Origin of the sequence: Burkholderia sp. AU45274, from assembly GCF_030482505.1 — a bacterium.
In the GTDB taxonomy this organism is placed as follows: Bacteria; Pseudomonadota; Gammaproteobacteria; order Burkholderiales; family Burkholderiaceae; genus Burkholderia.
On sequence record NZ_JAUJQE010000001.1, the window covers coordinates 680,995 to 737,472 of the forward strand.

The 56,478-nt window shown below is 66.2% G+C and carries 53 protein-coding genes and 1 pseudogene (1 of these 54 only partly in view); 41 read left to right on the plus strand and 13 right to left on the minus strand.

Annotated elements, in window-relative coordinates; genetic code table 11:
* Positions 1-442 precede the first annotated feature (442 nt).
* From QZM35_RS03130 to QZM35_RS03140, 3 genes are read left to right on the plus strand one after another with little or no spacing between them, the layout of a single operon-like run.
* Positions 443-766 carry a helix-turn-helix transcriptional regulator gene (locus tag QZM35_RS03130; RefSeq protein ID WP_089429146.1) on the plus strand — a complete coding sequence of 108 codons (324 nt, stop codon included), beginning with the start codon at positions 443-445 and terminating at the stop codon, positions 764-766.
* On the plus strand, positions 766-1,197 hold the full coding sequence (locus tag QZM35_RS03135; RefSeq protein WP_089427966.1) for an SRPBCC domain-containing protein: 432 nt from the start codon (positions 766-768) through the stop codon (positions 1,195-1,197). The genes QZM35_RS03130 and QZM35_RS03135 overlap by 1 nt, the downstream gene beginning before the upstream one ends.
* A complete protein-coding gene (locus QZM35_RS03140; protein WP_301775376.1) occupies positions 1,194-1,631 on the plus strand; it encodes a DUF1801 domain-containing protein in 438 nt (145 codons plus the stop codon). The genes QZM35_RS03135 and QZM35_RS03140 overlap by 4 nt, the downstream gene beginning before the upstream one ends.
* 122 nt (positions 1,632-1,753) lie before the next feature.
* Here the strand turns inward: QZM35_RS03140 and acnA are convergent, their stop codons facing one another.
* The 5 genes from acnA to QZM35_RS03165 all read right to left on the minus strand — a co-directional run bounded on the left by acnA (position 1,754) and on the right by QZM35_RS03165 (position 8,923).
* On the minus strand, positions 1,754-4,471 hold the full coding sequence (gene acnA / locus QZM35_RS03145; RefSeq protein WP_089432389.1) for an aconitate hydratase AcnA: 2,718 nt from the start codon (positions 4,469-4,471) through the stop codon (positions 1,754-1,756).
* A gap of 52 nt (positions 4,472-4,523) precedes the next feature.
* Entirely contained in the window at positions 4,524-5,975 is a 1,452-nt protein-coding gene (locus QZM35_RS03150) for a bifunctional 2-methylcitrate dehydratase/aconitate hydratase (RefSeq protein WP_301775377.1), read from the minus strand.
* Positions 5,976-5,997: 22 nt separating this feature from the next.
* Entirely contained in the window at positions 5,998-6,513 is a 516-nt protein-coding gene (locus QZM35_RS03155; RefSeq protein ID WP_089432390.1) for a hypothetical protein, read from the minus strand.
* A 232-nt stretch (positions 6,514-6,745) separates the two neighbouring features.
* A complete protein-coding gene (locus tag QZM35_RS03160; protein WP_301775810.1) occupies positions 6,746-7,753 on the minus strand; it encodes a CoA ester lyase in 1,008 nt (335 codons plus the stop codon).
* Between the two features lie 183 nt (positions 7,754-7,936).
* Positions 7,937-8,923 (minus strand): malate dehydrogenase, encoded by a 987-nt coding sequence (locus tag QZM35_RS03165; protein ID WP_069251130.1) that lies wholly within the window; start codon positions 8,921-8,923, stop codon positions 7,937-7,939.
* A 288-nt stretch (positions 8,924-9,211) separates the two neighbouring features.
* Here QZM35_RS03165 and QZM35_RS03170 point away from each other — a divergent pair, with 288 nt between their 5' ends.
* From QZM35_RS03170 to gltA, 7 genes are all read left to right on the plus strand, one after another.
* Entirely contained in the window at positions 9,212-10,036 is an 825-nt protein-coding gene (locus QZM35_RS03170) for a GntR family transcriptional regulator (RefSeq protein WP_124576438.1), read from the plus strand.
* 170 nt (positions 10,037-10,206) lie between these two features.
* On the plus strand, positions 10,207-10,623 hold the full coding sequence (sdhC, locus tag QZM35_RS03175; RefSeq protein ID WP_034185792.1) for a succinate dehydrogenase, cytochrome b556 subunit: 417 nt from the start codon (positions 10,207-10,209) through the stop codon (positions 10,621-10,623).
* 4 nt (positions 10,624-10,627) lie between these two features.
* A complete protein-coding gene (gene sdhD / locus QZM35_RS03180; RefSeq protein WP_011355745.1) occupies positions 10,628-10,996 on the plus strand; it encodes a succinate dehydrogenase, hydrophobic membrane anchor protein in 369 nt (122 codons plus the stop codon).
* Positions 10,997-10,999: 3 nt separating this feature from the next.
* On the plus strand, positions 11,000-12,775 hold the full coding sequence (sdhA, locus tag QZM35_RS03185; protein ID WP_089427959.1) for a succinate dehydrogenase flavoprotein subunit: 1,776 nt from the start codon (positions 11,000-11,002) through the stop codon (positions 12,773-12,775).
* A gap of 21 nt (positions 12,776-12,796) precedes the next feature.
* Positions 12,797-13,498 carry a succinate dehydrogenase iron-sulfur subunit gene (locus QZM35_RS03190; protein ID WP_011355743.1) on the plus strand — a complete coding sequence of 234 codons (702 nt, stop codon included), beginning with the start codon at positions 12,797-12,799 and terminating at the stop codon, positions 13,496-13,498.
* A gap of 7 nt (positions 13,499-13,505) precedes the next feature.
* Positions 13,506-13,775 (plus strand): succinate dehydrogenase assembly factor 2, encoded by a 270-nt coding sequence (locus tag QZM35_RS03195; protein WP_039358259.1) that lies wholly within the window; start codon positions 13,506-13,508, stop codon positions 13,773-13,775.
* A gap of 66 nt (positions 13,776-13,841) precedes the next feature.
* Positions 13,842-15,143 (plus strand): citrate synthase, encoded by a 1,302-nt coding sequence (gene gltA, locus QZM35_RS03200; RefSeq protein WP_011355741.1) that lies wholly within the window; start codon positions 13,842-13,844, stop codon positions 15,141-15,143.
* A gap of 90 nt (positions 15,144-15,233) precedes the next feature.
* Here the strand turns inward: gltA and QZM35_RS03205 are convergent, their stop codons facing one another.
* Positions 15,234-16,211 (minus strand): AraC family transcriptional regulator, encoded by a 978-nt coding sequence (locus QZM35_RS03205; RefSeq protein WP_301775378.1) that lies wholly within the window; start codon positions 16,209-16,211, stop codon positions 15,234-15,236.
* 73 nt (positions 16,212-16,284) lie between these two features.
* Here QZM35_RS03205 and QZM35_RS03210 point away from each other — a divergent pair.
* The 5 genes and pseudogenes from QZM35_RS03210 (at position 16,285) to QZM35_RS03230 (ending at position 21,166) form a co-directional block, all read left to right on the plus strand.
* Positions 16,285-16,661 (plus strand): annotated as a pseudogene (locus QZM35_RS03210) (VOC family protein).
* A gap of 110 nt (positions 16,662-16,771) precedes the next feature.
* Complete coding sequence (locus QZM35_RS03215) at positions 16,772-18,022, plus strand: DUF1479 domain-containing protein (RefSeq protein ID WP_301775379.1); 1,251 nt, start codon at positions 16,772-16,774, stop codon at positions 18,020-18,022.
* Between the two features lie 187 nt (positions 18,023-18,209).
* Complete coding sequence (locus QZM35_RS03220) at positions 18,210-18,968, plus strand: dimethylarginine dimethylaminohydrolase family protein (protein WP_089433276.1); 759 nt, start codon at positions 18,210-18,212, stop codon at positions 18,966-18,968.
* Positions 18,969-19,066: 98 nt separating this feature from the next.
* Positions 19,067-19,531, plus strand: coding sequence for an Lrp/AsnC family transcriptional regulator (locus tag QZM35_RS03225; RefSeq protein ID WP_089427955.1), 465 nt, complete (start codon positions 19,067-19,069; stop codon positions 19,529-19,531).
* 102 nt (positions 19,532-19,633) lie between these two features.
* On the plus strand, positions 19,634-21,166 hold the full coding sequence (locus QZM35_RS03230) for an amino acid permease (protein WP_089427954.1): 1,533 nt from the start codon (positions 19,634-19,636) through the stop codon (positions 21,164-21,166).
* Between the two features lie 100 nt (positions 21,167-21,266).
* Here QZM35_RS03230 and QZM35_RS03235 read toward each other — a convergent pair whose 3' ends face one another.
* Positions 21,267-22,181, minus strand: a complete 915-nt coding sequence (locus QZM35_RS03235) for a LysR family transcriptional regulator (protein ID WP_089432394.1) — start codon at positions 22,179-22,181, stop codon at positions 21,267-21,269.
* A gap of 215 nt (positions 22,182-22,396) precedes the next feature.
* On the opposite strand from QZM35_RS03235, the gene QZM35_RS03240 reads away from it, so the two are divergent.
* Together QZM35_RS03240 and QZM35_RS03245 are read left to right on the plus strand one after the other, a co-directional pair.
* A complete protein-coding gene (locus QZM35_RS03240; RefSeq protein WP_301775380.1) occupies positions 22,397-23,782 on the plus strand; it encodes an MFS transporter in 1,386 nt (461 codons plus the stop codon).
* Positions 23,783-23,797: 15 nt separating this feature from the next.
* Positions 23,798-24,196 (plus strand): DUF4440 domain-containing protein, encoded by a 399-nt coding sequence (locus tag QZM35_RS03245; protein ID WP_301775381.1) that lies wholly within the window; start codon positions 23,798-23,800, stop codon positions 24,194-24,196.
* Between the two features lie 58 nt (positions 24,197-24,254).
* On the opposite strand, the gene QZM35_RS03250 is transcribed toward QZM35_RS03245, so the two are convergent.
* Both QZM35_RS03250 and QZM35_RS03255 read right to left on the minus strand, forming a co-directional pair.
* Positions 24,255-24,980, minus strand: coding sequence for a glutathione S-transferase (locus QZM35_RS03250; protein ID WP_089433277.1), 726 nt, complete (start codon positions 24,978-24,980; stop codon positions 24,255-24,257).
* Positions 24,981-25,112: 132 nt separating this feature from the next.
* Complete coding sequence (locus QZM35_RS03255) at positions 25,113-25,436, minus strand: cupin domain-containing protein (protein WP_174971943.1); 324 nt, start codon at positions 25,434-25,436, stop codon at positions 25,113-25,115.
* Between the two features lie 389 nt (positions 25,437-25,825).
* Here QZM35_RS03255 and QZM35_RS03260 point away from each other — a divergent pair, with 389 nt between their 5' ends.
* The 8 genes from QZM35_RS03260 to asd all read left to right on the plus strand — a co-directional run bounded on the left by QZM35_RS03260 (position 25,826) and on the right by asd (position 32,580).
* Positions 25,826-26,647, plus strand: a complete 822-nt coding sequence (locus QZM35_RS03260; protein WP_089432398.1) for a hypothetical protein — start codon at positions 25,826-25,828, stop codon at positions 26,645-26,647.
* A gap of 30 nt (positions 26,648-26,677) precedes the next feature.
* Positions 26,678-27,451 (plus strand): Tat pathway signal protein, encoded by a 774-nt coding sequence (locus QZM35_RS03265; RefSeq protein ID WP_301775811.1) that lies wholly within the window; start codon positions 26,678-26,680, stop codon positions 27,449-27,451.
* A gap of 283 nt (positions 27,452-27,734) precedes the next feature.
* Positions 27,735-29,144, plus strand: a complete 1,410-nt coding sequence (leuC, locus tag QZM35_RS03270; RefSeq protein ID WP_089427948.1) for a 3-isopropylmalate dehydratase large subunit — start codon at positions 27,735-27,737, stop codon at positions 29,142-29,144.
* A gap of 3 nt (positions 29,145-29,147) precedes the next feature.
* Positions 29,148-29,294, plus strand: coding sequence for an entericidin A/B family lipoprotein (locus QZM35_RS03275; RefSeq protein WP_089432400.1), 147 nt, complete (start codon positions 29,148-29,150; stop codon positions 29,292-29,294).
* A 68-nt stretch (positions 29,295-29,362) separates the two neighbouring features.
* Complete coding sequence (gene leuD / locus QZM35_RS03280) at positions 29,363-30,013, plus strand: 3-isopropylmalate dehydratase small subunit (RefSeq protein WP_301775382.1); 651 nt, start codon at positions 29,363-29,365, stop codon at positions 30,011-30,013.
* 79 nt (positions 30,014-30,092) lie between these two features.
* Positions 30,093-31,160, plus strand: a complete 1,068-nt coding sequence (gene leuB / locus QZM35_RS03285) for a 3-isopropylmalate dehydrogenase (protein WP_089432401.1) — start codon at positions 30,093-30,095, stop codon at positions 31,158-31,160.
* Between the two features lie 98 nt (positions 31,161-31,258).
* Positions 31,259-31,378, plus strand: coding sequence for a hypothetical protein (locus tag QZM35_RS38140; RefSeq protein ID WP_047850271.1), 120 nt, complete (start codon positions 31,259-31,261; stop codon positions 31,376-31,378).
* Positions 31,379-31,458: 80 nt separating this feature from the next.
* Positions 31,459-32,580 (plus strand): aspartate-semialdehyde dehydrogenase, encoded by a 1,122-nt coding sequence (gene asd / locus QZM35_RS03290; RefSeq protein WP_069251145.1) that lies wholly within the window; start codon positions 31,459-31,461, stop codon positions 32,578-32,580.
* A 104-nt stretch (positions 32,581-32,684) separates the two neighbouring features.
* Here the strand turns inward: asd and flgE are convergent, their stop codons facing one another.
* Positions 32,685-33,929, minus strand: a complete 1,245-nt coding sequence (gene flgE / locus QZM35_RS03295; protein ID WP_174971937.1) for a flagellar hook protein FlgE — start codon at positions 33,927-33,929, stop codon at positions 32,685-32,687.
* Between the two features lie 38 nt (positions 33,930-33,967).
* On the opposite strand from flgE, the gene QZM35_RS03300 reads away from it, so the two are divergent.
* The 13 genes from QZM35_RS03300 (at position 33,968) to QZM35_RS03360 (ending at position 48,210) form a co-directional block, all read left to right on the plus strand.
* Positions 33,968-34,153, plus strand: a complete 186-nt coding sequence (locus QZM35_RS03300) for a hypothetical protein (RefSeq protein ID WP_301775383.1) — start codon at positions 33,968-33,970, stop codon at positions 34,151-34,153.
* A 625-nt stretch (positions 34,154-34,778) separates the two neighbouring features.
* The gene (locus tag QZM35_RS03305; protein ID WP_301775384.1) at positions 34,779-36,935 is read left to right on the plus strand and encodes a FimV/HubP family polar landmark protein; all 2,157 of its coding nucleotides are present in this window, start codon (positions 34,779-34,781) and stop codon (positions 36,933-36,935) included.
* Entirely contained in the window at positions 36,935-37,747 is an 813-nt protein-coding gene (gene truA, locus QZM35_RS03310) for a tRNA pseudouridine(38-40) synthase TruA (RefSeq protein WP_301775385.1), read from the plus strand. The genes QZM35_RS03305 and truA overlap by 1 nt, the downstream gene beginning before the upstream one ends.
* On the plus strand, positions 37,744-38,445 hold the full coding sequence (locus tag QZM35_RS03315) for a phosphoribosylanthranilate isomerase (protein WP_089427942.1): 702 nt from the start codon (positions 37,744-37,746) through the stop codon (positions 38,443-38,445). Before truA ends, QZM35_RS03315 begins: the two co-directional genes overlap by 4 nt.
* A 55-nt stretch (positions 38,446-38,500) precedes the next feature.
* Positions 38,501-39,694: a tryptophan synthase subunit beta gene (gene trpB / locus QZM35_RS03320; protein WP_301775386.1), complete on the plus strand. Its 1,194-nt coding sequence runs from the start codon at positions 38,501-38,503 to the stop codon at positions 39,692-39,694.
* 9 nt (positions 39,695-39,703) lie between these two features.
* Positions 39,704-40,555 carry a site-specific DNA-methyltransferase gene (locus tag QZM35_RS03325; RefSeq protein WP_089427940.1) on the plus strand — a complete coding sequence of 284 codons (852 nt, stop codon included), beginning with the start codon at positions 39,704-39,706 and terminating at the stop codon, positions 40,553-40,555.
* 95 nt (positions 40,556-40,650) lie between these two features.
* Positions 40,651-41,466, plus strand: coding sequence for a tryptophan synthase subunit alpha (gene trpA / locus QZM35_RS03330; RefSeq protein WP_089427939.1), 816 nt, complete (start codon positions 40,651-40,653; stop codon positions 41,464-41,466).
* Between the two features lie 64 nt (positions 41,467-41,530).
* Positions 41,531-42,403: an acetyl-CoA carboxylase, carboxyltransferase subunit beta gene (gene accD / locus QZM35_RS03335; protein WP_089427938.1), complete on the plus strand. Its 873-nt coding sequence runs from the start codon at positions 41,531-41,533 to the stop codon at positions 42,401-42,403.
* A gap of 100 nt (positions 42,404-42,503) precedes the next feature.
* Complete coding sequence (gene folC, locus QZM35_RS03340; protein WP_089432405.1) at positions 42,504-43,814, plus strand: bifunctional tetrahydrofolate synthase/dihydrofolate synthase; 1,311 nt, start codon at positions 42,504-42,506, stop codon at positions 43,812-43,814.
* Positions 43,815-43,843: 29 nt separating this feature from the next.
* Entirely contained in the window at positions 43,844-44,689 is an 846-nt protein-coding gene (locus tag QZM35_RS03345) for an SPOR domain-containing protein (RefSeq protein WP_089427936.1), read from the plus strand.
* Positions 44,690-44,695: 6 nt separating this feature from the next.
* Positions 44,696-45,190: a CvpA family protein gene (locus QZM35_RS03350; RefSeq protein ID WP_069251156.1), complete on the plus strand. Its 495-nt coding sequence runs from the start codon at positions 44,696-44,698 to the stop codon at positions 45,188-45,190.
* A 51-nt stretch (positions 45,191-45,241) separates the two neighbouring features.
* Entirely contained in the window at positions 45,242-46,774 is a 1,533-nt protein-coding gene (gene purF / locus QZM35_RS03355) for an amidophosphoribosyltransferase (protein ID WP_089427935.1), read from the plus strand.
* A 245-nt stretch (positions 46,775-47,019) separates the two neighbouring features.
* Positions 47,020-48,210: an O-succinylhomoserine sulfhydrylase gene (locus QZM35_RS03360; protein ID WP_122949237.1), complete on the plus strand. Its 1,191-nt coding sequence runs from the start codon at positions 47,020-47,022 to the stop codon at positions 48,208-48,210.
* Between the two features lie 109 nt (positions 48,211-48,319).
* Here QZM35_RS03360 and QZM35_RS03365 read toward each other — a convergent pair whose 3' ends face one another.
* The 3 genes from QZM35_RS03365 to QZM35_RS03375 are packed head-to-tail and all read right to left on the minus strand — an operon-like array spanning position 48,320 to position 51,424.
* Positions 48,320-49,291, minus strand: a complete 972-nt coding sequence (locus QZM35_RS03365) for an NAD-dependent epimerase/dehydratase family protein (RefSeq protein WP_089427933.1) — start codon at positions 49,289-49,291, stop codon at positions 48,320-48,322.
* Positions 49,278-50,324, minus strand: a complete 1,047-nt coding sequence (gene gmd, locus QZM35_RS03370; protein ID WP_301775387.1) for a GDP-mannose 4,6-dehydratase — start codon at positions 50,322-50,324, stop codon at positions 49,278-49,280. The genes QZM35_RS03365 and gmd overlap by 14 nt, the downstream gene beginning before the upstream one ends.
* Before the next feature lie 35 nt (positions 50,325-50,359).
* Complete coding sequence (locus QZM35_RS03375; protein WP_301775388.1) at positions 50,360-51,424, minus strand: acyltransferase; 1,065 nt, start codon at positions 51,422-51,424, stop codon at positions 50,360-50,362.
* A gap of 499 nt (positions 51,425-51,923) precedes the next feature.
* Between QZM35_RS03375 and QZM35_RS03380 the strand changes: the two genes are divergently transcribed.
* The 3 genes in view from QZM35_RS03380 to QZM35_RS03390 are tightly spaced (at most 26 nt apart) and all read left to right on the plus strand, a layout consistent with a single transcriptional unit that may run on beyond the window.
* Positions 51,924-54,116 carry a hypothetical protein gene (locus tag QZM35_RS03380; protein ID WP_174972103.1) on the plus strand — a complete coding sequence of 731 codons (2,193 nt, stop codon included), beginning with the start codon at positions 51,924-51,926 and terminating at the stop codon, positions 54,114-54,116.
* Positions 54,117-54,142: 26 nt separating this feature from the next.
* Entirely contained in the window at positions 54,143-55,609 is a 1,467-nt protein-coding gene (locus tag QZM35_RS03385) for a flippase (RefSeq protein ID WP_089427929.1), read from the plus strand.
* Positions 55,606-56,478, plus strand: the 5' portion of a protein-coding gene (locus QZM35_RS03390; protein ID WP_174971929.1) for a glycosyltransferase family 4 protein. It continues 1,593 nt past the right edge of the window; 873 of the gene's 2,466 nt are visible here — the first part of the coding sequence; it begins with the start codon at positions 55,606-55,608; its stop codon lies beyond the right edge, outside the window. Before QZM35_RS03385 ends, QZM35_RS03390 begins: the two co-directional genes overlap by 4 nt.

A 56,478-nucleotide genomic window follows, 5' to 3' on the forward strand; every position in this document is an offset into this window, starting at 1 on the left:
CGATACGGCCGCGCAGCAAGGCGCGACGCTCGCACGCACGAGTCGCTCGTCGCGACGCCGGAACGTGCGCGATCGCGGAGCGGATCGCCGCGTGAACGCATCGCGCGCGACCAGTCGGTGTCGCGTGCCGCGTCGCACTATGTGGTCAAACGCAGCGACACGGCAGGAACGGATTCGCGCGTGCACAAAAATGGGGTCGCTCGACCGCAAACGTTTCCCGAACTGTGGAACGGTGCTTCCGGCAGTCTTGCGGGTGTCTTTCGGATCGCATGCGGCAATTGCGGATTAGAGGAAAGGCTCGAATTCGGGGCGTGGACACCCCGGCGCGGCGGACAGCCGGCCCGCGCAAGATCGCGCGGGCGTCGTTCGCGAAATTCCGCCTTGACGTGCGTCGATCAGCGGATATGCTTCAATTCATAACCATCGGGTTATGGATTTGGACATGCAGAACGCACACGACATGCTTTTCAGGACACTTGCCGATCCCACGCGCCGCGCGCTCTTCGAGCGGCTGTGCGCGGACGGCGAGCTGACGGTTGCCGCGCTGACGGCCCATGCGGGCGTCTCGCAGCCGGCCGTCTCGAAGCATCTGGGCGTCCTGAAGCTGGCCGGGCTCGTGAGCGACCGCCACGAAGGCCGGCAGACGCACTACAGCGCGCAGCCTCAAGCGCTGGCCCCGTTGATCGACTGGACGAGCCAGATGGCCGGCTTCTGGCAGACCCGGTTCGATGCCCTCGAAGATCTTCTGAAAAGGATGGATCAGTAATGAACCAGGCCACCACCGAAACGCGCTCGGTCGTCGTCGACCGGGAACTGCCTCATCCGCCGGAGAAGATCTGGCGCGCCCTCACGCAACCGCACCTGATCGAGGCGTGGCTGATGAAGAGCGACTTCGAGCCCGTCGCGGGCCGTGCCTTCAGCTTCCGTGCGGACTGGGGCTCGGTCGACTGCACGGTCCTGACGATCGAGCCGCCGCATGCGTTGTCCTATACGTGGGCGGCATACGGCCTCGAAAGCGTCGTCACGTGGACGCTCACGCCGACGCCGCGCGGCACGCACCTGCGGATGGAGCAGGTCGGCTTCCGTCCCGACCAGGAGCAGGCGTACCGCGGCGCGCAGCACGGCTGGGTCCGCTTCTTCGACTCGCTCGAACAGGTGCTGGCACGCCCCGACGAAGGCACGGAGGCCCGCGCATGAGCCCAACCGACCTCACGCCGTCGGAGCGTATCGACGCGCTGATCGCCGGCATCGCCGACTGGCGCGGCAAGACCTTCGCCGACCTGCGCCAGACGATCCTCGACGCTCAAGCGGGCATCGTCGAGGAATGGAAATGGATGGGCAGCCCCGTATGGTCGTGCGACGGGATGATTGCGGTGGCGAACGCGCACAAGGGTAAGGTGAAGCTGACCTTCATGCACGGCGCGCAGTTGCCCGATCCCGACAAGCTGTTCAACGATGGCCTCGACGGCAATGCGCGGCGCGCGATCGATTTCTTCGAAGGCGACAAGCTCGACAAGCGGGCGCTGAAGAACCTGGTGCGAGCGGCGATCGACTACAACCGCACGCATCTGAAGAAGAACACCCGGCGAGTGGGCCCAGGCACGAAGGCGCGGGCCGCCAAGGCGGCATGACGCGCCGCACGACCGGTCACGCAGCGTAGCGCAGGCAAAAAAAAGCCCGACACGAGGTCGGGCATCCGAATCGGCCGCAACCGCCCGCGAGGCGGCTGCGGCACCTGCAAGGTGCAGGGCGCTTACGCTGCGAGCAGCGAGCGCAGCACGAACGGCAGGATCCCGCCGTGCTTGTAGTAGTCGACTTCGATCGGCGTATCGATACGCAGCAGCACCGGCACGCGCTGTGATTCGCCGTTCTTGCGGTGGATCACGAGCGTGACGTCCTGTTGCGGCTTGAAGTCGTCGCCGAGGCCTTCGATGTCGTACGTTTCTTCACCGGTGATGCCGAGCGACTGGACGCTGTCCGCGCCCTTGAACTGCAGCGGCAGCACGCCCATGCCGACCAGGTTCGAGCGGTGGATGCGCTCGAAGCTGCGTGCGATCACGGCCTTCACGCCGAGCAGTTGCGTGCCCTTCGCGGCCCAGTCGCGCGACGAGCCCGTGCCGTACTCTTCGCCGGCGAACACGACCGTCGGCGTATCGGCGGCAACGTACTGCATCGCTGCGTCATAGATCGACTGCTGTTCGCCGCTCGGCTGGTGGATCGTCAGGCCGCCTTCGACGCGCGTGCCGTCTGCCTTCGGCGGGATCATCAGGTTCTTGATCCGGACGTTCGCGAACGTGCCGCGCATCATCACGTCGTGGTTGCCGCGGCGCGAGCCGTAGCTGTTGAAGTCGGCCTTCTGCACGCCGTTCTCCTTCAGCCACTTGCCTGCCGGCGAGTCTTCCTTGATCGAGCCTGCCGGGCTGATGTGGTCGGTCGTGACCGAATCACCGAAGATGCCCAGTGCGCGCGCGCCCTTGACCGTCGGGATCGATGCAGCCGGTTCCATCGAGAAGTCGTTGCCGAAGAACGGCGGCTCGGCGATGTACGTCGACTTCGGCCAGTCGTAGACCTGGCCCGATTCGCCCTCGATCTTGCTCCAGAGGTCGCCCTTCTTGGTCAGCTTCGAGTAGTTGTCCTCGAACTTCTTCGGGTCGAGCGCGAACTTGAGCAGCGCGTGGATTTCTTCGCTCGTCGGCCAGATGTCGCCGAGGTAGATGTCGCGGCCGCCCTTGCCCTTGCCGACCGGTTCGGTCATCAGGTCGCGCGTGATGTTGCCGGCGATCGCGTAGGCGACGACCAGCGGCGGCGACGCGAGGAAGTTCGCGCGGATGTTCGGGTGGATCCGCGCTTCGAAGTTACGGTTGCCCGACAGCACGGCTGCCGCGACGATGTCGTTCTTCGTGATCGCTTCGTTCAGTTCCGGCGTCAGGTCGCCCGCGTTGCCGATACAGGTCGTGCAGCCGTAGGCCGCGACTTCGAAACCGAGCTTCGACAGGTAGGGCAGCAGGCCCGTCTTCGTCAGGTACTCGGTGACGATGCGCGATCCCGGCGCGAGCGAGGTCTTGATCTTCGGATCGACCGTGAGGCCGGCCTCGACCGCCTTCTTCGCGAGCAGGCCGGCGGCCAGCAGCACGCTCGGGTTCGACGTGTTCGTGCACGACGTGATCGCGGCGATCAGGATGTCGCCGTTCTTCACGTCGACGCCGTTGCTCGTCGTGTATTGCGCGCCGAGGTCTTCCGCCTTCTTCGCGAAGCCGTTTTCCGCGACCGGCTTCGAGAACAGGTCGGTGAACGTCGACTTGACGTGGCCGATCTCGATGCGGTCCTGCGGGCGCTTCGGGCCGGCCAGCGACGGCGCGACCGTCGTCAGATCGAGCGTCACGACCTTCGTGTAGTCGATGTCGCCGGCCTTCGGGATGCCGAACAGCTTCTGCGCCTTGAAGTAGTTTTCGAACGCGGCGATTTCGGCCTTCGTGCGGCCCGTGCCTTCGAAGTACTCGATCGTCTTCTCGTCGACCGGGAAGAAGCCCATCGTCGCGCCGTATTCGGGCGCCATGTTGCCGATCGTCGCGCGGTCCGGCAGCGACAGCGACTTCGTGCCTTCGCCGAAGAACTCGACGAACTTGCCGACGACCTTCTCCTTGCGCAGCATTTCGGTGATCGTCAGCACCAGGTCGGTGGCCGTCACGCCTTCGCGCAGCTTGCCCTTCAGCTCGACGCCGACGACGTCCGGCGTCAGGAAGTACACCGGCTGGCCGAGCATGCCGGCTTCAGCCTCGATGCCGCCCACGCCCCAGCCGACCACGCCGATGCCGTTGATCATCGTCGTGTGGCTGTCGGTGCCGACGAGGGTGTCCGGGTAGTACACGGTGTCGCCGCCATCCGCCTTCTTGTGGACGCCGCGCGCGAGGTATTCCAGGTTCACCTGGTGGACGATGCCGACGCCCGGCGGCACGACCTTGAACGTGTCGAATGCCTGCATGCCCCACTTCATGAACTGGTAGCGCTCGTTGTTGCGCTGGAATTCCAGTTTCATGTTCAGGTCGAGCGCGTCCTTCTGGCGGAAGTAGTCGATCTGCACCGAGTGATCGACGACGAGATCGACCGGGACCAGCGGCTCGATCTTCTTCGGGTTCTTGCCGGTACGCTCCGCGACGCCGCGCATGGCCGCGATGTCGGCGAGCAGCGGCACGCCCGTGAAGTCCTGCAGCACGACGCGCGACACCACGAACGGAATCTCGTCGACGCGCTTGTCGTTCGGCTTCCAGTTCGCGAGCTGCTGGATGTGCTCTTCGGTGATTTTCTTGCCGTCGTAGTTGCGCAGCACGGACTCGAGCACGATACGGATCGACACCGGCAGGCGTTCGATCTTCGTCTTCAGTTCCTTGCCGAGCTGCGGCAGCGAGTAGAACTTGCCTTTGCCGGAACCGCTGTCGAATTCCTTGAGGGTCTTGTGGAGATTGTGGGCCATGGTGATTTTCCTGGGTTTAAGGCTAGGAAACAAAGAGTCCTGTATCTGACGGCTATATCACATACAAGTCGACGTACTCATCGACCGGCATTGCTTCGAGCTTTGCCTGGTCCAGCGACACGTCGAGAATCGCTTGTTGCTGCTTGGCCGGGAAGCGGCGGGCAAGGTTGGTCCTGAACTTCTCGACCAGGAGCGGGACGCCTTCGGCCCGGCGCCGCCGGTGGCCGAGCGGGTATTCGACCGCCACCTCGGCAAGCTTCGACCCGTCCGTGAACTCGATCGTCAGTGCATTCGCGATCGAGCGCTTGTCCGGGTCGTGGTAATCCTGCGTGAACTGCGGATCCTCGACGCACACGGTCTTCGCGCGCAGCGCGTCGATGCGGGGATCGGCGGCGGCCGAATCTTCGTAGTCGGCCGCGGTCAGCCGGCCATACAGCAGCGGCACGGCGACCATGTACTGGATGCAGTGGTCGCGGTCGGCCGGATTGGCGAGCGGGCCCTGCTTGTCGATGATGCGGATCGCGGCCGCGTGCGTGCGGATCGTGATCCGGCTGATGTCGTCGGTCGCGCGGCCCGCGGCGGCGAGCTGCGCGTGCAGCTGCAGCGCGGCCTCGGCGGCCGTTTGCGCGTGGAATTCGGCGGGGAACGCGATCTTGAACAGCACGTTTTCCATCACGTACGTGCCGTACGGGCGCTGGAAGCGGAACGGCTTGCCGTCGAACAGCACGTCGTAGAAGCCCCAGGTCTTGGCGGTGAGCGCCGACGGGTAGCCCATTTCACCCGTTTTCGCGATCAGCGCGAGGCGCACCGCGCGGGAGGTTGCGTCGCCGGCCGCCCAGGACTTGCGCGAGCCGGTGTTCGGCGCGTGGCGGTAGGTGCGCAGCGCGTGGCCGTCGACGAACGCGTTGGACACCGCGTTGATCAGCTCGTCGCGCGTGAGCCCGAGCAGCCGGCCGACGACGGCCGTCGACGCGACCTTCACGAGCAGCACGTGGTCGAGCCCGACCGCATTGAACGAATTCTCGAGCGCGAGGCAGCCCTGGATCTCGTGGGCCTGGATCATCGCGACCAGCACGTCGCGCATCGTGAGCGGCTTGCGGCCGGCCGCGACGGCCGTGCGGGAAAGCCAGTCGGCCGTCGCCAGGATCCCGCCGAGGTTGTCGGACGGATGACCCCATTCGGCGGCGAGCCAGGTGTCGTTGAAGTCCAGCCAGCGGATCATCGCGCCGATGCCGAAGGCGGCCTGCACGGGATCGAGCTGGAAGGACGTGCCGGGCACCTTCGCGCCGTTCGGCACGATCGTGCCGGGCACGACGGGGCCGAGCAGCTTGGTGCAGGCAGGGTAGGAGAGCGCCTCGAGTCCGCATCCGAGCGTGTCGATCAGGCAATGACGCGCCGTCTCCAGCGCGAGCGCGCTGTCGATGCCGGCATTCAGCACGTAGTCGACGATATCGACGAGTACCGTATCCGGAGCAGGGCGGACGTTGGAGACCGGGGCGGACATCGAGGGGCCGATGGGAACGCGCTTAGTTCGTTGCCGGCTTCAGCTCGTTCGACTGCGTCGGTGCCGGCGTGCCTTGCGCCATTTCCGGCGTCACGCATTCGTCCGCGAGGCGTTCGCCGCCGTTCGCGTCGGAGAACAGCATCGCCTTGCTCGGGATCACGACCAGCTTGAAGCCCGCGGCCGGATCGTAGAACGTGTCGGCGCCCGTCGTCGTGGCCTGACGCGGCAGCTTGTAGTTCTTCTTCGCCCAGTGAACCGTGACGACCTGGTCGCGCTTCATGTCACCGGCGAGGTCGAACGACAGACCTTCCTTGCAGGACCACTTGACTGCGCCGTCCGGTACCGGATCGACCTTCGCCGCGGCACGTGCCTGCGCCTTCTTGCTGCGCGGGATGATGCGCTTGGCCGGCGCCGGGCGCTTGGCCGCTGCCTTCTTCGCGGTCGTCGTGGTCGTACCCTGGGCAAACGCGCTCGGAGCCGACACCAGCATCGTGGCGGACAAGGCGCCGATGGCGGTAGCGATCAGGAGTTTCTTCATGGAGTCAGAACCTTTCGATAATCAGTTGACAAGGGCCGGCAATCTGCGCTGCCGGCCGGTTTGAAACTGCACGCGCCCCGAAAGCGCGCAGCGGCCGCTATTTTCACCTATTTGGCCGCGTGTATATCAGGTTTTCGGGCTCCGTTACGTTTTTTGTCGTTTCGCAAACCTCTATCCGGTTCGCGCCTCGTCGAATGCATGAAACTCGTGTATCGGCGCGGGCAGAACGCGCTTACGGCGCGCCGCCCTCGGCGGCCGGGCCGAACAGCGGCGCGGCCTCGGCCGGCACGGGCTGGCCGGTGGCCCGTGCGCGGCGCAGCACCGACCAGTAATAGCGGTAACTCGCGCGATCGTGCAGCGTATCACCGTGGCGCGTCGGGCCCCAGTCGGCGGCCTGCGCGGCCAGCAGGATCTCGGCGGCCAGCGCGACCTCGTCGGTGCGCGGCGCGAATGCGTCGACGATCGGGCGGATCTGCGCGGGGTGGATGCTCCACATCCGCGTGAACGCGAATTCGTCGCGCGCGCGGCGTGCATCGGCGGCGACGACGCTCATGTCGCGCACCTCGGTCGTCACGTTGTGCGACGGCGTCTTGCCGTGCGCGTGGCAGGCCGCGGCGATTTCCAGCTTCGCGCGGCGCACGAGCGGGTGCTCGAACTGGCCGGGCGAGCGCATCGCGGAATCGGGAATCGCGCCGTGGTGCGCGGAGACGAAATCCATCAGCCCGAAGCTCAGCGTGCCGACCGTCGGCAGCGCGGCGAGGGCGGCCGCCTGCGCGAGCGCGCCGTGCGTCTCGACCAGCACGTCTACGGGAATCGGCTGCGCGATGCCGAGCTCGCGGCGCGTGCCTTCGATGAATGCGGTCATTTCGGCGGCATCGGCGGCGCTGGCGATCTTCGGGAGCGTGATGTAGGCGGGGACACGCGCCGCACGCAGCACGATGCGTACGTCGTCGCGCCAGTGCGGGTGGGAAAAGTCGTGGATGCGGACGCCGACGCGGCCGAAGCGGTTCTCGTCGCTGCCGAGGATGTCGGTGACGAGTGCCGCATGCGCGGCTTCCTGGCCGACGGCGGCGCCGTCTTCGCAGTCGAGCGTGATGTCGAACACGGGGCCCAGCTCGGCCTGCAGCGCGAGCGACTTGCGCATCAGCTTTTCGCTGCCCGCGTAATGATCGCAGCAGGGCAGGATCGCGGGCGGGGACGCCCCGTCGTACAGCACTTGTGCGGGAGTGAGCGCGGCCATCTCGTCTACGTCAGGGAAGCGGGTCAACGTGGAGAAAATCGGATTCGGGCGCGTTCTGGGCCGGTGCGCGGCAAGCGCGGGGCGGCAAAACGTGCGCGGATCGGATCGGTCGGCCGGGCCGGCGGCATGCCGGCCCGGGCCGAAACCGGGCTGCCCGAGGGCCGCCCGGCGAGTGCTTGATGCTTAGTTCTTCAGCAGGTGGGCGACGCCATCGCGCTCTTCGAGCAGCTCGGCCAGCGTGCCGTCCATCTTCTCGCGCGAGAACGCGTCGATTTCCAGGCCTTCGACGCGCTTGTACTCGCCGTTTTCGCAGGTGACCGGCACGCCGTAGATGATGTCTTCGGGGATGCCGTACGAGCCGTCCGACGGGATGCCCATCGTGACCCACTTGCCGTTCGTGCCGAGGACCCAGTCACGCACGTGGTCGATCGCCGCGTTCGCTGCCGACGCTGCCGACGACAGGCCGCGCGCTTCGATGATCGCCGCGCCGCGCTTGCCGACGGTCGGGATGAACGTGTCGCGGTTCCACACGTCGTCGTTGATCAGCTTCAGCAGCGATTCGCCTTCGGCGGTCGCGAAGCGGAAGTCGGGGTACATCGTCGGCGAGTGGTTGCCCCACACGGCGAGCTTCTCGATCGATGCGACCGGCTTGCCCGACTTCGCTGCGAGCTGCGACAGCGCGCGGTTGTGGTCGAGGCGCAGCATGGCCGTGAAGTTCTTCTTCGGCAGATCCGGTGCCGACTTCATCGCGATGTAGGCGTTCGTGTTCGCCGGGTTGCCGACGACCAGCACCTTCACGTCGCGGCTCGCGACTTCGTTCAGCGCGGCGCCCTGAACCGTGAAGATCTCCGCGTTGGCCGACAGCAGGTCCTTGCGCTCCATGCCCTTCGAGCGCGGACGTGCGCCGACCAGCAGTGCGACGTCGGCATCCTTGAATGCGACCTTCGGATCGTCGGTGATCACGACGCCCGACAGCAGCGGGAACGCGCAATCGTCGAGTTCCATCACGACGCCCTTGACGGCGCCTTGGGCTTGCGGGAGGTCGAGCAGTTGCAGGATGACCGGCTGGTCCTTGCCGAGCAGGTCGCCGTTCGCGATGCGGAACAGCAGGGAGTAAGCGATTTGACCTGCGGCGCCGGTGACGGCAACGCGCTTTGCGGGCTTAGCCATTGAAAATCTCCAGGACGGGTGAAGCGTTGGACACTCGCGAAAACGCCATTCTATGCGCGTTGTGCTGAGTGTTGCATTGAAGCAGGGCGGAGGACTCGCGATGGCAGACGCGGTGAACCTGGAGACGGCCGTGGCACGTAGCCGGGGACGCGCTTTTGCACCCGCGAACCCTTGCTCGACCCGGAGTGTAGGAGCCGTCCGGCTCAAAGTCAAACGGTATCATATGTCTTATATAAGACAGATGTTTTGCGGAAATTGAGTGGACTTAAAAGTGCGGTTTGTGATGAAATGCGCGCCATGACATCGAACCAGGCGAATACCGCGAATCAGACCGGCGCAGGCGGCCCAGGGCAGCCGGGCGCGAGCGATCCCGCACCTTCGCCCGCGGCGGCTCCGTCGCCGACGTTCAGCCCGTTATACCAGCAGATTAAGTCATTGATCACGCAAAGTCTCGAAACCGGCGAGTGGAAGCCGGGCGAGATCATCCCGAGCGAGGTGGAGCTCGCGGCCCGCTACAAGGTCAGCCAGGGCACCGTCCGCAAGGCGATCGACGAGCTGGCCGCCGAAAACCTCGTGGTCCGGCGGCAGGGCAAGGGCACTTTTGTTGCAACGCACAACGAAGATCGCGCGCAGTTCCGCTTCCTGCGGCTGCTGGCCGACGACGGTGCCGAGCATCCGCACGTGAGCCGCCTGCTCGAATGCCGGCGCCTGCGCGCGCCGGCCGAGATCGCGCGGCAACTCGACCTGAAGCCGGCCGATCCGGTCGTCCAGGTGCGCCGCCTGCTGGAGTTCGAGAACGAAGCGACGGTGCTCGACGAGATCTGGCTGCCGGGCGCGATGTTCCGCGGGCTCACGTTCGAGCGGCTGAGCGAGTACAAGGGGCCGCTCTACGCGATGTTCGAGACGGAGTTCGGCACGCGGATGATCCGCGCGACGGAAAAGATCCGCGCGGTCGCGGCGGAGCCGGCGGTGGCCGACCTGCTGCACGTGCCGGCGGGTTTCCCTTTGCTGTCGGTCGAGCGTGTGTCCTATACATACGGAGACCGGCCGGTGGAAGTGCGTCGCGGCTGGTATGTCACAACCGGGTACTACTATCAGAATGACTTGAGTTGACGGTGTATCGGCTCAAGCCGAGTGCGTTCGCGTTCCCCACGTTCGCGAAGCACGTTTCGGGCCGCCTTTGTTCTTGTTCGCGCAATTATCCAGAGCAGACTTTCGCTGCAGCGCGATATAAAAAGGCGCTAAAATCGCGGATTAGTGTGACAACATAGTAGGGGTCTAGCATGACTGATGCAGTAAGAAAGCCGAGGCCGGAATACCGGAACATCGGATTCGGCGATATCACGATGAAATATCGCATGCCGCTGGCAGCGATATTGTCGATTCTCCATCGAGTCAGCGGCGCGCTGCTGTTCTTGTTCCTGCCGTTCCTGCTGTTCCTCTTCGACCAGAGCCTCACGTCCGAGCTCAGCTTCGAAGTCTTCAAGGCTTTCCTCTCCAACATCATCGTCAAGCTGATCGTCCTCGCACTGTCGTGGGCCTTCTTCCACCATTTCTGCGCCGGCATTCGCCACCTGCTGATGGACGTCAACCACGACGCCGTCACGAAGGAAGGCGGCAAGCGGACGGCAGTCGTCGTCTTTGTCGTCTCGATCGCGCTGACGATCGCCATGGCACTCAAACTGTTCGGAGCATTCTAAGAAAATGGCAGCCAATAACCGAATCGGCTCGAAGCGCCTCGTCGTCGGCGCTCATTACGGCCTGCGCGACTGGCTTGCGCAGCGCATCACCGCCACGATCATGGCGGTCTACACGGTCATTCTGCTCGTCCTGTTCTTCGGCGCGCACGATTTCTCGTACGAAGGCTGGGCATCGATCTTCGCCGCGCAATGGATGAAGCTCGCGACCTTCGTGATGCTGCTTTCCCTCTTCTACCACGCATGGGTCGGCGTGCGCGACATCTGGATGGACTACGTGAAGCCCGTCGGTGTGCGCCTGCTGCTGCAATCGCTGACCATCGTCTGGCTGCTCGCATGTGCGGGCTACGCCGCGCAGATTCTCTGGAGAGTGTAAAGAATGGCTGCAATCAAAACTAATCTCCCGCGCCGCAAGTTTGACGTAGTGATCGTCGGCGCGGGCGGCTCCGGCTTGCGCGCGGCGCTGCAACTGTCGCGCGCGGGCCTGTCGGTCGGCGTGCTGTCGAAGGTGTTCCCGACCCGTTCGCACACGGTGGCCGCGCAGGGCGGTATCGGTGCGTCGCTCGGCAACATGAGCGAAGACAACTGGCACTTCCACTTCTACGACACGATCAAGGGCTCCGACTGGCTCGGCGACCAGGACGCGATCGAATTCATGTGCCGTGAAGCGCCGAACGTCGTGTACGAACTCGAGCACTTCGGCATGCCGTTCGACCGTAACGCGGACGGCACGATCTACCAGCGCCCGTTCGGCGGCCACACCGCGAACTACGGCGAGAAGCCGGTCCAGCGCGCCTGCGCGGCCGCCGACCGTACCGGTCACGCGCTGCTGCACACGCTGTACCAGCAGAACGTCGAAGCGAAGACGCAGTTCTTCGTCGAATGGATGGCGCTCGACCTGATCCGCGACGCGGAAGGCGACGTGCTCGGCGTGACGGCTCTCGAGATGGAGACGGGTGACGTCTACATCATGGAAGGCAAGACGACGCTGTTCGCGACGGGCGGCGCAGGCCGGATCTTCGCGGCATCGACCAACGCGTTCATCAACACCGGCGACGGCCTCGGCATGGCTGCGCGTTCGGGCATCGCGCTGCAGGACATGGAGTTCTGGCAGTTCCACCCGACCGGCGTGGCCGGCGCGGGCGTGCTGATCACCGAAGGCGTGCGCGGCGAAGGCGGTATCCTGCGCAACGCGAACGGCGAGCGTTTCATGGAGCGCTACGCGCCGACGCTGAAGGATCTGGCGCCGCGTGACTTCGTGTCGCGTTCGATGGACCAGGAAATCAAGGAAGGTCGCGGCGTGGGTCCGAACAAGGATCACGTGCTGCTCGACCTGTCGCACATCGGCGCCGAGACGATCATGAAGCGTCTGCCGTCGATCCGCGAAATCGCGCTGAAGTTCGCGAACGTCGACGCGATCAAGGAACCGATCCCGGTCGTCCCGACGATCCACTACCAGATGGGCGGCATCCCGACCAACATCCACGGTCAGGTCGTCGGCACGTCGCGCGGTCACAAGGATCCGGTCAACGGCTTCTACGCAGTGGGCGAATGCTCGTGCGTGTCCGTGCACGGCGCGAACCGCCTCGGCACGAACTCGCTGCTGGATCTCGTGGTGTTCGGCCGTGCGGCCGGCAACCACATCGTCGAGCACGTGAAGAACCAGAAGGAACACAAGCCGCTGCCGGCCGATGCGGGCGAATTCTCGCTGGCACGCCTGGCGAAGCTCGACAAGTCGACCTCGGGTGAATATACGCAGGACGTCGCGAACGACATCCGCTCGACGATGCAGAAGCACGCAGGCGTGTTCCGCACGTCGGAACTGCTGAAGGAAGGCGTCGAGCAGATGGCCGGCCTGGCGGCGCGCGTGGAAAACATCCACCTGAAGGACAAGTCGAAGGTGTTCAACACCGCGCGCGTCGAAGCGCTCGAGCTGGAGAACCTGATCGAAGTTGCTCGCGCAACGATGGTGTCGGCGGAAGCGCGCAAGGAAAGCCGTGGCGCACACGCCCACAGCGACTACGAACACCGCGACGACGAGAACTGGCTGCGCCACACGCTGTGGTACAGCGAAGGCGATCGCCTCGACTACAAGCCGGTTCAAATGAAGCCGCTGACGGTCGAATCCGTGCCGCCGAAGCCGCGCACGTTCTAAGCCGAGTCAAAGGAATCCGAAATGGCAAAACGCATTTTTGAAGTCTACCGCTACGATCCGGACAAGGACGCAGCGCCGCGCATGCAGACGTACGAGCTGGAGCTCGAGCACGAGCGCATGCTGCTCGACGCACTGGTCAAGCTGAAGGCCGTGGACGAGACGCTGTCGTTCCGCCGTTCGTGCCGTGAAGGCGTGTGCGGTTCGGACGCGATGAACATCAACGGCAAGAACGGTCTCGCGTGCCTGACGAACCTGAACGACCTGCCGCAGAAGATCGTGCTGCGTCCGCTGCCGGGCCTGCCCGTCGTGCGTGACCTGATCGTCGACATGACGCACTTCTTCAACCAGTACCACTCGATCAAGCCGTACCTGATCAACGACGCGCCGCCGCCGGAGAAGGAACGCCTCCAGTCGCCGGAAGAGCGCGACGAGCTCGACGGCGTGTACGAGTGCATTCTGTGCGCGAGCTGCTCGACGTCGTGCCCGAGCTTCTGGTGGAACCCGGACAAGTTCGTCGGCCCGGCCGGCCTGCTGCAGGCTTACCGCTTCATCGCGGACAGCCGCGACACGGCCACCGGCGAGCGTCTCGACAACCTGGAAGACCCGTACCGCCTGTTCCGTTGCCACACGATCATGAACTGCGTCGACGTTTGCCCGAAGGGCCTGAACCCGACGAAGGCGATCGGCAAGATCAAGGAACTGATGGTTCGCCGCGCTGTTTAAGGTTGAGATGAGCGATTCGCATCAATCCGACCCGCACCGTCGCGCACGCCTTCGCTGGCGTGCGCGGCGGGGTCTGCTGGAAAACGACATCATTTTCGAGCGTTTCTTCAGCAGATACGAGCATGACCTCACCGATGCAGACGTAGGCGCGTTGTCGCGCCTGCTCGATCTGAGCGACAACGACCTGATGGACTTGCTCCTCGCGCGCAAGGAACCAGAAGGCGACCTAGACAGCCCGGATATTCACCGGCTGTTGGAGATGCTGCGCAACGTGTAACGCCAAGGTGTAACGCGTTGTGCCCGTTATCGAATCCCGTTTCTTTATTTCGATTGAGGATGTGCCATGACTCCGTCTGATGTTAAAGCCACGCTATCGTTCAGCGACAACTCGCCGAGCGTCGAACTGCCGATCTACAAGGGCACGATGGGCCCGGACGTGATCGACATCCGCAAGCTGTACGGCCAGACCGGCAAGTTCACGTACGACCCGGGCTTCATGTCGACGGCAGCTTGTAATTCGGCGATCACGTACATCGACGGCGACAAGGGCGAGCTGCTGTACCGCGGCTACCCGATCGACAACCTCGCGCAAAATGCCGACTTCCTCGAAAGCTGCTACCTGCTGCTGAAGGGCGAACTGCCGAACGCAGCGCAGAAGAAGGAATTCGTCGACACCGTCACGAAGCACACGATGGTGCACGAGCAGATGCACTTCTTCTTCCGTGGCTTCCGTCGCGACGCGCACCCGATGGCGATCCTGGTCGCTGCGGTCGGCGCGCTGTCGGCGTTCTACCACGACTCGCTCGACATCAACGATCCGCGTCACCGTGAAGTGTCGGCGATCCGCATGATCGCGAAGCTGCCGACGCTCGTCGCGATGGCGTACAAGTACAGCATCGGCCAGCCGTTCGTGTATCCGAAGAACTCGCTGTCGTACAGCGCGAACTTCATGCACATGATGTTCTCGAACCCGTGCGAAGAGTACAAGGTCAACGACGTGCTCGTCCGCGCACTCGACCGCATCCTGATCCTGCACGCCGACCACGAGCAGAACGCATCGACGTCGACCGTCCGCCTGGCCGGCTCGTCGGGCGCGAACCCGTTCGCCTGTATCGCTGCCGGTATCGCCTGTCTGTGGGGCCCGGCGCACGGTGGTGCGAACGAAGCCGCGCTGAACATGCTCGAGCAGATCGGTTCGCCGGACAACATCCCCGAATTCATCAAGCAGGTGAAGGACAAGAATTCGGGCGTGAAGCTGATGGGCTTCGGTCACCGCGTGTACAAGAACTACGACCCGCGTGCGAAGCTGATGCGCGAAACGTGCTACGAAGTGCTGAACGAACTGGGCCTGCACGACGACCCGCTGTTCAAGCTCGCGATGCAGCTCGAGAAGATCGCGCTGGAAGACGAATACTTCGTGTCGCGCAAGCTGTACCCGAACGTCGACTTCTACTCGGGCATCGTCCAGCGCGCGCTGGGCATCCCGACGTCGATGTTCACGTGTATCTTCGCGATGGCACGTACGGTCGGCTGGATCGCACAGTGGAACGAAATGATCGGCGATCCGGAGCAGAAGATCGGCCGTCCGCGTCAGCTGTTCATCGGCGATACGCCGCGCGAAGCGAAGCCGCTCAACGCACGTTAAGTCGTGTGCGGCGCGAACGGCCGGCAGGCCGCTCGCGTCGGGCGATCGCAACGCCACGACACCCCGACGGGTCATTCCGTCGGGGTGTTTTCATTTGTGCGGCCGAGGTTCGCCCGGGCCCGCACGGCGCTCAAGCGACGGCGGCCGCGTGTCGAGTGCGGGTGCGTCGTGATCGGGCGCGTGGCCGTGCTGCACGAAGAACTGCCGGTATGCGCCGGGCGTCATCCCGCGTGCGGCGAGGAACTGGCGATTGAAGTTCGCGGCATTCGGAATGCCGCAGCGCGCAGCCACCGTCGCGATCGGCCAGTCGGTGCCGACGAGATGGCGGCAAGCGTGCGCGAGCCGCAGCCGCTGCACGTAGCGGCCGACGCTTTCGCCGAGATGCCGGACGAACAGGCGCTGCAAAGTGCGTTCGGACATGTGCGTGGTGGCGGCGAGCGCGTCGATGCGCAACGGTTCGTGAAAGTGCCGGTCGATCGCGTCGAGCACGCGGTCGAGGCGCTCGGCTTCGGGGGCGGCCGCGTCGGTTTGGCGTGTCGTGCCGTCGGTGCGCTCGTACGCGTGTGCGGTGGCGAGCGGTTCGCCGCCGGCTTCCGAGAGATCGGCGAGCGTGTCGAGCGCGGCCGCGAGCCGGGTGCGCGGCGACGGATCGAGCAACTGCGGCAGCCGTGCGCGCATCGCGCGGGCCGCGTCCGTGCCGAAGCGCAAGCCCGGTGCGGCACGCCGCAACAGCGAGCGCAGCGGTGCGTATTCGGGGCAACAGTCGGCCAGACGCCGCGCCCAGTCGCCGTCGAACCAGATGACGAGCGCGACTTCAGGCGCATCGCGATCGATGCGTGCATTCGACGACCACGTATGCGGCAGGTTGGGCGGCACGAGCACCAGATCGTCGTCCGCGTAGTGCGCGACGTGATCGCCGATGAAGCGCTGGCCGCGGCTGTTGAGCGTCAGCGTCAGTTCGTATTCGGGATGGCGATGCCATTCGAAAGGAATGCGGGCGAGCTGGCGGTGATACACGCGGATCGAACAGCCGGGGGCGAATGTCACGTGCTCGTACTGCGGTTTCATCGGCGGCCTCCGGGCGAGGGCGGGCATCGCGCCGTGGCATGATCGTGAGCATTCGTCACGACGGAGCGATGCGATGTTTTCACATGTTTGCGTGGGTGTGACCGACACCGCGCGCGCCTACGATTTCTACGCGCCGCTGTTCGCGGAACTCGGGCTGCGCCTGAAATTCCGCGAACCGGACGGCTGGTCGGGCTGGATGCCGGCCGACACCGACCGGCCGCTGTTCTTCTTCGGCCACCCGCTCGACGGCCGCGCGCCCGAGCCGGGCAATGGCCACACGATCGCATTCGTTGCGCCGACCCGCGCGCACGTCGATCGCTGCCACGCGCTCGCGCTGCGCCACGGCGGCACCTGCGAAGGCGGCCGGACTATCACCGCGACTACTACGGCGCCTATTTCCGCGATCCGGACGGCAACAAGCTGTGTGTGGTCTGCCATCGTCCGGCGTGATGCACGGTTGTCCGGATTGTATCGATAGTTGGCCGGATAGTGGTGATGACGGTCGCGCGCCGGTCGTACGCTGACAGCACATCACGACACCTGTCAGCGAGGAGACCACGATGCAACTGACGATTGACGACCTGCCTGCCGCGATTCGCGACGCGAAAAGGGCGCTGCGCGCCGACCTGCCTGGTTATGCGGCCACGTTCCGCGAACTGGAGGGCGACATCGCGCGGCAGGTCGATGTGATTCGCCGCGCGCATGCGCATGGTCGTGACGTGATTCCGGTGGTGCCGTTCGCGGACATCGCGAGCGGGGCCGTCGATCCGCACGCGGTTGCCGCGATCCGCACGCATGGCGCGGTCGTGATCCGTGGCGTATTCGATCCGCAGCAGGCGCGCGACTGGAACGACGAGATCGGCGCGTACCTGGACGCGAACTGCTTCACCGATCGGCTGCACGCGCGCGCCGAAGACCGCTATTTCGGCAATCTCGCGTCGGGTAAGCCGCAGATCTACGGCGTCTACTGGTCGAAGCCGCAGGTGGCTGCGCGCCAGTCGCCTGCGCTCACGCAGGCGCGCGTGTTCCTGAACCGTCTGTGGCGGCATGCAGACGGCGGGCGTACGCATTTCGATCCCGACCAGGTGCCGGCCTATGCGGACCGGATTCGCCGCCGCCCGCCCGGCTCGACGTCGCTCGGGCTGTCGCCGCACGTCGACGGCGGCTCCGTCGAACGCTGGCTCGGCGCGAATTTCCGCCAGGTCTACCGTCACGTGCTGGCCGGCCGCTGGCGCGATTACGACCCGTTCGATGCGGCGTTCCGTCCGGACGTCGAGGAGATTCCGTCGCCGGCCGTATGCTCGATGTTCCGCACGTTCCAGGGCTGGACCGCGCTGACGCCGCAGGGGCCCGGCGACGGTACGCTGCAGTTGATCCCGGTCGCGAACGCGATGGCCTACGTCGTGCTGCGCGCGTTGCAGGACGATGTCGCGGACGACGACCTGTGCGGCGCGCGCCCGGGCCGCGCGCTGTCGATCCGGCCCGAATGGCACGCGCTGCTGCTCGACGCACTGGTGCCGATCCCGCACATGGAGCCGGGCGACGCGGTGTTCTGGCACGGCGACGTCGTGCACGCGGTCGAGGATGCGCATCGCGGCAATGGCGACAGCAACGTGATGTACATCGCCGCCGCGCCCGGTTGCGCGAAGAACGACGCGTACCTGCAGCGCCAGCGGGCTGCGTTCCTGCGCGGCGAAAGCCCGCCCGATTTTCCGGCCGATCATTTCGAGGTCGAATTCGACGAGCGGGGCGGGGAGGGCGATCTCACGGCGCTCGGCCGTTCGCAGATGGGGTTCGGGCCGGGCGTGTAGCAGGCGCGCCGCATGCGAAGGCGGCCGCTTGCCGAATCCGCTGCGCGCCGCGCGCAATTCGACGCAATCGGCTGTCGGCGCAGCCGAAATCGACGCGAATTGCGCAATTTGGCTTCCGATAATGGTCCGGACACAACGCAGCCGCCCCGTGTGACGCACGGGTGCGGCGCTGACCATGGAGGAGTCGATGCAATTCACGCAAGCGATCGTTCGCCGCCCCGCGCCGTCCTGTGGCGCGGGCCTGACCACCGCCGAACTCGGCGCGCCCGATTACGACAAGACGCTCACCCAGTTCCACGCGTATTGCGACGCGCTGCGCACGCTCGGCGTCGCGCTGACCGAACTGCCGCCGCTGGAGGCATTCCCCGATTCGCACTTCGTCGAGGACACCGCGGTCGTGACACCCGAATTCGCGGTGATCACGCGCCCCGGTGCGCCGGCGCGGCGTGGCGAGACGGTGCACATCGAAGCGGCGCTGGCCGCGCATCGCGACCTGCTGCCGATGCAGGCGGGCCGGCTCGACGGCGGTGACGTGATGCAGGTCGGCAAGCGTTTCTACATCGGCCTGACGGGCCGTACCGACGCCGACGGCATCGCCGCATTCGACGCGCTCGTGTCGCGCTACGGCTATTCCGTCGTCGCGGTGCCGGTGGGCGCCGGCCTGCATCTCAAGTCGGTCGTCAACGCGCTCGGCGACGACACGCTGCTCGTCACCGAAGCGCTGGCCGCGCATCCGGCCTTCGCTGACTATCGCCGGATCACGATCTCGGCCGCCGACGAATACGCAGGCAACACGCTGCGCGTGAACGGCACGCTGATCACGCCGGCCGGCTACCCGCGCGTGCACGATGCGATCGCGTCGCTCGGGCTGCCGCTGCACGTGATCGATACGAGCGAGTTCCGCAAGATGGACGGCGGCCTGACCTGCCTGTCGCTGCGGTTCTAGCCGATTGGCGCGCGGCCGCTTCGGCCGGATAATGTGGCCCCCGCGCGGAACCGGAGACGTTCCGCGCACCAGCCACGACCCGACCGGAGCGAACGCGGATGACCGACAAGAAGATGCAGCTCGACAAGATCGATCTCCGGATCCTCGACATCCTGCGCACCGACGGGCGGATTTCCTACCGGAAGCTGTCCGAGCTCGTGAACCTCACGCCGCGGCCGTGCCAGGCGCGCGTGGAGCGGCTCGAGGCGCTTGGGGTGATCGAAGGGTACCGCGCGGTGATCAAGGCGCCGCGCGCGACCAAGCCGATCGTCGTGATCGCGCAGATCACGCTGGCCGACCACGGGCGTTCGCAGGCGCCGTTCGAGGATGAAATGCGGGCGAATCCGGCGGTGCTCGATTGCTGGCTCGTCAGCGGCACGTTCGATTTTCTCGTGCGGCTCGCGTGCGAGGATCTCGACGAGTACCGGCGGATCGCGAACCTGTGGCTGGAAAGCCCGCGGTTCCGGATCGAGAAGATCGTGACGACGGCCGAACTGCAGGCGATCAAGCGCAGCGTCGTGTGATGCGGCCGGCCGGGAAGGGCCGGCTCCGACGCGAATGACGCGGCCTGACGATTTGCATTCCGAATCAAATCGTCAGGCCTGAATCCAATCAGGGTGAACACTATGGATGCTTTGCAAGCTGCAGCGGAGACGCCCGCACCGTCCGGAACGACGCTGAAGCGCCGTCTGCAGGGCCGCCACATCGCGATGATCGCGATCGGCGGCTCGATCGGCACGGGGTTGTTCGTCGCGTCGGGGGCGTCGGTCGCCCAGGCGGGGCCGGGCGGGGCGATCGCCGCGTATATCGCGATCGGGCTGATGGTGTACTTCGTCGTCACGGGCCTCGGCGAGATGGCCGCGCTGATGCCGGTATCGGGCTCGTTCGCGATCTACGGCGAGAAGTACGTCGACGAAGGCTTCGGCGTCGCGCTCGGCTGGACCTACTGGTACAGCTGGGCCGTGACGATCGCGATCGAGCTGGTCGCCGCGCAGATCGTGATGCGCTACTGGTTTCCAACCGTACCCGGCATCTGGTGGGGCGCCGGATTCCTCGTGCTGATCTTCCTGCTGAATACGCTGTCGGTGCGCGGTTTCGGCGAATCGGAATACTGGTTCTCGCTGATCAAGGTGGTCACCGTGGTCGCGTTCATCGCGGCCGGGTTGCTGATCGCGGCCGGCCTGATCGGGAACGGGCATCCGGTCGGCTTGCGCAACTTCACGACGGGCGACGCGCCGTTCGTCGGCGGCGTGCACGCGATGATGAGCGTCGCGCTGATCGCGGGCTTCTCGTTTCTCGGCACCGAGCTGGTCGGGATCACGGCCGGCGAATCGGAAAACCCGCGCAAGACGATCCCGCGTGCGGTGAAGCAGATCTTCTGGCGGATCATGCTGTTCTACGTGTTCGCGATCTTCGTGATCGGGCTGCTGGTGCCGTATACGGACCCGAACCTGCTGAAGAGCGACGTGACCGACATCGGCGTGAGCCCGTTCACGCTGGTGTTCAGCCATGCGGGCTTCCGGCTCGCGGCCGGCGCGATGAATCTCGTGATCCTGACGGCCGTGCTGTCGGCCGGCAACTCCGGGACTTACGCGGCGACGCGGATGCTGTACAACCTCGCGGCGGAAGGGCGCGCGCCGGCGATGTTCGCGACGCTGTCGCCGGGCGGCGTGCCGCGCAACGCGCTGTACGCGACGATGGCTGTCGGCGGGCTGTGCTTCCTCACGTCGCTGACCAACAACCAGAGCATCTATCTGTGGCTGCTGAATACGGTCGGCATCACCGGCTTCATCGCGTGGCTCGGCATCGCGGTCTGCCATTACCGGTTCCGCAAGGGGTTCCTGAAGCAGGGCTACCGGCTCGATCAGCTGCCGTACCGCGCGAAATGGTTCCCGTTCGGGCCGCTGTTCGCGATCGCGATCTGCATCGTGATCTCGCTCGGGCAGGATTACCAGGCGTTCTTCGCGGCCCGCATCGACTGGATGGAAGTGCTGTCGATCTACGTGTGGATTCCGCTGTTCGTCGCGATCTGGTGGGCGTATCGCCGTGCGCGCAAGAGCCGGCTCGTGCGCTACGAGGAGATGGACATCGGGCCGTGGCTGACGCGTTCGGTCGAAGCCGTCGATGCAGCGGCCACGCAGCACGGGCAGTCGCACTGACTGCCTGGTCCTGAAAGCGCGGTAACGGGCGCCGGATGTGCTTTACGGCCGGCTCCGATACGGCGCCCTGCGCGCGGCGGGTGACGCGCGCAAGCCGCGCTCAGTGAACGTGCTGCAACTGCGCTTTCATGAAATCCACCCACGCGCGCACTTTCTGCGGCACGTGCCGCGTCGCGACGTACAGCGCGTAGACGTTCTGCTGCGGAAACCGGAACGCGGGCAGTGCATCGACCAGTGCGCCGCTTTCGAGATCGTCGCGCACGAGCCATTCCGGCAGCAGCGCGACGCCGCTGCCCTGGCGCGCCAGTTCGCTCAACACCGATGCGTTGTCGACGACGACGTGAGGCTTCGTCGCCGGTCGAAACGCATGTTCGTTGCCCGCGCGATCGGTGAGCGTCCATTCGGCGATTCGCTCGAGCCGGCTGTGGCCGAGCTGCGGCAGGCGGGCCAGATCGCCGGGTGACGCCGGCGGCGGGAGCCCGGCCTTCGCGGGCAGGTCGGGCGCCATCACGGCGAGCACGTCGCAGGTGGCGAGGCAGACACCGCGATAGGGCAGGTCGAGAAAGTGCTCGTGGCGCCCGAGCCGGATCGCGACGTCGAAGCGGTCGCGCACGAGATCGGCCTGCGATGTGTGCGTTTCGAGCCGCACCCGCAACGCGGGATGCCGTGCGGTGAACGCATGCAGCATCGGTGCGAGGACGCGCGCCGCATACTCGACCGTCGACGTCACGCGCAGGATGCCCTGCATGCCGCCATGCTCGCCGCGCACCTCGTCGATCGCGCCTTCGGCTTCTTCGAGCACGCGCAGGCAGCGCTGGTAGAAGCGCTCGCCGGCGTCGGTCAGCTCGACGCGCCGGGTCGTCCGCGTGAGCAGCGTGACGCCGAGCTCGGCTTCGAGCTGCTTCACGTTGAAGCTGACGGCTGCCCGCGCCTGGTTCAGTGCGGTGGCGGCGGCCGTGAACGAACCGGCCTCGACCACGGCACGGAAGACGGCAAAACGATCGAGGCTCACCATGGTCGGGGCGGGGGTCCTGTCTATGCATTGGATTGCTCGAAGGGTACCCGAATGTGCGGCACCCGTGCGGCGTGCGGCGCGTTGCAACGGACGCGCGACACTGTCGCGGCCCGAGCCGATTGTCAAAAAATTTCGACGGGACCCGTCGAATCCGGCCGCTTACCGATGCGCGTGCCGGCTTCTACACTGCGGCGCTTCATGATGTTTCCGCCGCCATGCCAGACCGCTCCAGAATTGCCATCGTCTACCTGCTCGGCTTCGCGATCGATCTCGCGAACATGTTCATGCTGAACGCCGCGTATCCGGCGCTGCAGCGCGAACTGCACGCATCGGTCGCGCAGCTTGCGTGGGTCGGCAACACGTACGTGCTCGGCCTGACCGTCGTGATTCCGTTCGGCACGTGGCTCGCGCGCCGCTGCGGCGAGCGGCGCGTGTTCGCCGCATCGTTGCTGCTGTTCGGGCTCGGCAGTGCGGGCGTCGGCGCGTCGCCTTCGATCGGGGCGCTGCTCGCATGGCGGCTGGTCCAGGGGCTCGGCGGCGGGCTGCTGATCCCGGTCGGGCAGACGATGGCCTATCGCGCGTATCCGCCGCAGGCGCGGGCGCGGCTCACGTCGATCGTGATGATGGTCGCGCTGCTGGTGCCCGCGTTGTCGCCTGCGATCGGCGGGGCCATCGTCGATCGCGGGTCGTGGCGCGCGATCTTCTTCGCGATGTTGCCGATCGCGGCCGCGACCTGCGCGCTCGCGTTCGCGTGGCTGCCGCGCGACGGTGCGCGTGACCGGCCGCCGCGGCTCGACTGGCCGGGGCTCGGGCTGAGTGCGGCGGCGCTCGTCGCGTTGCTGCTCGGGCTGACCGCCGCGGGCCAGCCCGGCGGCCCGGCATTCCCGCTGGCGATGCTGGTGCTGGCCATCGCGGCAGGCGCCGGCTATGCGGTGCATGCGCGTCGGGCCGTGGCACCGGTGGTCGACCTGCGCCTGCTTGCGCAGCCGCTGCTGAGGGCCGGCGTGGTGGTCTATCTGTGCGTGCCGGGCATCTTTACCGGGGTCAACCTCGTCGCGTCGCTCTATCTGCAGAATGCGCTCGGATTGAGCGCCGCGCATGCCGGCGCGCTGATGCTGCCGTGGGCGATCGCGGCGTTCTTCGCGATCGCGACCACGCGCCGCTGTTTTCCGCGCCACGGCGCGAAGCCGCTGTTCACGTGCGGCATCGCGATCGATTGCGTCGGCGTCGCGTTGCTCGCGACGCCGTGGGCCAGCGTCGAAGCCGTGCGCATCGCGGCGTTCGCGGCGATGGGGTTCGGGGCGAGCCTATGCACGAGCACGTCGCAGAGCGCGGCGTTCGTCGAGGTGCCGGCCGACCGGATGGGCGACGCGAGTGCGCTGTGGAACATCAACCGACAGTTGAGTTTTTGTGTCGGCGTGGCCGCGCTCGGCAGCGCGCTCAATGCGTTGCTGGCGCTCGATGCGGGCGGCCCGTCGCTTGCACCGTACCGCTGGTGCTTCGGGCTGGCGGTCGTGTTGACGTTGCTGCCGCTCGGCCTGATCGCGCGGCTTCCCGCGCACCATGCGCCGGTCGCGCAACCCGTTTCATCCCATTCCTGAGAACCTGAGAGCGTTATGAATCTGCCGAATCCGTATTTCAAGGAAGTCGTCGACACCATCGTCGACATCGAGTGCTGGTTGTCCGGCCGTGCCGGCCCCGAGCGGCTCGCGACGCCGATGGCGCGCTTCTCGCCGGGTTTTTCGATGATCACGATGTCGGGTACGGTGCTCGATTACGCGGGCGTCGATGCGCTGTTTTCACACGGGCACGGCGCGCGACCGGGGCTGATGATCGACATCGACGAGTTGCGCGGGCTCGCCGTATGGTCCGATGGCGCGACGATCGGTTATCGCGAGACGCAGACCGACGCGCAAGGCCGGCGCACGGTGCGGCGCTCGACGGCCGTGTTCCGGCGCGAGGCGGATGGGCTGATCGTGTGGCGTCATCTGCACGAGACGCCGGTCGCCGCGTGAGCAGGGGGTAGGGGGCATCCGCCAGTTTGCAAGAAGCGGTGCGGATGCCGTGCCGGCGTTACTTGTCCAGCTCCGGATAGTGCCGGAAGATGCCCATGTCGTTGAACGGGATGCGGCGTTCCGACTCGAGATAGAGCGCGACAGGCGGATGCAGTGCAACGCGGTCGTGCAGTGCGACCAGCGCTGCGATCTTCCGCTCCTCACGCTTCATCGCTTTCGGAAACGCGTAGCGCAGGCCCTCGATCAACTGGAACAACGACAGGTCCGCATAGCTGAGTGCGTTGCCGGCGAGGTAGCCGCTCTTGTGCGGATTCTGTTCGAGTACACGCTCGAAGTAGCCGAGGAATTTCGGCAGCCGGTTTTCGAGGAAATCGGCAGCACGCTCGGCGGCTTCCGCCTGCTGATCCTCGTAGTAGAGGCCGCTTGCGATCGGATGGTGCGTGTCGTGGATCTCGGTGACGAAATCGGCGACGGTCAACTGAAGCTGGTGCACCCACAGTCGGCCGGCTTCGTCGGCGGGCGCGAGCCCCAGCCGCGCGCCGAGAAACAGCAGGATGTTCGCGGTCTGCCCGATGACGACGTCGCCGGCCTTCAGGAACGGCGGCGCGAACGGCACGCATTCCGCCTTCGAGTTGTCCATCATCCGCATCATTGCCGGCACGCCCATGCCGCGCCCCGATTCACGCGCGACGTCGACATAATCGGCTTCGGCCGCTTCGAGCGCGAGCCGCACGTACTCGCCCCGGCCCTGGATCTCGGGCCAGTAATACAGTTCGTATCGCATGCTGTCTTCCCGTTCGTTGAACCGGCTGCCGCTGGCATCGTGACGACCGGGCGGCCACGCGTCGCGTGCCACCCGCTGCGAATAGACAGTCTAGGCGATCGCAGGAAAAGTGCCGCGTGCGTCGTGCGTGCGTTACGCGCCGCGCTCGCCGCCTTCGGGGCCGTAGAAGAACACCCACGTCGAGAAGTCGTCGGAGAAGCCGATGAAGCGGTGTTCGGCGTGTGCCGGGACGAATAGCACGTCACCGGCCGCGACTTCGCATTCGCGTCCGTCGACGACGAAGTGCGACGTGCCCGTGGCGATTGCGTAGGCCTCGTCGCGCGTATGCGGCTTCTGCTTGTCCTCGATGCGCGGCCGGTACAGCTCGACGTCGAGCGTGCCGTGGCGAAACAACGTCGTGAACAGCGTGCCTTCTTCGTCGAGGCGGGCGAGCGATTCGTTCAGGCCGAGCTTCATGGCGGGGGCTCCGGGTCTGGATCGTGGGATCGGGCCGTACGGGTCGTGCCATCGTAGCGCGAAATGCCGGGGCGTCATACGGCGCGCGGGACGCGCGATCGCCATCCGTGGAACGAGTCACGCGGGCGCTCGCCATACATGAAACACCGGTGTCCATCCGTGAAACGACGATGCGATTGCGCGGATTCCATCGCGAGCTTCACCGCAATTTAATAAACGACGACTACGATCCGGCCTCGTCAATCGACAGCGACGCAGTGATTCGATCCGCGCTGCGGCACTGCCGTCCGTCGCCCACCTGCGCGACTCGCCCGATTGCCCTTTCCCGTGACCGTGAACGCGACACCGAGGTAACCCGTCGACGCCATTCACATCATTTCGTATTTCTTATGAAACTGAATCCGCTGGCTGCTTCACGCAGAAAATTCCTGGCCGCCGCGCCGGCCGTCGCGGCGGCGCCGCTGCTGAGCGCGTGCGGTGGCGACGACGTCACGTCGGCACCCGTTACCGACGCGGCGCTGGCCGCGCAAATGTCCGCGAAGCTGAATGCGCAGCTCGGCGATGCCGCGACGGTCGGCGCGATCCAGCCGGCGCTGACCGACGTCGGCTTTACTTGGGACTTGCCGTCGATGCCGGCGGCCCAGGCCGGCGCGATCGTCGCATACAGCTTCGGCAATCGCCCGAACGCGGCAAGCGGCAATACGTCGAGCACGGGCGGCAACCAGTCCGCGCTGCCCGATCCGGGGCCCGTCAATGAAGCGCTCGCGGACGCCGTCTACCGCATTCGGCAACTGAAACCGGTCAAGGTCTACGCGCAGTGGGAGATTGCGCGCTTTCTCGTGTCGAAATACGGGATGGGCACCGACGTGCTGTCGTCGATCGAGCCCGTGATCGCGAGCGACGGCACGATCGTGTACCTCAGCACGGCCGGCGTGGCCGCCGAGGCCGTGTCGCGCGCGGGCGGCGCGGCCGCGATGGGCAGCGTCGCGGTGGTCGGTCATCGGGATCACGCGAAGCGCTGCATCCAGACCTCGCAACAGGCGGGCATGAAGGCGGCCGCGGTTGCCGAGGTGTCGTTGCCGACGCTTTACGACCCGCAGTCGGGCCAGCCGTGGACGCGTAACCGCAGCCTGTACCTCGTGCACGACATGTATGCGCAGATGCTCGGCCGCGCGATCGGCGCGACGATGCAGGCGTTCCCGAAGGGCTGACGCACTTTCTCTTTCCCGATTCCGATGACCATGCAGACCCGCCGCCATTTTCTCGCTTCCGTTTCCGCTTCCGCTTCCGCGCTGGCCGCGACCGGTGCCCCCAGTGCGCCGGCCTTCGCGAGCGACGCGCCTGTTTCAGACGCCGAACTGCAACGCCAGATGCTCGGCAAGCTGACGAATGAACTGAACGACCGCGCCGCCGCCACCGACGAGACCGGCTACCTGTTCGAACCGTTTTTCTCGTGGCTGCCGCCGACCGTCCAGACCACGGCCATCAACACGATTGCCGCCTTCAGCTTCGGCAGTCGCGCCGCGGCGGCGACCGGTGCCGCGCCGGTGCCGGGCCCGGTGAACGAGGCGATTGCCGACGCCGTGTTCCTGCTGCACCAGAAGGTTGCCGTGCGGATCTTCGCGCAGCAGGAAGTCGCGAGCGTGCTCGCGTCGAAATACGGGCTGACGGCCGGCGTGACGTCGATCGCGACCCCGGCCCTGGCCGCCGGCAGCCCGATACCGACGCCGGACGGCGTCGCTGCCGCGATCGTCAAGCAGGCCGGCTCGGCTGCGGCACTCGGCAACGTCGGTGTCGTCACCCATGCGGATCAGGCGTCGCTTGCCGTGCGCGTGTCGAATGCCGCGGGGATGCAGGCCGCGGTGCCGGCGGGCCTGGCGCTGCCGTCGCTTTACGACGCGTCCGCGCAGATGCCGGCATTGCGGCGCCGCGATCTCTACCTGCTGAGCAACGTCGGCGTGCAACTGGGCATGCTGCGGCTCGACCTGATCAACCGCGAATACCCGAACGGCTGACGCTGCCGGACGTTCGCGGAAACTCCCGTTCATCAAGCTCTTCCATTCCGGAATCGTCACGTCCTTTCGCGTGTCGCCGTGACATGCGCAGCGCGGTGGCGGCCGTGGCCGCCGCGCCGTGGTGTCCGCGTTGCCGGGTAATGCTTATCCGGGTATCGCGTGTACCACCCAACTCACTGTTTTTATTCACTTTTTCCGTTATCGTGGTACTCCATGGGCCGATTTTGCGTGGCATAATCGATCACATCCGCAAGGCTTGTAGTCACAACGACCCCGCATACCCATGGCACAGACTCTTTACGACAAACTGTGGAACACTCACGTGGTCCACACCGAGGAAGACGGCACGACCCTGCTCTACATCGACCGTCAGCTGCTGCATGAAGTCACGAGCCCGCAGGCGTTCGAAGGGCTGAAGATGGCGCAGCGTCCGGTGTGGCGCATCAGCGCGAACCTGGCCGTGTCGGACCACAACGTGCCGACCACCGATCGCAGCCACGGCATCGCCGATCCCGTCTCGAAGCTCCAGGTCGACACGCTCGACGCGAACTGCGATGCGTTCGGCATCACGCAGTTCAAGATGAACGACGTGCGCCAGGGCATCGTCCACATCATCGGGCCGGAACAGGGCGCGACGCTGCCGGGCATGACGATCGTGTGCGGCGATTCGCATACGTCGACGCACGGCGCGTTCGGTGCGCTCGCGCACGGCATCGGCACGTCGGAAGTCGAGCACGTGCTCGCCACGCAAACCCTGCTGCAGAAGAAGAGCAAGAACATGCTCGTGAAGGTCGAGGGCACGCTGCCGCGCGGTTGTACCGCGAAGGACATCGTGCTCGCGATCATCGGCAAGATCGGCACGGCCGGCGGCACGGGCTACGCGATCGAATTCGGCGGCTCGACGATCCGCGCGCTGACGATGGAAGGCCGCATGACCGTCTGCAACATGGCGATCGAGGCCGGTGCGCGCGCCGGCATGGTTGCCGTCGACGACACGACGATCGACTACCTGTTGGGCCGCCCGTTCGTGCCGACCGGCGCGGAATGGGACCAGGCCGTCGAATACTGGCGCCAGTTCAAGTCGGACGACGGCGCGCAGTTCGATCGCGTGGTCGAGCTGAACGCCGCCGAAATCGTCCCGCAGGTCACGTGGGGTACGTCGCCGGAAATGGTCACGTCGATCGACGGCCGCGTGCCCGATCCCGAGCGCGAGAAGGATCCGGTCAAGCGCGATGCGATGGAGCGTGCGCTGGCGTACATGGCGCTCGAGCCGAACACGCCGATCGAATCGATCAAGGTCGACAAGATCTTCATCGGCTCGTGCACGAACGCGCGAATCGAAGACATCCGCGCAGCCGCGTATGTCGTGAAGAAGCTGAACCGTCGCGTCGCGTCGAACGTGCGGCTCGCGATGGTCGTGCCGGGCTCGGGCCTCGTGAAGGCACAGGCCGAGCGCGAAGGGCTCGACAAGGTGTTCACGGACGCCGGCTTCGAATGGCGCGAGCCGGGCTGCTCGATGTGCCTCGCGATGAATGCCGACCGGCTCGAGCCGGGCGAGCGCTGCGCGTCGACGTCGAACCGCAACTTCGAAGGCCGGCAGGGCGCGGGCGGTCGCACGCACCTCGTGAGCCCCGCGATGGCGGCGGCCGCGGCCATCGAAGGCCATTTCGTCGACATTCGCCAGCTGGGGTGACGCGTGACGGCATCGAAAATCATTGCGCGGCTGGTTGCCGTGCTGGCGCTCGCAGGGTTGGGCTTCAGCCTCGCGGGCTGCAATACCGTCCAGGGCTTCGGGCAGGACGTCAACGCTGCCGGCAGCGCGCTGAAGCGCGCCGCGGAGTGACGTCCCCCACCGAGAATTTGTCGATGTGCGCCGGCTGAACGCCGGCCCTTCAACCGGATAGACGGATCATGGAAAAATTCACTGTGCATACCGGCGTCGTGGCGCCGCTCGATCGCGAAAACGTCGACACCGACGCGATCATCCCGAAGCAGTTCCTGAAGTCGATCAAGCGCACCGGCTTCGGTCCGAACGCGTTCGACGAATGGCGTTATCTCGATCACGGCGAGCCGGGCCAGGACAACTCGAAGCGCCCGCTGAATCCCGACTTCGTGCTGAACCAGCTGCGCTACCAGGGCGCATCCGTGCTGCTCGCGCGCAAGAACTTCGGCTGCGGCAGCTCGCGCGAGCATGCGCCGTGGGCGCTGCAACAGTACGGCTTCCGCGCGATCATCGCGCCGAGCTTCGCCGATATTTTCTTCAACAACTGCTACAAGAACGGCCTGCTGCCGATCGTGCTGACCGAGCAGCAGGTCGATCACCTGTTCAACGAGACGGTCGCGTTCAACGGTTTCGAAGTCACGGTCGACCTCGACGCGCAAGTCGTGCGCACGGGCGACGGCCGCGAGTATCCGTTCGAGATCGCGGCGTTCCGCAAGTACTGCCTGCTGAACGGCTTCGACGACATCGGCCTCACGCTGCGCCACGCGGACAAGATCCGCCAGTTCGAGGCCGAGCGTCTCGTGAAGCAGCCGTGGCTCAACACCAAGCTGGTCGGCTGAGATCGCCTTTCGGGCGGGCGCGCCGGCGGCGCGTTCGCCGGCCTGCCTCCATAAAAACCTACCCAGTCAGGAATTTCGCATGAAGATTGCAGTGCTGCCCGGCGACGGCATCGGTCCGGAAATCGTCAATGAAGCGGTGAAGGTGCTGAACGCACTCGACGAGAAGTTCGAACTCGAACAGGCGCCGGTCGGCGGCGCGGGCTACGAGGCAAGCGGCCATCCGCTGCCCGACGCGACGCTGACGCTCGCGAAGGAAGCCGACGCGATCCTGTTCGGCGCCGTGGGCGACTGGAAGTACGACTCGCTCGAGCGCGCGCTGCGCCCCGAGCAGGCGATCCTCGGGCTGCGCAAGCACCTCGAGCTGTTCGCGAACTTCCGCCCGGCGATCTGCTATCCGCAGCTCGTCGATGCCTCGCCGCTGAAGCCCGAGCTGGTCGCGGGCCTCGACATCCTGATCGTGCGCGAACTGAACGGCGACATCTACTTCGGCCAGCCGCGCGGCGTGCGCGCCGCACCGGACGGCCTGTTCGCGGGCGAGCGCGAAGGCTTCGACACGATGCGCTATTCGGAACCGGAAGTGCGCCGCATTGCGCACGTCGCGTTCCAGGCGGCCCGCAAGCGCGCGAAGAAGCTGCTGTCGGTCGACAAGGCGAACGTGCTCGAGACGTCGCAGTTCTGGCGCGACATCATGATCGACGTGTCGAAGGAATACGCGGACGTCGAGCTGTCGCACATGTACGTCGACAACGCGGCGATGCAGCTCGCGAAGGCGCCGAAGCAGTTCGACGTGATCGTCACCGGCAACATGTTCGGCGACATCCTGTCGGATGAAGCGTCGATGCTGACGGGCTCGATCGGCATGCTGCCGTCGGCGTCGCTCGACAAGAACAACAAGGGCCTGTACGAGCCGTCGCACGGTTCGGCGCCGGACATCGCGGGCAAGGGCATCGCGAACCCGCTCGCGACGATCCTGTCGGCCGCGATGATGCTGCGTTATTCGCTGAATCGCGCGGAGCAGGCCGATCGCATCGAGCGTGCGGTGAAAACGGTACTCGAACAGGGCTACCGCACGGGCGATATCGCGACGCCGGGTTGCCAGCAGGTCGGCACGACGGCGATGGGCGACGCGGTGGTCGCGGCGCTGTAACGCGATCATGTAGAAAGGGCGCGAACAGGCCGCGAAATCGGCCGGTTCGCATGCGGTTGGCCGTTGTGCGGGCCACCGGCTTTGTGTAGACTCGAACGATGGCGCATCTTTCCCTGATCTCCCCGGTCTTGAAACTCCACGGCAACACAGCCCGTGCGGGTGCGCGCGCCATCGTCATCACGAAAACCATTACCACGAAAACGATCATTAAACGCTGATCGTCCGTCGTGCCCGCCTATTTCCCCGCGCGGTCACACCGGGGACGGAATGGCGGGGAAGCTCCATCAAAGGGTTAGTCATGAACGTAGGTCTCGTAGGTTGGCGCGGCATGGTCGGCAGCGTCCTGATGCAGCGCATGCAGGAAGAGGGCGATTTCGACCTGATCGAACCGGTGTTTTTCAGCACCAGCAACACGGGCGGCAAAGCGCCGTCGTTCGCGAAAAACGAGACTACGCTCAAGGACGCGACCAACGTCGACGAGCTGAAGAAGTGCGACGTGATCATCACGTGCCAGGGCGGCGACTACACGAACGACGTGTTCCCGAAGCTGCGCGCGGCCGGCTGGAACGGCTACTGGATCGATGCGGCATCGTCGCTGCGGATGAAGGACGACGCGGTCATCATCCTCGATCCGGTCAACCTCGACGTGATCAAGGACGCGCTGGTCAAGGGCCAGAAGAATTTCATCGGCGGCAACTGCACGGTCAGCCTGATGCTGATGGCGCTCGGCGGCCTGTTCCGCGAGAACCTCGTCGACTGGATGACGGCGATGACCTACCAGGCCGCATCGGGCGCGGGCGCGCAGAACATGCGCGAGCTGCTGGCGCAGATGGGCACGCTGAACGGCGCGGTTCAGGCGCAGCTCGCCGATCCGGCTTCCGCGATCCTCGACATCGACCGCCGCGTGCTGGCCGCGATGAACAGCGACGCGATGCCGACGAGCAACTTCGGCGTGCCGCTCGCCGGCTCGCTGATCCCGTGGATCGACAAGGATCTCGGTAACGGGATGTCGAAGGAAGAGTGGAAGGGCGGCGCGGAAACCAACAAGATCCTCGGCAAGCCGGCGATGGGCGAGCCGGGTTCGATCCCGGTCGACGGCCTGTGCGTGCGAATCGGCGCAATGCGCTGCCACTCGCAGGCACTGACGATCAAGCTGAACAAGGACGTGCCGCTCGACGAGATCAACGGCATCCTCGCATCGGCGAACGACTGGGTGAAGGTCGTGCCGAACGAGCGTGAAGCGTCGATGCGCGACCTGTCGCCGGCGAACGTCACGGGCACGCTGACGGTGCCGGTCGGCCGCCTGCGCAAGCTCGCGATGGGCGGTGAATACCTGTCGGCGTTCACGGTCGGCGACCAGCTGCTGTGGGGCGCGGCCGAGCCGCTGCGCCGCATGCTGCGCATCCTGCTCGACAAGTAAGTGGCGTGTCCGGCCCGCGAGATGCGGGCCGCGGTGCACAAGATTGCGCGCCGCGTCGGCCTTGACGATATCAAGGCTGGCGCGGCGCGTTTTTCATGTGCGGGTCAGCGCATGTTCAGGAGCGTCTGGTCGACGGCCTGCTGGGTCTTGATCGTCTGCGCGTTGGCCTGGTAATCGCGCTGCGCCTTGATCAGGTTCACGAGCTCGGTCGTCAGGTTGACGTTCGAGTTTTCCAGCGCGCTCCCCTGCAGCGTGCCGTGGTTCGTGCTGCCCGGCGCGGAGATCTGCGGCACGCCCGACGCGGTGGTTTCCACATACTGGTTGCCGCCGATGTTCTCGAGCCCGTTCGGGTTGTTGAAGTTCGCGAGCGCGATCAGGCCGAGCACCGCGCTCTGGCCGTTCGAGTAATTGCCGGTGAGCTTGCCGTCGGTGCCGATCGAGAACGTCGTCAGCGTGCCGCTCGCGAAGCCATCCTGTGCGAGGTTGTTCACGCCGCTTTTCCCGCCGAACTGCGTCGTGCCGGTCAGGTCGAGCGTCAGGTTTTGCGGATTGGCGCCGCCCGACGCGTTGGGGATCGAGAACGCGAACTGGCCGAGGCTCGGCGTCGGCTGGCCGGTTGCGGCCGACGTCGTCGAGCTGATCCGGCCCGATGCGTCGAACGTGACGGTGCCGAGATTCGTCGGCGTCTGGCCCTGCACGCCCGCGTAGGCCTGCCAGGTACCTGCCGCGTTCTTCGCGAAATACATCGACACCTGTTGCGAGCCACCGAGCGTGTCGTACACCTGGATCGACGAATTGTAGTTGTACGTGGTGTTGTCGCCCGCGTTGAACGGCGTCTTGGCCGGCACCTTGTCCTGCGAGTTCAGGTTGAACTGGCCGGTGACCTTCGTCGTCGCCTGCGGCGCGATGTTGGTGGTCGGCGCTTGCAGCGGCACGGTCGCCGCGGTGTTGATCGCGCCGCCCGGCCCTGCCGCATAGCCCATCAGGTTGCGGTTCTGCGCGTCGACGATGGCGCCGCTCTTGTCGCGGTGGAATACGCCGTCACGCGAGTACGTCGTCACGCCGTTGTTCGACATCTGGAAGAAGCCGTTGCCGTTGATCGCGATGTCGAGCGACGACTTCGTCGTGTTGATCGTCCCCTGGCCGAATTGTTGCTGCACCGACGTGAGCCGCGTGCCGATGCCGATCTGCGTGTTGGTCGACGTCGCGACCGAGTTCGCGTACATGTCGGCGAAGTTCGCGCGACCCTGCTTGTAGCCAACCGTGTTCGCGTTCGCGATGTTGTTGCCGATCACGTCGAGATGGTTCGCCGCGCCGGCCAACCCGCTCAAGCCCTGTTGATAGCCCATGTTCGATCCCCGTAACGAGCTGGTGAGTAAATGCAGTCGTGCGACTGCGCGATGCCCCCCTGGCACCTCACGGCGTCAGCCAGGCCGCCCGCGTTCCCGCTGTTCCGGCGGGTGCGGGCGCGATGGTCGAACTGCGCCGATTCTTGTTTGAGGACGATCGTAGCGACGGCAATTATTTGATCTGTGTAATTTTGTGTAATGAAATTGAATTGATGTCGAAATGATTGATTTCGTATGAGAAATGAAGCTTCGACGAGGCTGGAAAGCCTTGTGGGATGGGGGGTTGGCGGCAGGGATGTTCAATTCGATGATCAGAGAGGGGAATTGGCCTCTTATCAATCAATTGAAATTCATTTGAATGGGGTGGTGGCGGACTGGATTTATTTTGATTGGCGCTTGTTAATCCATTAACGGCAAGTAGCGCAAATTATTGAGCAAACGTACCTGATTCTCCGGTCGTGGTTCCGTGTTGTCCCTTGGGTTGTGCGGATCGCATCGTTGAGTGAGCAAAGGCATGTGACAGGCGTTCGGCGGGCGATGCGGCCGGATGGCTTTGCCTCTGAGCGAGGCGCACTTCCGGTCGATCGTGGGCGCGGGTCGCAGCGTGCGCAACCGGACATCCACGCGGCGCGATCGCGGGATGTCCCGACGCGCGCACGCAATCGGTTGCGCCCGTCGGCGATGAATTCGGCCCGAACCTGATCACGTGAAGTAAACTACGCGGTTACGACGCACAGACCCGCCGAAAGCGTCGCGTTCCACGCGACGCTTTTGCATTTCTGCGGCAACCTTATTGACGCTTTCAACCGCGAATCCGAGCCGCGCCCGCGCGCGGCGATAGAGCCAACGATGTCCCGAATTTCCTTGTTTCCGCGTCAGTCCCGTCTGTCGCGCGCCGTGCGTGGCGCGCTGGCGATCCTGGCGCTCGGCGCAACCGCATCGGCCTGGGCGGCCGGCACCGGCGAACTGCCGGCATCCGCTGCCGACGGCGCAGCGCCGCTTACCGTGACGGTCCAGCCGGGCCAGTCGCTGAACGACATCGCGAAAGCGGCCACGCAGTCGCGCGATCCCGGGGTACTCGCGCGCGCCGGCCGCGCGCTGTTCGACGCCAATCCGCAGGCGTTCATGAAGCGCGACGCGAGCCGCCTGAAAGTTGGCGCGACGCTGACCGTGCCGGCGCTCGATGCGACAGGCGCGGCAGTCGTGCCGGCCGCTGCATCCGCTGCATCCGGTGCGGCGGCAGCGTCCGCACCCGCCGCCGCATCGGGCGGCACGGCAGTCGCGCAGCATGGTGCGTCCGCACCGCATCCGGGGTCGACCGTGCAATCCGCGCCGGTGGCGCCGGCCGTGCATGCGGCGCCTGTCAGCGGTGCGAGCGTCGCGACGGCCGCCGGTGCGTCGGCATCCGTCGGTGCTTCGGCTGCCCACGGCGCATCGGCTGTCGAAAGCATGCAGCCGGCGGCACCCGTGACCGGTGCAAGCGGTCCGCATGTGTGGAGCGGCACGATCCAGTCAGTGCCGTCGTCCGCGAGCGGGGCCGTGACCCCGCCTGTGTCGGGCAGCCCGGTTCCGGGCATAAACGAACCGGCTGGCGCGGCACCGGTCACGGGCGCGTCGCAGCCGCGGCCGTCGAGCCTGCAGCAACTGCTGGCGCTGAAGAACCGCGTGCTGATGGAATTGCAGAAGCACGGTATCGGCAAGCCGGCCACGACGAACGAGCTCAAGCCGGCACCGGCACCTGTCGCGCCGCGTCCGGCCGCGAGCGATGCGGGCGCGTCCGCGGCTGCGGCTGCGTCGACGACCGGCGAAGCGGCATCCGGCGTTGCTGCCAGCGCAGTGCAGCCGGCATCGGTATCGGTGCCCGCGCAGCCGGCCGCGCCGGTGGTGACACCTGCGCGCAGTAACAAGCAGATGGACTGGCGTCCGGCCGCGGTGGCCGGTGCGGCCGTGATCGTCCTCGCGGCAGGTTTCGCGTGGCGCAAGCGCAGGAAGAGCCGACGCACGGACGATGCGGGGGCGGACACGTTGGCTGCCGCCACGGCAGCGGGCGGAGTCACGGCGGCGGCTGCCGCTGCGCAAGCCGAAGCCGCGCCGTCCGTCGAACCGGAACTGCCGATCCGGCCCGAGATGCCGGTCGCGCGTGATGCCGCTTCCAACCTGAACCTTGCCGCGGCGACTGCCGCAGCGGCGGAGCCGGTCGAGACACCGGATACGGATCTGTCGCCGTCGTCGGATGTGGCGAAGCCGCATGTCGAGCAGCCTGAATTGCCGACCGCACACGCGGCAGTGCCGCCCGCGAGCGAGACGGCTCCGGTTTCGCACGATGCCGAGCCGATCGAAAAGGACGCGGTCGAAACGTCGTCAGAGACGCCGATCGAGACGTCGGTGGAGACACGGGTAGCGACGCAGGTGGAAACGCCGACCGCACCCGCGGCCACAGATGCGCAGCACGCGGCGCTGATGCAGAACGCGATCAGCGCGCTCAGCAGCCTCGACATGCCGCTGCCGCCGCGCACGCAGGACGAGCCGTCGCTGGCGGCGGATGAGCCGGCTGCGCAAGCAGGGCAGTCCGACACCGATAAAATCGCAACTAACGGTCAAGCCGCACAGCGTCTCCCGATTGGCTCGACCGATCCGGCCCCGGAACATCCGGCCGATCAGGACGACGAGTTCGATTGGGATCCGGACGCAGCGACGCCGGCAAGCCAGGCGGGCAGCCCGTTCGCGACGGCGTCGCTGCCGCCGCTCGGCGGCGCGCAGTTCGGCGCGCTGAAGCTCGATTTCGATCTCGACCTGCCGTCCGCGCCGGGCGCCGCGTTGCCGGCGCTGACGCCGGACGAACTCGCCCGCATCGCGCGCAACAAGCTCGACCTCGCGTCCGAATATGTCGAGCTGGGCGACCTGTCCGGCGCGCGGACGCTGCTGCAGGAAGTGGTCGACGCGAATGACGCCGCGACGCGCGACGATGCGCGCGCGCTGCTCGCGAAACTGGCGGACGAGGCGTGATGCGGATCGCGCTTGGCATCCAGTACGACGGCGCGGCGTTCTGCGGCTGGCAGGCGCAGCCGCACGGCAAGACCGTGCAGGATCGGCTCGAGCACGCACTGGCCGAGTTCGCGCGCGTGCCGCTGCATACGACGGTGGCTGGGCGGACCGACACGGGCGTGCATGGGCTCGGGCAGGTCGTGCACTTCGATACCGACCTCGATCGTGAGGTTTTCTCGTGGGTGCGCGGCACCAACGCGTTCCTGCCGCCGACCGTGGCGGTGCAATGGGCGAAGCCGATGCCGGACACGTTCCACGCGCGTTTCTCGGCGTTCGAGCGCACCTATTACTACACGCTGTACGTGCATCCCGTGCGCTCGCCGATGCTGGCGGGGCGCGCGGGCTGGATCCATACGCCGCTCGACGACGACGCGATGCGCGCAGCCGCCGCGCATCTGATCGGCGAGCATGACTTCTCGTCGTTCCGGTCGTCGGAATGCCAGTCGAAGACGCCGGTCAAACACCTGTATCAGATCGACGTGCGGCGCGTGGGCCATTTCATCCATTTCCGGTTCCGCGCCAACGCGTTCCTGCACCACATGGTGCGCAACCTGATGGGCTGCCTCGTCGCGGTCGGTCGCGGCCGCTATCCGGTCGACTGGCTCGCCGACGTGCTCGCCGGGCGCGATCGCAAGCTTGCGGCGCCCACGTTCATGGCCGACGGGCTGTATCTCGCCCACGTCGGCTACCCGGCGGAATTCGCCGTCCCGCCCGCGCAGCTCGGCAGTGTGCCGTGGAGCAGCGTCTGGGCCGATCTGGACCCGCAATCATGACGGATCACGCCGTGTCTTCCTCGATTCCCGCCGCGGCCGGCCTGCCGCCGCGCACGCGCATCAAGCTGTGCGGGCTGTCGAAGCCCGACGACGTGCTGCACGCGGCGGCGCTCGGCGCCGATGCGATCGGCCTCGTGTTCTATCCGAAGAGCCCGCGCGCGGTGTCGATCGCGCAGGCGGCGGAGCTGGCACGCCTCGCGCCGCCGTTCGTGTCGGTGGTCGGGCTGTTCGTGAACGCGACCGAGGCCGAGATCGAGGCCGTCGTGCGCGACGTGCCGCTCACGCTGCTGCAGTTCCATGGCGACGAGACGCCCGATCAGTGCGACGCACTTGGCCGCGCGGCACGCCTGCCGTGGCTGCGCGCGGTGCGCGTGGGCCCCTCGACGCAATCGGCCGATTTGGTAGAATCGGGGCTTCATTATTCGAAAGCGCGCGGCCTCCTGTTCGACACCCTGGTGCCGGATTACGGTGGTAGCGGCAAGGTCTTCGATTGGTCTCTTATTCCCGCAGAGCTCGCGCATCGGGCCGTTTTGAGTGGTGGCTTGAGCGCGCAAAACGTCGGTGATGCGATTCGCCAGTTGCGCCCGTTTGCTGTCGATGTCTCGAGTGGCATCGAAGTGGAGGGCGCGAAGGGCGTGAAGGATCACGCCCGGATGGCGGCGTTCGTACGCGCGGTGCGCGAAGCGGACGCCGGGTGATGCAAGCCGGTGCGGCCTCGAAAGCGGGGCGCGCCGACCGATCGAGAGAGACACCATGTACAACCTTCCTGATGATCGCGGCCATTTCGGCCCGTATGGCGGCACGTTCGTCGCCGAGACGCTGATTCACGCGCTGGACGAACTGCGTGCAGCGTATGAAAAATTCCAGAGCGATCCCGATTTCGTCGCCGAATTCGAGCGCGAGCTGAAGCACTTCGTCGGTCGCCCGTCGCCGATCTATCACGCGCAGCGCTGGAGCGAGACGCTCGGCGGCGCGCAGATCTACCTGAAGCGCGAAGACCTGAACCACACCGGCGCGCACAAGATCAACAACGTGATCGGCCAGGCGCTGCTCGCGAAGCGCATGGGCAAGAAGCGCGTGATCGCCGAGACGGGCGCCGGCCAGCACGGCGTCGCGACCGCGACGATCTGCGCGCGCTTCGGGATGGAGTGCGTCGTCTACATGGGTTCGGAAGACGTGCGCCGCCAGGCCGCGAACGTCTACCGGATGAAGCTGCTCGGCGCGACGGTCGTGCCGGTCGAATCGGGTTCGCGCACGCTGAAGGACGCGCTGAACGAAGCGATGCGCGACTGGGTCACGAACATCGAGAACACGTTCTACATCATCGGCACGGTCGCGGGCCCGCACCCGTACCCGATGATGGTGCGCGACTTCCAGCGCGTGATCGGCGACGAGTGCAAGGTGCAGATGCCCGAACTCGCCGGCCGGCAGCCTGACGCCGTGATCGCCTGCGTGGGCGGCGGTTCGAACGCAATGGGCATCTTCTATCCGTACATCGACGACACCTCGGTGCAGCTGATCGGCGTCGAAGCAGCCGGCGACGGCCTCGACACGGGCCATCACGCGGCGTCGCTGATCGCCGGCAGCCCGGGCGTGCTGCACGGCAACCGGACCTACCTGCTGCAGGACGACAACGGCCAGATCATCGAGACGCATTCGGTGTCGGCGGGCCTCGACTATCCGGGCGTCGGCCCCGAGCACGCGTGGCTGAAGGACAGCGGCCGGGCGCAGTACGTCGGCATCACCGACGAGGAAGCGCTGACGGCGTTCCACGACTGCTGCCGGATCGAGGGGATCATTCCCGCGCTCGAGTCGAGCCACGCGATCGCGTATGGCGTGAAGCTCGCGCCGACGTTGCCGAAGGACAAGATCCTGCTCGTCAACCTGTCGGGCCGCGGCGACAAGGACATGCACACGGTCGCCGAGCGATCGGGCATCGAGCTCTGACCCCGACCGATGCGTGACCTGATCGAAGAACCGGGCGGCGGTGCCGCGAGCGAGGCGGGGGCGGTTCCGCCCGCCGCTGCCGTGCCGCGCGCGCTGCCGTCCGGTATCGAACTGCATAACCGCGATTTCCTGACCCATGCCGCGCACCTGCCGGACGCGTCGATCGACCTGATCGTCGCCGATCCGCCGTACGGGCTCGGCAAGGACTACGGCAACGACTCGGACAAGCGTTCGGGCGACGACTTTCTCGCGTGGACGCGCGAGTGGCTCGAGCTCGCGATTCCGAAGCTGAAGCCGAGCGGGTCGATGTACATCTTCTGCACGTGGCAGTACGCGCCGGAAATCTTCAGCTTCCTGAAGACGCAACTCACGATGGTCAACGAGATCATCTGGGACCGGCGCGTGCCGAGCATGGGCGGCACGACGCGCCGTTTCACGTCGGTGCACGACAACATCGGCTTTTTCGCGGTTTCCAAGGCGTATTACTTCGATCTCGATCCGGTCCGCATCCCGTACGACGCCGATACGAAGAAGGCCCGCTCGCGCAAGCTGTTCGAAGGCAGCAAGTGGCTGGAGATGGGCTACAACCCGAAGGACGTCTGGTCGGTCTCGCGCCTGCATCGGCAGCACGCGGAGCGCGTCGATCATCCGACCCAGAAGCCGCTGGAAATCATCGAGCGGATGGTGCTCGCAAGCTGCCCGCCGGGCGGCCGCGTGCTCGATCCGTTCATGGGCAGCGGCACGACCGCGGTGGCCTGCGCACGGCAGGGGCGCGACTTCGTCGGCTACGAGATCAACGAAAGCTATTGTGCGATCGCGCACGAGCGCGTGAACGCGCTTGCCGCGCCGGCGTGCGCGTGAATCGCGCCGCCGCATCGCCGAACGCAACGCATACTTTGTATGGGACCGGAGTAAGCGCTAAAGCGCAAACTCCGGATCGACACAGGAAAATTGCCATGTCCCGTATTCAGCAGACCTTCGCCGCGCTCGCCGAACAAGGCCGTAAGGGCCTGATCCCGTTCATCACGGCCGGCGACCCCGATCCGGCCAAAACCGTCGAATTCATGCACGCGCTCGCCGAAGGCGGCGCGGACGTGATCGAACTCGGCGTGCCGTTCTCGGACCCGATGGCCGACGGCCCCGTGATCCAGCGCTCGTCGGAACGCGCGCTCGCGCGCGGCGTCACGCTGACGAGCGTGCTCGCCGACGTGAAGCGCTTTCGCGAAACCGACCCCAAAACCCCCGTCGTGCTGATGGGCTATGCGAACCCGATCGAGCGGATGGGCGTCGACACGTTCGCGGCCGAAGCACAGGCGGCCGGGGTCGACGGCGTGCTCGTCGTCGACTATCCGCCGGAAGAGGCGGGCGTATTCGCCGAGAAAATGCGCGCCGCGCAGATCGATCCGATCTTCCTGCTCGCGCCCACGTCGACCGACGAACGCATCGCCGACGTCGGCAAGATCGCGAGCGGCTACGTGTATTACGTGTCGCTCAAGGGCGTGACCGGTGCAGGAAATCTGGATGTTTCGAGCATTGCGGGTAAAATCCCGGCCATCAAGTCGCGCGTGCCGGTTCCGGTCGGCGTCGGCTTCGGTATCCGCGACGCCGAAACGGCGCGCGCGGTGGCCGAGGTGTCGGACGCCGTCGTGATCGGCAGCCGCCTCGTGCAGCTGCTCGAAAGCGCTGCGCCGGAGGGTGCCGCCGCCGCGCTGAAGACGTTCATTGCCGAGCTGCGTGCCGCCCTGGACGGCGCGGGCAAGACGGCGCGATAAACACAACACAGGAAGCGGGAGCGGGCCGGTTGGCCCGCCCCGCCACGGAACAGGAAACCATACGATGAGCTGGCTCGACAAACTGTTGCCGCCGAAGATCAAGCAGACCGACCCGAAAAGCCGCAAGGGCATTCCGGAAGGCCTGTGGGTCAAATGCCCGTCCTGCGAGGCCGTGCTGTACCGCAACGACGTGGACGCGAACCTGCACGTGTGCCCGAAGTGCGATCACCACATGCGCATCGGTGCACGTGAGCGCCTCGACGGGCTGCTCGATCCGGAAGGCCGTTACGAGATCGGCCAGGAAATCGTGCCGGTCGACACGCTGAAGTTCAAGGACAGCCGCAAGTACCCCGATCGTCTGAAGGAAGCGATGGACGATACGGGCGAAACCGACGCGATGGTCGTGATGGGCGGTGCGATCCACACGCTGCCGGTGGTCGCGGCCTGCTTCGAGTTCTCGTTCATGGGCGGCTCGATGGGCTCGGTGGTCGGCGAGCGCTTCGTACGCGGCGCGCAGAACGCGCTGGAACAGCAAGTGCCGTTCATCTGCTTCACCGCTTCGGGCGGTGCGCGGATGCAGGAAAGCCTGCTGTCGCTGATGCAGATGGCGAAAACCACCGCGATGCTGACCAAGCTGTCGGAAGCCAAGCTGCCGTTCATTTCGGTGCTGACCGACCCGACGATGGGCGGCGTGTCGGCGAGCTTCGCCTTCCTCGGCGACGTCGTGATCGCCGAACCGAAGGCGCTGATCGGCTTCGCCGGCCCGCGCGTGATCGAGCAGACGGTTCGCGAGAAGCTGCCGGAAGGCTTCCAGCGCGCCGAATTCCTGCTGAAGACGGGCGCGATCGACATGATCGTCGACCGTCGCAAGATGCGCGACGAGATCGCCCAGCTGCTCGCGCTGCTGCAGCGGCAACCGGCCGACGCGCTGGCCTGACCGGCGCGAGGTTGTGAACACTGCGCGTCGCCTGGCTTCAGCGTCAGGCGACGCGCTTCGTTTTTTGGCGTAGTGGCGGTCCCGATCCAGATTTGAACCGATGAGCACTTTTCCCACTCTCGACGCGTGGCTTTCGCATCTCGAACGCGCGCACCCGGTCGGCATCGACATGGGCCTGACCCGCATCGGGCAGGTCAAGGCGGCGCTGCAGCTCGAATTCGCGTGCCCCGTCATCACCGTCGGCGGCACGAACGGCAAGGGCTCGACCTGCGCGTTCCTCGAGACGATCCTCGTGCGCGCCGGCTACAAGGTCGGCTGCCACACGTCGCCGCACCTGCTCGAATTCAACGAGCGCGCGCGCGTGAACGGGCAGAACGTCACCGATGACGAACTGCTGCCGCACTTCGAGGCCGTCGAAGCCGCGCGCACGTCGCTGTCCGAGCCGGTGTCGCTCACGTACTTCGAATTCACGACGCTCGCGATCCTGCACCTGTTCGCCTCGCGCGGGCTCGACGCGGTGATCCTCGAAGTCGGCCTCGGCGGCCGGCTCGATGCGGTCAACATCATCGATACCGATTGCGCGATCGTCACGAGCATCGACATCGACCACACCGAATACCTCGGCGACACGCGCGAGAAGATCGCGTTCGAGAAGGCCGGGATCTTCCGCGCCGGCAAGCCGGCGATCTGCGGCGATCCGGCCGCGCCGCAAACGCTGATCGACCACGCCGAAGCGATCGGCGCCGACCTGTGGCTGGTCGGCCGCGATTTCCGCTACGAGGCGCAGGCAGGCGCGGAGCGCCAGCAGTGGAGCTACCTCGGCCGCGAGAAGCGCTATCCGGCGCTTGCGTACCCGGCGCTGCGCGGGGCGAATCAGCTGATCAATGCGTCGGCCGCGCTCGCCGCGCTCGAAGCGCTGCGTCCGGTGCTGCCGGTGTCCGCGCAGGACATCCGGCTCGGCCTTGCGAACGTCGAGCTGCCGGGGCGCTTCCAGGTGCTGCCCGGCAAGCCGGCGATCGTGCTCGACGTCGCGCACAACCCGCATGCGTCGGCCGTGCTCGAGCAGAACCTCGGCAACATGGGCTTCTTCCCGTACACGTACGCGGTGTTCGGCGCGATGCACGACAAGGACATCGACGGCGTGCTGCAGCACCTGAAGGGCGAGATCGACCACTGGTGCGTGACCGACCTGCCGCTGCCGCGCGCGGCCTCCGCGGAGCAGCTCGAAGCCGCGCTGCGCAAGGCCGGCGTGGAGGAGGGGCCCGATTCGAGCGTCACGCGTTACACGTCGCCTGCCGAAGCGTTTCGCGATGCACTAAAAAGAGCATCCGAGAATGATAGAATCGTGGTTTTCGGCAGTTTCCATACGGTTGCCGGCGTGCTGGCCTACCGTAAATCGCAGCAACACTGACTGACGGGCAGTTTCGGACTCAGCCATTCATGGGAATTTTCTCGTTCGGCAAGAAAGACGACGACGCGCCCCCGCGGCGCGGCGGTCGCACCGGGACCTCCCGGAACGTGCGCACGGAGCGCACCACTGAACGCGTCGAGCGACGCTCGCGCCGCACCGAGCGTCCGGAATCGGACGCGCTGCTCCTCGATCCGACCCTTCCAGAAAAGCAACGCGCGCGCCGTCGCCTCGTCGGCGCGATCGCGCTCGTCGTCGCCGCCGTGATCGTGTTGCCGATGGTGCTCGACTCGCACCCGAAGCCGGTCACGGACGACATCGCCATCGACATTCCGAACCGGCCCGCGCACCAGGCGGTCGCACCGCGCGACGATGACGCGTCCGACGTACAGGCAGGCGTCGCGCACGACGAACCGCCGGCATCCGATGTCGCCGTTGCGGCTGCACCGGCGCCCGCGCCGAAGGATGCCGACAAGCCGGCCGCGAAACCCGATACCACGACCACGGCGAGCGTGACGCCGCCGAAGCCCGCGCCGAAACCGGCCGCCCCCGTGGCGAAGCCGGCCGCGCCGAAGCCTGCGCCCGCGCCCGCGGCCGTCGCGCATGCCGACGCCGCCAGCCCGGACAGCAGCGACGCTTCGTCGCCGTCGTCGCCGGCCGGTGCGCGTTTCGCGGTGCAGCTCGGTTCGTTCAAGGACGACGCGACGGCCCGGTCGTGGGCCACCAAATTGAAATCGGCGGGTGTGCCCGCATATGTCGAGCATCGCAAGCAGGCAGACGGCAGCACGGCTACACTGTTGCGTGCGGGCCCGTTCGCGGATCGTGCGGCGGCTTCCGCCGCGATCGCGAAGGTGCGCGAAGCCGGTCTGACGCAGTAACGCACGATGCTGACGGCTTTCGACTACGCTGTATTGGCGGTGATCGCGTTGTCTGCGCTGCGTGGCGCGTGGCGCGGTTTCGTGTCCGAGATTTTCGGGCTGATCGGCTGGATCGCGGCGATCGTGATCGCGGGCCGCTACGTCGGACTGGTCGTGCCGTATATCCCGGCGAACTGGCCGGGTGGTGCGCTGACGCAGTGGGTGATCGCCTTCGCGTTGGTCGTGATCGGCGTGGTGCTGGTCGCCGGCGTGGCGAACGCGCTGCTGTCGCGGATCGCGCAGGCGAGTGGCCTGGGCGGCGTCGACCGCTCGCTGGGCATGATGTTCGGGCTCGTCCGCGGCTGCGTGCTGGTGGTGCTGCTGGTCGCGGCGGCGGGGCTGACCGAACTGCCCAAACAGGAATTCTGGCGCAATGCGCTATTGCGTCCTTTCGCCGAACAGGGCGTGCACGAGCTGAAGCAGCTCCTGCCCGACGGCATGGCCCAGTACGTACGCGTGTGACGACGCGGCCGGGCAGGACGGAACCGATTTTGTCATTCTGAAGGACATGCCATGTGCGGCATCGTAGGCGTTATCTCCCAATCCCCGGTCAACCAGCTGATCTATGACAGCCTGCTGCTGCTGCAGCATCGCGGTCAGGACGCGGCGGGCATCGCGACGGCGGACGGCAGCAATTTCCACATGTACAAGGCGAACGGCATGGTGCGCGACGTGTTCCGCACGCGCAACATGCGCAGCCTGCCCGGCACCTACGGCATCGGCCAGGTGCGCTACCCGACCGCCGGCTCGGCGTCGAGCGAAGCCGAGGCGCAACCGTTCTACGTGAACGCGCCGTTCGGGATCATCCTCGCGCACAACGGCAACCTGACGAACTGGCAGCAACTGAAGGACGAGATGTTCCGGATCGACCGCCGGCACATCAACACCAATTCCGACAGCGAAGTGCTGCTCAACGTGTTCGCACACGAGCTGCAACTGTCGACCACGGGCCTCGAGCTCGATCCGGCCTCGGTGTTCAAGGCCGTGTCGGGCGTGCATCGCCGCCTGCAGGGTTCGTACGCGATCGTGTCGCTGATCGCCGGCTACGGCCTGCTCGCGTTCCGCGATCCGTTCGGCATCCGCCCGCTGTGCATCGGCAAGCTCGAGACCGAAAACGGCACCGAATGGATGGTCGCATCGGAGTCGGTGGCCGTCGAAGGCATCGGTTTCGAATTCGTCCGCGACGTGCAGCCGGGCGAAGCGATCTTCATCGATCCGGCCGGCAACTTCCACAGCCAGCAGTGCGCGGAGCAGCCGACGCTGAATCCGTGCATGTTCGAATACGTGTACCTCGCGCGCCCGGATTCGTGTCTCGATGGCGTGCCGGTCTACAACGTGCGCCTGCGCATGGGCGACTATCTCGCCGAGAAGATCAAGCGCGAGCTGCCGAACGTGCCGATCGACGTCGTGATGCCGATTCCCGATTCGTCGCGCCCGGCTGCGATGCAGGTCGCCGCGAAGCTCGGCGTCGAGTATCGCGAAGGCTTCTTCAAGAACCGTTACGTCGGCCGTACCTTCATCATGCCGGGCCAGGCCGTGCGCAAGAAGTCGGTGCGCCAGAAGCTCAATGCGATGAGCATCGAGTTCAAGGACAAGAACGTGCTGATCGTCGACGATTCGATCGTGCGCGGCACGACCTCGCATGAAATCGTGCAGATGGCGCGCGATGCGGGCGCGAAGTCGGTGATCTTCGCGTCGGCCGCGCCGCCCGTGAAGTTCCCGAACGTGTACGGCATCGACATGCCGACGCGTGGCGAACTGGTCGCGCATGGCCGCACCGACGAAGAAGTCGCGAAGATCATCGGCGCCGACCACCTGATCTATCAGGACGTCGACGATCTGCGCCGCGCGGTGCGCGACATCAACCCGAAGCTCGAACGCTTCGAGGCGTCGTGCTTCGACGGCAACTACATCACCGGCGACGTGACGCCCGAGTATCTCGATGCGATCGAGCGCGCGCGCCTCACGCCGGCATCGCAGGCCGATCGCGACACGGCCGGCGACACCGAACGCTCGCAGATGAACCTGCAGTTGTCGGTCGAGTGACACCGGCGCACGCTTTTGACGAAGCGTGATAGGATGTGGCCTTGCGTCGATTTGATATCAGCTTGCGGACGCGGGGCGACTTCCCAAAACAGCTAAAGCGAAGGCCGGTGGCAACCGGCCCGAGTCGATCGCTGTCGTACCGCACCGAAGCCCGCTGATGCCGACGCATAGCGGGCTTTTTGTTTTGGCCTGGTTTTGACTGGGTTCGCGCCACCCGCGCGACCATCGAATACGGAAAACGGAACATGGACGACTCCCTCAACTTCGACACGCTTGCCGTGCGCGCGGGCACGCTGCGCAGCGACTTCAACGAGCACTCGGAAGCGCTGTTCCTCACGTCGAGCTTCTGCTTCCAGAGCGCGGCCGACGCGGCCGAGCGCTTCGCGAATTCGGAAGACTACTTCACCTATTCGCGCTTCACGAACCCGACCGTCACGATGTTCCAGGAGCGTCTCGCGGCGCTCGAGGGCGGCGAGGCGTGCATCGCGACGGCGTCGGGGATGGCCGCGATCATGTCGGTCGTGATGGCCGCGCTGCAGGCCGGCGACCACCTCGTCAGCTCGCGCAGCCTGTTCGGCTCGACGCTCGGGATGTTCTCGCAGATCTTCAGCAAGTTCGGGATCACGACGACCTTCGTCGACCCGACCGACCTGAACGCATGGAAGGAAGCCGTGCGTCCGGAAACGAAGATGTTCTTCCTCGAGACGCCGTCGAACCCGCTGACCGAACTCGCGGACATCGAGGCGATCGGCAAGATCGCGAAGGCGTCGAACGCGCTGTTCGTCGTCGACAACTGTTTCTGCAGCCCGGTGCTGCAGCAGCCGCTGAAGCTCGGCGCGGATGTCGTGATGCACTCGGCGACGAAATTCCTCGACGGGCAGGGCCGCGTGCTCGGCGGCGCGCTGGTCGGCTCGAAGGAATTCATCATGGGCAAGGTGTTCCCGTTCGTGCGCAGCGCGGGCCCGACGCTGTCGGCGTTCAACGCGTGGGTGCTGCTGAAGGGGATGGAGACGCTGTCGCTGCGCGTCGAGAAGCAATCGGCGAATGCGCTGGAAATCGCACGCTGGCTCGATTCGCATCCGGCGGTTGCGCGCGTGTTTCACCCGGGCCTCGAATCGCACCCGCAGCACGAACTCGCGAAGCGTCAGCAGAAGGCGGGCGGCGCGATCCTGTCGTTCGAGCTGAAGGGGGACACGCCCGAGCAGCAGCGCGCGAATGCGTGGCGCGTGATCGACAACACGAAGCTGATCTCGATCACCGGCAACCTCGGCGATACGCGCACGACGATCACCCATCCGGCGACGACCACGCACGGCCGCATCACGCCGGAAGCGCGTGCGGCAGCAGGGATCAGCGAAGGGTTGATCCGCTTGTCGGTCGGCCTCGAAGACGCAGGCGACCTGCGCAAGGATCTCGCGCGCGGGCTGGAAGGCTGAACGCGGCACGTCACGCATGTCGTGACGTGATTTGACGTGACACATGAACGAAGGGCCGGTCGCTTGCGTGACCGGCCCTTCGTTTTGGTGTCGATGCAAATCGCCCGGCTTACCCGGCGGGATGCCCGTCCGCATGCGCGTCGTTGCGCATCGCCTCCACCATCCATCGCAGCGTTTCGTCGAGCGGCGTGACGGGCAGCTCGCCCACCGCGCGCCGCAGCTTGTCGCGCGACCCGCTCAGGCGCTTCACCTCGTTGTGCCGCACGAAACGCGGATCGATCGTCACGTCGATCACGTAACCGGCGATGCGCGACAGCATCGCCAGCACTTCCTTCAGCGAATACGCGCGCTCGGAGCAGACGTTGAACGTCTCGCCGGCCGGTGCGGCCTCGACCAGCTTCAGGTACGCGGCCGTCACGTCGCGCACGTCGGAGAAATCGCGGCTCACGTCGAGATTGCCGAGCGAGATGCGCGGTGCGTTGCGCGCGTAGTGCGCGACGAGCTTCGGCAGCAGGTAGGCATCGCTCTGGCCGACGCCCGTGTAGTTGAACGGCCGCGCGATCACGATCGGCAGCCGGTCGGCCCACAGCTTCGCCGCGTATTCCATCGCGAGCTTGCTGACCGCGTAGTCGTTCGCCGGGGCCGGGGCGACGGTTTCGTCGAGCACGCCGGCCGTCGAGTTGCCGTAGATATTCGCGCTGCTGGCGAGCAGCACGGCCGACGGGCGTCGGTCGAGGCCCGCGAGCGCGGCCAGCAGGTTGCGCGTGCCGACGATGTTGACCGCGTAAGTCTGCGACGGCTCGTCCTGCGCGACGTGCGCGCGCGCGGCGAGATGCACGACCGCATCGGGCCGCGCGTCGGCGGCCGCCGCGCGCATCGCATCCGCATCGAGCAGGTCGACGGGCAGCAGCGTGCAGTGCGCGAAAGCCGGATCGTCGGGCCGTGCCGTGCCGGGCGCGACCGTGCCCCAGACCTCATAGCCGGCCGCCTGCAGGCGTTCGGCCATGTAGCGGCCGGTGAAGCCCGTCAGGCCGGTGACGAATGCACGGCGCGACGGGCGTCCGGCTTCAGAACGTGTCATGGTGTTGATTCCGCGTCAAATCCGCTTCGACCATCATCTGGCAAAGTTGTTCGAGCGTCGTCTTCGGTTCCCAGCCGAGTTTGGCTTTAGCCTTGTCCGCGCAGCCGATCAGCAGGTCGACCTCGGCAGGGCGGTAGAACTTCGGATTCACTTCCACGAGCACGTTGCCGGTCGCCGCGTCGAGGCCGCGTTCCTGCTCGCCCTTGCCGGTCCATTCGATCTGGTAGCCGGCCGCCGCGAACGCCATCCGCACGAAATCGCGTACGGTCTCGGTGCGGTTGGTTGCCAGCACAAAGGTATCGGGTTCGTCGGCCTGCAGCATGCGCCACATGCCTTCGACGTACTCGAGCGCGAAGCCCCAGTCGCGCTTCGCGTCGAGGTTGCCGAGCTCGAGGCGGGTCGCCTTGCCGAGCTTGATCTTCGCGATGGTGTCGGTGATCTTGCGCGTGACGAACTCGCGGCCGCGCAGCGGCGACTCGTGGTTGAACAGGATGCCGCTGCTGCCGAACAGGCCGTACGACTCGCGGTAGTTCACCGTCATCCAGTGCGCGTACAGCTTCGCGACGCCGTACGGGCTGCGCGGATAGAACGAGGTCGCTTCCGTCTGCGGAATCGACTGCACCTTGCCGAACATCTCGGAGGTCGACGCCTGATAGAAGCGCGTCTTCGGGCTCACGACGCGGATCGCCTCGAGCAGGTTCAGCGGACCCAGGCCCGTCACTTCGGCGGTCGTCGCCGGCTGGTCGAACGACACGCCGACGAAGCTCTGCGCGGCGAGGTTGTACAGCTCGTCGGGCTGCGTGCGTTCGAGCAGGCGCAGGCTCGAGCCGGCGTCGGTCAGGTCGTGCTCGACGAGCGTGAGGTTCGGGTGCGTGTCGACGCCGAGCTCGGCGATGCGCCAGAAATTCACCGAGCTGGTGCGGCGGTAGGTACCGGTGACTTCATAGCCCTTGTCGAGCAGCAGCTTGGTCAGGTAGGCGCCGTCTTGCCCCGAGATCCCGGTGATGATGGCCTTCTTGCGAGTTTGGCTCATGACGTTGTCCTGGTAGAAACGATGGATGATGAAATTCAGGCGGTCGTGCCGGCGGCGGCCGGCAGCGCGCGGCGTGCGGGGCCGCGCGTCAGGCGCCGTTCGAAGCCGTACCAGCTCACGGTCGCGTACGCGAGCGTGATCGTGAGCGCCAGCGCGGCCGTGACGAAGCGGTTAAGGTGCAGCGGCCACAGCGCGTACAGCACGCTGAGGTGGATCAGGTACACGGTGTAGCTGACGGTGCCGACGTAGACGAGCATCGGGTTCGTCAGCACGCGCTGCACGAGGCCGCGGCCGCGCAGCGCGATCACGACGATCGACGTGCACAGCAGCAGCGAGATGCTGTAGAGCGCGGCATTCGACAGCGGCGTGTTCGCGGCGCGAAAGCGCGGGAACGACAGGTGCAGCCAGCCGAGGATCGCGAGCGACACGAGCGCGCCGACGATCGCGAGCGGATAGAACGGCTCGAGCGCGCGCCGGTCGCGGCGCAGCACGATCGCGAGCAGCGCGCCCGCGGCGAGCAGGTCCATGCGGAACGGCGTCAGGTAGTAGATCGGCCAGAACGAGTCGAACCACGGCGTCGCGATCGCGCGCAGCACGGGGGCCGCGACGATCAGCGCGGCGGCGACCCACAGCAGCGCGCGCTCCGAGCACCACAGCACCACGAACGGCCAGAAGATATAGAACTGCTCCTCGACCGCGAGCGACCACAGCACGTTCAGGCTGTCATGGCCGATGCTGCCGAGCGACAGCCCGATGTTGGTCGAGAAGAACGCGAACCACGGCCAGTGCGGCAGCCAGCCTGCGCCGAACAGGATCGTCGACACCACCAGCAGCAGCACGTACGGCGGCAGGATGCGACGCACGCGGCGTGCGTAGAAGTGGCTGAAGTACGACTGCCCGCGCGCCTTGCGATCGAGCAGGATGCCGGTGATCAGCAGCCCGCTCAGCACGAAGAACAGGTCGACGCCCATCCAGAGCGGCGCCTTCAGCGCGTGCTGCAGGAACACGGCGCCCACCGCGATCGCGCGCAGCCCGTCGAGCTGAACGATGCGGCCGTGTTGCGGCGGGGTGAGGTCTGAGGGTCGCGAGATGCCCGTCATCGCGCCGCTCCTTCGCGACGCGCGACGTGAGCCGGGGCGTGTCGCACATCCGATGCGTAAACGTGAACGTAATGCATGCCATTAAATGAAATATCGAATCGAAATCGATTCTAGGGAAAAGAAATCGGCAAAAAAACGCGCGTCATTTATCTGACGGCAAATATCCAAATGCCGATTATTCCTGTCGCGGGATGAAAGGTCGGCGCCCGGGCGGCCCCGTCAGGCGGTGGAAGGCGGCATTTTCTACGGGGCGGAAACCGAAGGGCGGTCGTTATTGCCGCTTTCGGGCGCCTTTTCGGCTCTGTTCCGGTTCGATATTTCACGCGGAAACATCCCCAAATATTTCCAAATTTCTTGTGATTATTTTTGCTTGTAACCTGCATCGCGACGTTTGAAACCCATTTAGCGACAGGGTGCGCCGGCGGCAGTCCTTGCGGCGGCCCGGCCGCTGTTGCATCAAGTATGGAGAAGCGCATTGCGACGTCTGATTCTGGTAGGCATGACGGTATGCGTGACGCTGCTGACGAGCGCCGCACCGGCCGAAACGGTGTTGCCCGCGACGACGTCGTGGATCGGCAATACGTTCGGCTATGGCGACGGCAGCTGGACGCAGATCGACATCCGCGCGATCGCGGTGACGCCTGAAGGCAAGGTGTATACGAATGCGCCGTGGGACGAGAGCGGGGCCGAGGCGAGCGTCTACCAGGACGGGAAGATGCTCGGCTTCGCCGGCGGCACGCACGGCTGGGGCAACCTCGGCGGCAGCGCGATCGCGGTGAACAGCAAGTACGCGTATGTCGCGATCGGTGTCGGCAACGAGCGCGGCCACCTGCAGTCGCCCGGCATCTGGCCGGACAAGGGCAAGCAGTGGTTCGGCATCTCGCGTCGCACGATCGGCGACCTGAAGCAGCCCGCGCCGTTCCGTGCGGCGCCGCAGGTCGCGCCGGGCGGCCGCGCGGACACCGGCCGCGCGCGGATGGCCGCGAGCTTCATGATGATGAACGAGGTCGCGGCGCCCGCGCGCTCGGAAGTGGGCGAGCAGAAGGCGGAAGTCGGCGGCCTCGCAGCCGACGACAAGACGCTGTTCGCGACGAATCCGTCGCGCGACGCGGTGAACGTGTACGACGCGGAGACCATGCAGCAGAAGGGCACGTGGAGCGCGCACGAGCCGGGCCGCCTCGCACTCGCGGGCGACGGCACGCTGTGGCTGCTCACGGATACGCTCAACGGGCCCGCGCACCTCGTGCACGTGCGCGCGGACGGCCGCAAGCTCGACGACGCGCCCGCGCTGCCGGAAGGCACCGACGCGGTGGACGTGGCCGTCGACGCGAAAGGGCGCGTGCTGGTGGCGGACAACGGGCCGCGCCAGCAGATCCTGATCTTCTCGAAAGGCGGCAAGGGTTATGCTCCGTCGGGCACGCTCGGCGAGCGCGGCGGCATCTTCGCGGGCCCGGTGCCGGGCCGGCCGGGGCCGCAGCGCTTCAACGGGCTGACGGGCGTCGGGGTCGACCGCGCGGGCAACATCTACGTGTCGATGAACGGCATCGGGCCGCGCCACGACACGATCGGCGCAGGGCTCGGCGCGGTGCTCGAAAGCTACACGCCGGACGGCAAGCAGCGCTGGCAGGTGCAGGGGCTGCTGTTCGTCGACGGCGCGTGGCTCGACCCGGCGCGGCCGAACAGCGTGTACACGGGCAACAAGCGCTTCGAGCTCGACCTGTCGAAGCCGCCGGGCCAGGACTGGAAATACGTCGGCTTCCTGTCGAACCGCTTCAAGTATCCGGACGATCCCGTGTTCCACACGGACCAGTATCCCGGCATGCCGTTCGCACGGCGCCTCGACGGCCGCACGTTCCTGTACCTGACCGACATGTACGCCGATCACCTGAAGATCTACCGCTTCGACGCGAAGCGCGACGGCGAGGTCGCGATTCCGTCGGGCCTGATCGCGGGGCGTGCGCGACCGGTCGACAAGGTGCCGAACAAGCCGCCGGGCGGCGACTGGCTGTGGCGCGACGCGAACGGCAACGGCCGGATCGATGCCGACGAGGCCGAAATCAACACGACGGGCAAGGCGAAGGCGGGCGGCTGGGGCTGGTGGGTCGACACGAAGGGCGACATCTGGCGCACCAGCGACGTGCGCGGCATCCACCGCTTCCAGTACGGCGGCGTCGACAAGGCCGGCAACCCGATCTACTCGTACGACAAGGTCACGACCTATCCGATGCCGCAGCCGTTCACGCAGTTGCGCCGCGCGATCTACGAGCCGCAGACCGACACGCTGTACGTGACCGGCTACACGGCCGACGCGCCGCCGCAGCCGGGCATCAACAAGGAAGTGGGGCGCGTGCTGATCCGCTTCGACAAGTGGTCGACGGGCTCGCCGGTCGTGCGTTACCAGGTCGCGCTGCCGTGGCAGCTCGACGCGAAGCCGATCTTCGACCTGATCGGGCTCACGGCCGAGGGCCGCTACCTGTTCGGGGTGGAGCCGGTCGGCAAGATCCACGTGTACGACAAGGAAACCGGCAAGGAAGTGGGCGTGATGAGCCCGGGCGCCGAGGTCGGCAAGGCGTCCGGCTGGGTCGACGTGCCGTTCGGCATCAGCGCGTTCCGGCGCGAGAACGGCGAGTACCTCGTGTTCGTCGAGGAAGACGCACGCGGCAAGGTGCTGATGTATCGCTGGAAACCGTGACGGGCGACGTCACACAAGGCAGAAGCATGGACAAAGGCATACTCAAGAACGTTTCGATCAACTTCATCGGGCTGATCCTGCCGACCTTCGTGTCGCTGGTGACGGTGCCCGCCTATATCCACGCGCTCGGCGTCGAACGCTACGGCGTCGTCAGCCTCGTGTGGACGCTGATCGGCTATTTCGGGATCCTCGATCTCGGGATGAGCATGGCCGCGCAGAACCACATCTCGAAGGCGCTCGCGAGCGGCAACGCCGACGAAAGCGCGCGCGTGTTCTGGAGCGCGTTCTGGCTGAACCTCGGCACCGGCATCGTCGGCGGGCTGCTGATCTATTTCGGCGCGTTCGTCTACACCGCGTACTTCACGAAGGTGTCGGCGGCGATGCAGCACGAGGTGTATCTCGCGCTGCCGTGGCTCGCGCTCGCGATTCCGCTGGCGAACGTGTCGTGGGTGTTCGCCGGCGCGATCAACGGCGCCGAACGCTTCGGCGTGTTCAACACGAACCAGACGATCGGCACGTTCCTGTTCCAGCTGCTGCCGCTCGGCGCCGCGTGGTGGATCGCGCCGAACCTGCAGACGGTGCTCGCCGCGGCGGTCGTCGCGCGGCTGATCGCGGCGGTGATGCTCGGCCAGGCCAGCATCAAGGTGCTCGGGATCCGGCGCATCGATCCGCCGCAGTGGGGCACCGCGAAAGGGCTGTTCAACTTCGGCGGCTGGATGCTGATCGCGAGTACGACGAGCATGATCGCCGACACGCTCGACCGCGTGATGCTCGGCGCCGGCATGGGCGCGAAGTTCGTCACCTACTACACCGTGCCGCAGAACCTCGTCACGCGCCTGAACATGCTGCCGAACGCGCTCGTGCGCACGCTGTTCCCGCGCCTGTCGGCGGTGGGCCGCGACCATGCGGACACGCTCGCGCGCCAGTCGCTCGAATTCCTGAACGGCGTGTTCACGCCGGTCGGCATCGTCGCGATCTTCGCGCTCGCGCCGTTCCTCACGCTGTGGGTGGGCGCGGATCTCGCCGCGCATTCGGCGCCGGTCGGCCGCGTGCTGGTGATCAGCGTGTGGCTCGTCGGCCAGGCGAGCGTCACGCGGATCCTGATCCAGTCGCAGGTCAACCCGGCCCGCGCGGCGTTCGCCGGGCTCGTCGAGATGCCGTTCTTCGTCGGCGGCCTGTGGTTCGGCATTCATCACTTCGGGCTGATCGGCGCGGCGGTGGTCGTCGCGGCGCGCGCGCTCGTCGACTACGGCGTGCTGCTGTACCTGTCGGCGATCCGGATGCGCGCGATCGTGCTCGACATGCTCGCGCACCTGGCCTTCCTGCTCGCAAGCCTGTTCCTGGCGCAGGCGTGGCCGGGGCTCGTCGAGTCGATCGGCATGTGCGCGGTCGTGCTGCTGTTGAATGTTGCGTGGTCGCTCACGATGACACCGGGGTTGCGTGCGCTAGTGCGCGACTTGTTCGTCCGTCTCAATGCGAGGAGAACAGTATGAATCGCGATCTGGCGGAACACGCCGTATTGAATCTCGCCACCGCCGATGCGGCCGTGGCCGAAGCGGGCGACGCCGCCGCGCTGCGCCGGGCGATGCCGGCCGAACGGGCCAGCGCGCGCCATCCGACGCGCGCGCTGCGCGTGGCGATCGTCCACGACTGGCTCGTCACCTATGCCGGAGCCGAACGCGTGCTCGAGCAGATCGTCGCGTGCTTTCCCGACGCGGACCTGTTCAGTCTCGTCGACTTCCTCGACGATCGCGCGTTCGTGCGCGGCAAGCCGGTGACGACGTCGTTCATCCAGAAGCTGCCGTTCGCGCGCACCAAGTACCGCAGCTACCTGCCGCTGATGCCGCTCGCGATCGAGCAGCTCGACGTGTCCGAGTACGACCTGGTGATCTCGAGCAGCCACGCGGTCGCGAAGGGCGTGCTGACGGGGCCCGACCAGGTGCATATCAGCTACGTGCATTCGCCGATCCGCTATGCGTGGGATCTGCAGCACCAGTATCTGGAACAGTCGAACCTCACGCACGGGCCGAAGTCGCTGCTCGCGCGGATGATCCTGCATTACATCCGCAACTGGGACACGCGCACCGCGAACGCGGTGGACGGTTTCGTCGCGAACTCCGCGTTCATCGCCCGGCGCATCAAGAAGGTCTACCACCGCGACGCGGCGGTGATCTTCCCGCCGGTCGACGTCGACGCGTTTTCGCTGAACGCGGAGAAGGAGGATTTCTACCTGACCGCGTCGCGGATGGTGCCGTACAAGAAGATCGACCTGATCGTCGAAGCCTTTTCGCGCACGCCCGAGCGCAAGCTCGTCGTGATCGGCGACGGCCCCGAGATGCAGAAGATCCGCGCGAAGGCGGGC

Coding starts and splice junctions, on each gene's coding strand:
- QZM35_RS03375 (WP_301775388.1), bottom strand. CDS start 51,424: ATGACGGGCATCTCGCGACCCTCAGACCTCACCCCGCCGCAACACGGC.
- QZM35_RS03205 (WP_301775378.1), bottom strand. CDS start 16,211: ATGAAACCGCAGTACGAGCACGTGACATTCGCCCCCGGCTGTTCGATC.
- leuB (WP_089432401.1), top strand. CDS start 30,093: ATGAAGATTGCAGTGCTGCCCGGCGACGGCATCGGTCCGGAAATCGTC.
- QZM35_RS03360 (WP_122949237.1), top strand. CDS start 47,020: ATGGACGACTCCCTCAACTTCGACACGCTTGCCGTGCGCGCGGGCACG.
- QZM35_RS03230 (WP_089427954.1), top strand. CDS start 19,634: ATGGATGCTTTGCAAGCTGCAGCGGAGACGCCCGCACCGTCCGGAACG.
- QZM35_RS03265 (WP_301775811.1), top strand. CDS start 26,678: ATGCAGACCCGCCGCCATTTTCTCGCTTCCGTTTCCGCTTCCGCTTCC.
- QZM35_RS03245 (WP_301775381.1), top strand. CDS start 23,798: ATGAATCTGCCGAATCCGTATTTCAAGGAAGTCGTCGACACCATCGTC.
- QZM35_RS03220 (WP_089433276.1), top strand. CDS start 18,210: ATGCAATTCACGCAAGCGATCGTTCGCCGCCCCGCGCCGTCCTGTGGC.
- folC (WP_089432405.1), top strand. CDS start 42,504: ATGAGCACTTTTCCCACTCTCGACGCGTGGCTTTCGCATCTCGAACGC.
- QZM35_RS03170 (WP_124576438.1), top strand. CDS start 9,212: ATGCGCGCCATGACATCGAACCAGGCGAATACCGCGAATCAGACCGGC.
- QZM35_RS03140 (WP_301775376.1), top strand. CDS start 1,194: ATGAGCCCAACCGACCTCACGCCGTCGGAGCGTATCGACGCGCTGATC.
- truA (WP_301775385.1), top strand. CDS start 36,935: ATGCGGATCGCGCTTGGCATCCAGTACGACGGCGCGGCGTTCTGCGGC.
- acnA (WP_089432389.1), bottom strand. CDS start 4,471: ATGGCCCACAATCTCCACAAGACCCTCAAGGAATTCGACAGCGGTTCC.
- asd (WP_069251145.1), top strand. CDS start 31,459: ATGAACGTAGGTCTCGTAGGTTGGCGCGGCATGGTCGGCAGCGTCCTG.
- sdhD (WP_011355745.1), top strand. CDS start 10,628: ATGGCAGCCAATAACCGAATCGGCTCGAAGCGCCTCGTCGTCGGCGCT.
- QZM35_RS03315 (WP_089427942.1), top strand. CDS start 37,744: ATGACGGATCACGCCGTGTCTTCCTCGATTCCCGCCGCGGCCGGCCTG.
- sdhA (WP_089427959.1), top strand. CDS start 11,000: ATGGCTGCAATCAAAACTAATCTCCCGCGCCGCAAGTTTGACGTAGTG.
- purF (WP_089427935.1), top strand. CDS start 45,242: ATGTGCGGCATCGTAGGCGTTATCTCCCAATCCCCGGTCAACCAGCTG.
- QZM35_RS03150 (WP_301775377.1), bottom strand. CDS start 5,975: ATGTCCGCCCCGGTCTCCAACGTCCGCCCTGCTCCGGATACGGTACTC.
- QZM35_RS03190 (WP_011355743.1), top strand. CDS start 12,797: ATGGCAAAACGCATTTTTGAAGTCTACCGCTACGATCCGGACAAGGAC.
- QZM35_RS03240 (WP_301775380.1), top strand. CDS start 22,397: ATGCCAGACCGCTCCAGAATTGCCATCGTCTACCTGCTCGGCTTCGCG.
- QZM35_RS03160 (WP_301775810.1), bottom strand. CDS start 7,753: ATGGCCGCGCTCACTCCCGCACAAGTGCTGTACGACGGGGCGTCCCCG.
- QZM35_RS03250 (WP_089433277.1), bottom strand. CDS start 24,980: ATGCGATACGAACTGTATTACTGGCCCGAGATCCAGGGCCGGGGCGAG.
- leuC (WP_089427948.1), top strand. CDS start 27,735: ATGGCACAGACTCTTTACGACAAACTGTGGAACACTCACGTGGTCCAC.
- trpB (WP_301775386.1), top strand. CDS start 38,501: ATGTACAACCTTCCTGATGATCGCGGCCATTTCGGCCCGTATGGCGGC.
- QZM35_RS38140 (WP_047850271.1), top strand. CDS start 31,259: ATGGCGCATCTTTCCCTGATCTCCCCGGTCTTGAAACTCCACGGCAAC.
- leuD (WP_301775382.1), top strand. CDS start 29,363: ATGGAAAAATTCACTGTGCATACCGGCGTCGTGGCGCCGCTCGATCGC.
- QZM35_RS03225 (WP_089427955.1), top strand. CDS start 19,067: ATGACCGACAAGAAGATGCAGCTCGACAAGATCGATCTCCGGATCCTC.
- accD (WP_089427938.1), top strand. CDS start 41,531: ATGAGCTGGCTCGACAAACTGTTGCCGCCGAAGATCAAGCAGACCGAC.
- QZM35_RS03350 (WP_069251156.1), top strand. CDS start 44,696: ATGCTGACGGCTTTCGACTACGCTGTATTGGCGGTGATCGCGTTGTCT.
- QZM35_RS03260 (WP_089432398.1), top strand. CDS start 25,826: ATGAAACTGAATCCGCTGGCTGCTTCACGCAGAAAATTCCTGGCCGCC.
- flgE (WP_174971937.1), bottom strand. CDS start 33,929: ATGGGCTATCAACAGGGCTTGAGCGGGTTGGCCGGCGCGGCGAACCAT.
- QZM35_RS03365 (WP_089427933.1), bottom strand. CDS start 49,291: ATGACACGTTCTGAAGCCGGACGCCCGTCGCGCCGTGCATTCGTCACC.
- QZM35_RS03195 (WP_039358259.1), top strand. CDS start 13,506: ATGAGCGATTCGCATCAATCCGACCCGCACCGTCGCGCACGCCTTCGC.
- trpA (WP_089427939.1), top strand. CDS start 40,651: ATGTCCCGTATTCAGCAGACCTTCGCCGCGCTCGCCGAACAAGGCCGT.
- QZM35_RS03165 (WP_069251130.1), bottom strand. CDS start 8,923: ATGGCTAAGCCCGCAAAGCGCGTTGCCGTCACCGGCGCCGCAGGTCAA.
- QZM35_RS03215 (WP_301775379.1), top strand. CDS start 16,772: ATGCAACTGACGATTGACGACCTGCCTGCCGCGATTCGCGACGCGAAA.
- QZM35_RS03235 (WP_089432394.1), bottom strand. CDS start 22,181: ATGGTGAGCCTCGATCGTTTTGCCGTCTTCCGTGCCGTGGTCGAGGCC.
- sdhC (WP_034185792.1), top strand. CDS start 10,207: ATGACTGATGCAGTAAGAAAGCCGAGGCCGGAATACCGGAACATCGGA.
- gltA (WP_011355741.1), top strand. CDS start 13,842: ATGACTCCGTCTGATGTTAAAGCCACGCTATCGTTCAGCGACAACTCG.
- QZM35_RS03130 (WP_089429146.1), top strand. CDS start 443: ATGCAGAACGCACACGACATGCTTTTCAGGACACTTGCCGATCCCACG.
- QZM35_RS03305 (WP_301775384.1), top strand. CDS start 34,779: ATGTCCCGAATTTCCTTGTTTCCGCGTCAGTCCCGTCTGTCGCGCGCC.
- QZM35_RS03155 (WP_089432390.1), bottom strand. CDS start 6,513: ATGAAGAAACTCCTGATCGCTACCGCCATCGGCGCCTTGTCCGCCACG.
- QZM35_RS03345 (WP_089427936.1), top strand. CDS start 43,844: ATGGGAATTTTCTCGTTCGGCAAGAAAGACGACGACGCGCCCCCGCGG.
- QZM35_RS03255 (WP_174971943.1), bottom strand. CDS start 25,436: ATGAAGCTCGGCCTGAACGAATCGCTCGCCCGCCTCGACGAAGAAGGC.
- QZM35_RS03325 (WP_089427940.1), top strand. CDS start 39,704: ATGCGTGACCTGATCGAAGAACCGGGCGGCGGTGCCGCGAGCGAGGCG.
- QZM35_RS03380 (WP_174972103.1), top strand. CDS start 51,924: ATGACGGTATGCGTGACGCTGCTGACGAGCGCCGCACCGGCCGAAACG.
- QZM35_RS03385 (WP_089427929.1), top strand. CDS start 54,143: ATGGACAAAGGCATACTCAAGAACGTTTCGATCAACTTCATCGGGCTG.
- gmd (WP_301775387.1), bottom strand. CDS start 50,324: ATGAGCCAAACTCGCAAGAAGGCCATCATCACCGGGATCTCGGGGCAA.
- QZM35_RS03135 (WP_089427966.1), top strand. CDS start 766: ATGAACCAGGCCACCACCGAAACGCGCTCGGTCGTCGTCGACCGGGAA.